Here is a 57,671-nt window from a genome sequence, read left to right as displayed (position 1 = left end):
ACAGGAGAACCACCTTGATAATGTAATACTTCACCTTGTATAAAAATGTCTGATAAGAAGAATGATGTTCCAAAGCTTCTATCCATTATAAGTAATAATGCAGCAGATAATAATACTGGGAAAGATATAATACCGATTACGGCAGTTACAAAAAATGCCCATATAGTTAAAGGTAATCTAGTCATAGACATTCCTTTAGTACGTAAATTAATTACTGTAACCACATAGTTTAATGACCCTAATAATGACGATGCGATAAATATTGCCATAGATACTAACCATAAGGTCATACCTGCTCCAGAACCACCTTGAGCTAATGGTAAAGCACTTAATGGAGGATATATTGTCCAACCCGCTGCTGCTGGTCCAGCTTCAACAAAGAAAGATAATACCATGATGACACTTGATACAAAAAACAACCAGTAAGAAATCATATTAAGAAATCCAGAGGCCATATCTCGTGCTCCAATTTGTAATGGAATTAATAAGTTACTAAATGTACCACTTAAACCTGCTGTTAATACAAAGAATACCATTATAGTACCGTGTATAGTAACAAGTGCTAAGTAAATATCTGCATCCATAACACCTTCTGGTGCCCATTTACCTAATAATGCTTTAAAAATTACATTTGGCTCTTCTGGCCATGCAATTTGCATACGCATCATAAGTGACATCATTACACCAATAACTCCCATTATAGTACCGGTAATAAGGTACTGTTTAGCAATCATTTTGTGGTCCTGACTAAATATGTATTTAGTTATAAATGTTTCTTTATGATGGTGATCGTCGTGAGCGTCGTGAGTATCTGCGTGTGCTGACATAATCTTTATATCTTTTTAATCTTTTAATTAATCGTTGCTAACTAGAGAGTTTTTAAATTCTTTTTGTGTTTTAACCCAAGCATCATATTCTTCCTGTGTTTCTACTATTATTTTCATTTGCATATTGTAGTGAGATTTACCACAAATCTTATTACATAATAATAGATAGTCGAATTCGTAACGTTCTAGAGCCTCTTCACCTTTAGCGACTAAAGCCTTAGATTTTTCTGTTCTAATTTTGTTAATATTTTGAACTTTATCAATCATTTCTGGTGTTTGACGCATGTCTACTGTTGTTACTGTAGGCGTGAAACCAAATTGAGTAATCATTCCTGGTACACAGTTCATTTGCGCTCTAAAATGAGGCATATACGCTGAGTGCAATACATCTTGAGAACGCATTTTAAATAATACAGGTCTACCTACTGGTAAATGTAATTCTGTAGTAATTATATCATCTTGTGCATTAGGATCTGACTCATCAACACCTAATATGTTTGCACGGTCTATATCAATTAATCTTACATTAGCTTTTCCTAATGTATTATCTGCTCCACCATATCTAGCTTTCCAGTTAAACTGTTGTGCATATAACTCAATTACTAAGGGATCGTTTTCTGTACTAACATTCATGATTGTAGTCCAAGTAAATAATCCTTTAATAATTAAACCTGCTAAAACGATAACTGGAATAATAGTCCAAATGGCTTCTAATTTATTGTTATCTGCATAAAATAATGCTTTCTTTCCTTTTTCTCCTCTATATTTAAATGCGAAGTAGTGTAATAAGAATTGTGTTACGGTTTGCACAAAGAAAATAACTACCATAGAGATAATCATTAAACTATCTATACCAGGTCCATGTTCTGAAGCTGAATTAGACATTAATGGTAAATCACCATACATTACAAAACACATAATAGTAATTACATAAATGAAGATTAAAAAACCTAACATTAAGTAACCATTGATTTTGTTGTCATTATCGTTTGCTATTTGATTGTTTCCTCCAGCAGTAACTGTTTGAGTTAAATCAAATATCTTAACCATTTGCCATATGGCAACTAATATAAATACTAAAACTAAAATTGATAATAAAGCCGTCATTGTTGTCGTTCTTCTTTATTGAATTATTTTATTAATAATGGAAATGTTCACTTTCTTTGATGAAAGGATTACGTTTTGGCTCTAGTGGCGCTTTTGTAAGTGCTGTAAAGACAATAAATATAAATAATCCTGCAAAGAATAACATTGAACAAATTTCTGGAACACCAATATACCATTGATCTCCAACTGTAGCCGGCATGATCATATTAAATACATCTATATAATGTCCTGCTAAAATTACTATACCTGCCATTACTACAAACCATGGTACACGCTTATAATCACTATTCATTAATAATAGTAATGGGAATACAAAATTCATAGCCAACATACCAAAGAATGGTAATTTATAATCTTCTATTCTAGTAATAAAGTATGTTACTTCTTCTGGAATATTTGAATACCAAATTAACATAAATTGAGAGAACCATAAATAGGTCCAGAAAATACTAAAAGCAAACATGAATTTAGCTAAATCATGTAAATGACTATCATTTACTTTAGGTAATAATCCTTTTCCTTTTAAGTATAATGTTATTAAGGCAATAGTAGTTACACCACAAACCATCATACCAGCAAATACATACCATCCAAATAATGTAGAGAACCAGTGTGGATCTACACTCATTATCCAATCCCAAGACATCATAGATTCTGTATAAATAAAGAATACTAAAAATGCTGCCGAAATACGGAATGTCTTTTTAAAGTTTTTATTATCGTCTGCATTATCTTGTGCAATAGAGAATTTTCTTGAGAAGTATCTATATAAAGACCATCCACCAATGAAAACTAAACCTCTAATGATAAAGCCCCAAACATTTAACCAACCTGTTTTACCTTGTATTAATTTATCTTCAGCAACAACTTCAGGATCCATCCATACAAAAATGCTGTTATGACCAATAAAGTGAGATAATGCTGCAATAAATAATACTATTAAAGCACCTGGTAATAAATAAGCTGTTATTCCTTCCATCACTCTTAATACTAAAGGAGACCAACCAGCTTGCGCTGCATATTGAATGGCATAAAAGGCTAATACGCCTAAAGCAATCATCATAAAGAAAAATGCTGCTATATAAAATGCTGCCCAAGGTCTTTTGTGCACTGCATGCATTACATGCTCTACATGCTTTGTGTGTTCGTCTACTTCTCCATGAGCAGATCCATGTGATTCTGCAGTATCATGGTCATTCCCATGAGCTTCTCCGTGACTTGCAGTTTCTCCATGACCATCACCATGATGAGATTCTTCGGCTAACATGTGTTCTACTTCTTCAAATGATTTGTTAGAACTCATGAAACTATAACCAACACCTAATGCTCCTACGACCATTAATATGATAGAAACTAATTTTAGTCTGTTTGAAATTGTATACATATCTATATATAAACTTTATCTATATCTTATTTTATTAAATCTGCTCTAAGTTTTTCAACATAAGCAACAACTTGCCAACGCTCTTCTTCACTTAGCTGATTTGCGTATGATCCCATTGTATTTTTACCATAATAAATAGTATGATAAATACTTCCTGCAGTAATCTCACGATCCGCATAATTAGGTATACCTAATATTTTTTCACGTTTTACTAATTTACCTTGCCCTTTACCTTTGTTTCCATGGCAAATAGCACAATAAATATTATATAATTCTTTACCTAAAGCTAAATTTACTTGAGTAGAATCTAACTTATTAACTAAAGACGTTTTTGCTAATTCGTAACCTTCGTTAGTGTTTTCTATATCAAAAGGTGTATATCCTCTTGAAATACTTCCTTCAGCAGGTAATAGAGCTTCCATATTATTTTTAAGAATCTCCTTACCATCTACTTTTACACTTGCTTCTTGGTAAGTTTCATAACCTACAGGCTCATACATATTAGGCATGTACTCGTAATTAGGTCTTGAATCTTTTTGACAAGCTACAAATGACACTAAGACTAATGCTAATATTGTTATTTTAATAATACTCTTCATTTTGTATAATTAATGCGCGTTATCTACTACGTTAATTTCAACTGCTCCAGTTTCAGCTAATAAACTTGTTAGCTCACTTTCATTTCCATGTACTGGTATTTCCATTAAGAAATGATCATCTGTTGTTCTAGGATCAGGATTCTCTGCTTTTTTGAAAGGCCACATTCTACTACGCATATAAAACGTAATTACCATTAAGTGAGCTGCAAAAAATACTGTAAGCTCAAACATAATTGGTACAAATGCTGGCATATTTTCTAAATAGCTAAAACTTGGCTTTCCACCAATGTTTTGTGGCCAGTCTTCAATCATAATGAAGTTCATCATTAAAACAGCAACTGTTAAACCTACGCATCCATACATAAATGATGCAATTGCAATACGTGTTGGCGCTAATCCCATTGCCTTATCTAGTCCGTGAACTGGAAATGGCGTATATATTTCTTCAATGTGATGTCTTTCAGCTTTTACCTTTTTAACGGCAGCCATTAACACATCGTCATCGTTATAAATAGCGTGAATTACTTTGTCTGAAGTTTCCATATGCTACTTGTTAGTTTATTAGTTTTTTAGCTTGTCCTGACCAATCATCACGTTCTGCTCTTCCTGGGAATGAACCTGTGATAGAATCTAACAAGTCATATTCATTTTTTGTCATCTTACTTACCTGAAGGAAAGAATAAATACCAATACTATTAAGTACTTGCTCCATTTTAGGTCCAATACCATTAACTTTTTTCAAGTCATCTGGTGTTTGGGTATTAGGATCAAATGTCCCAATAGTTCCTAATAGACTATTTACACTTTCAGAATTATCACCACTTGGCAATGCTTCAGTTTTAGTTGATTCTATAGTTTTTATAGATGCATTATCAGAGTTAGATGTTCTAGCATCTGCTCCTGTACCCATTAAACTATCTCCTCTTTCTCTAATGTTTTTATAACGCTCTCCTGACGATTTTAAAATCGTTTTCACTTCTGCTTGTGCAATTACAGGGAATGTTCTCGAGTATAATAAAAATAATACAAAGAAGAATCCTATTGTTCCAATGAAAATTCCAATATCAACAAATGTAGGAGAGAACATTGTCCATGATGATGGTAAGTAATCTCTATGTAATGATGTTACAATAATTACAAAACGCTCAAACCACATACCTATATTTACTACTATTGAGATAGCGAAAGAGAACATAATACTTGTACGTAATTTTTTAAACCACATAAACTGAGGAGAGAATACATTACAAGACATCATTGCCCAGTATGCCCACCAGTAAGGTCCAGTTGCTCTATTTAAGAATGCATATTGCTCATATTCTACACCAGAATACCACGCAACAAATAGTTCTGTAATATAAGCCACACCAACAATAGAACCTGTAATCATGATTACAATATTCATTAATTCGATGTGTTGTACTGTAATATAATCTTCAAGGTTACATACTTTTCTCATAATAATAAGAAGTGTATTTACCATAGCAAAACCAGAAAAAATTGCACCTGCTACAAAGTAAGGTGGAAAAATTGTGGTGTGCCAACCTGGTATAACCGATGTTGCGAAATCGAATGATACAATTGTATGTACAGAAAGTACTAATGGTGTTGCTAAACCTGCTAACACTAATGATACTTCTTCAAAACGTTGCCAGTCTTTTGCTCTACCAGTCCATCCAAAACTTAATAAACTATATATTTTCTTTTGGAAGGGTTTAATAGCTCTATCTCTAAGCATTGCAAAATCTGGTAATAAACCTGTCCACCAGAATACTAATGATACAGATAAATATGTTGAAATTGCAAATACATCCCAAAGTAATGGTGAGTTAAAGTTTACCCATAGTGATCCAAATTGATTTGGAATTGGTAATACCCAATATGCTAACCATGGACGACCCATGTGAATAATAGGGAATAATCCAGCTTGTACTACTGAGAAAATCGTCATTGCTTCTGCAGAACGGTTAATTGCCATTCTCCATTTTTGACGGAATAATAAAAGTACTGCAGAAATTAGTGTTCCTGCGTGACCAATACCAACCCACCAAACGAAGTTAGTAATATCCCATGCCCAGTTTACTGTACGGTTTAATCCCCAAGTTCCAATACCTGTTGAAACGGTGTATACTATACAACCGATTCCCCAAAGAAATGCTACTAATGCAATTGAGAAAACAATCCACCATTGTTTATTGGCTTTTCCTTCTACAGGTGCTGCGATATCAACTGTAACATCGTGATACGATTTTTCGCCTGTAACTAAAGGTCTTCTAATAGGTGCTTCGTAATGAGACGCCATAATCCTTTTTATAATTGTTCGTTAATTAATATTTTTTATGCTTTCGTGTTTCTCACTTTAGTATGGTACTGCACATTAGGCTTAGTACCAACACTCTCTAATAAGTGATACATACGATCGTCTTCTAAAAGTTTTGCAACTTTACTGTCTTTATCGTTAATATCTCCAAATACCATTGCTCCACTACTACATGCTGCAGAACAAGCTGTTTTGAATTCACCATCTTTAATCTCACGTCCTTCACGTTTTGCATCAAGAATAGTCTTTTGTGTCATTTGAATACACATAGAACATTTTTCCATTACACCACGAGAACGCACTACTACATCTGGATTAAGAACCATACGTCCTAAATCATCATTCATGTAGTAATCAAACTCATCATTTCCTGGATATTGGAACCAGTTGAAACGACGTACTTTATATGGACAGTTGTTAGCACAGTATCTTGTACCTACACAACGGTTATATGCCATGTGATTTTGACCTTGACGACCATGAGATGTTGCTGCTACTGGACAAACTGTTTCACATGGTGCGTGATTACAGTGTTGACACATTACAGGCTGAAATGCAACTTGTGGATTATCTGCAGCTACTTCTAACTCTCCAAATCCTCCTAAAGATCCATTATCTCCAAACAATCCAGAGAAGCCTTCTTTTTTAGCATCATCTTGCTCAAAAGTATCTTCAGATGAATAGTATCTATCAATACGTAACCAGTGCATATCACGACTACGACGAATCTCTTCTTTACCTACAACAGGAACGTTATTCTCTGCATGACAAGCAATAACACAAGCACCACAACCAGTACAAGCATTTAAGTCTATAGATAAGTTAAAGTGATGTCCAATAGAACGATCAAACTCATCCCAAAGATCTGCTTCTGGAGACGTTGCTTCAATCATTTCGTGATCTTTAGATACCATTGGCATTGCATTCCATTCTTTGGCATCTTTAGTATTAAAGATCTCTAATGTTGTTTCTTTAATAATGTCTCCACGACCCATTAAAGTGTTTTGTAACTGTACACAAGCAAACTCGTGCATACCAGTTGCTTTTTTAACAGTTACATCTTGTATTGTATTAAAACCTTGGTATAATGCATATGCATTAACACCAGTTTTCATTTCATCTTTTAAACCAGCAGTTCTTCCATAACCAAAAGATAAACCTACAGAACCTGTAGCCTGACCTGGTTGAATAATTACTGGGACTGTAATTTTAGTTCCGTTTACAGTAATATTAGCATAACTACCATTTAAAGCTCCTGTAGCATCATGCTCGTTTACTAATTCTAAACGTTTAGCATCTGCAGCAGAAACTGTTAAATAATTATCCCAAGATGTTCTAGTAATAGGATCAGGGAATTCTTGTAACCAAGGGTTGTTAGCTTGTTGACCATCACCCATTCCGATTTTAGTATACAAGGTTAACTCCATTCCATTTGATTTAGCACCAGCTGCTAAAGCTCTTGCCGCATTTCCTGAAGGCGTTTCAACTTCTTCTTCAGAAGATACAACCTCAGCTTCTACTTCATCATTTGATGCTACAGTTACATTAGAAACAAATGCACCATCATGTAACGCTTGGTTAAATGAATTACCATTTAATATATTTTCATTCCATACCACTTTAATGTAATCGCTATATGAAATATCATTTTCATTCCACTTTAATAAAGCGTCTTGAAATTGTTGTGTATCAAATAAAGGACGAATTGTAGGCTGAATTAACCCAAAATGACCTTTTTTAAGTTCTACATCTCCCCAAGATTCTAAATAATGAGGTGCTGCAGCTATGTATTTTGATTTAGTAGCCGTTTCATCTGCTTTCATTGAGAATGCAACAGATAATTCAACATTTTTCAATGCTTCATCAAAATCTGGAGCATTTGGTAATGTGTATGATGGATTTACTCCACTCATTATAACTGCACTTACTTTACCTGCTTTCATATCAGCAATTAAAGTATTAACAGCCTTATCACTACCTTGTCTTGTTTTAATAGGTGTGCTAGAGTCAAAAGCTTTACTACCTAGAGCTTCATTAATCTCTAAAACCACAGTTTGGGCATTAACATCTTGAAGTCCAGTAACAACAACTCCATTACTACCTGCTTTACTTAATTCTGAAGCTGCTCCTTGAATTGCTTTCTCTACATTTGCTTCTAAGCTTCCAGAAAAAGAACCTCCAACTATTAAACTATGTAATTTAGCTAAAGCTAGTTTTTGCTGACTAGGCTTTAATGGCACACGCTTATCTGCATTAGCACCAGCTAAAGACATGTTAGACTCGAATTGAATATGACGAGACATTTTTCCATTTGTTGGAACACGCCCTTTAGAATAACCTGAGTCAAATCCGCCACCTTGCCAATCTCCTAAAAAGTCGGCTCCAAAAGCTACAATTGTAGACGCTTTAGAAAAATCATAATTAGCTAAACCTCTTTCACCATATTTTGCTTGATATGCATCTAATGCAGTAGATTCTGAAACGGCATCATATACTACATGATTTACATTAGCATATTTTGCTTTAAATTCTGCAATTAACTTTGAAGTAGATGGACTAGCATATGTTTGCGTTAACAATACTATTTGCTTTCCTGCCGCACTATACGTTTTTAATTGCTCTTTAGTTTCTGAATAAAACTGATCCCAAGAAATAGCGCTTTCACCTTTAGTAGGCTTTTGCACTCTTGTACTATCATACAATCCTAAAACCGATGCATTAACTCTAGCATTTGCTCCACTACCTGTGGTTGCTAAAGAATTGTTATCAATTTTAATTGGACGACCTTCTCGAGTTTTTACTAAAACACTTGCAAAATCAAAACCGTTAGCTATAGTTGTTGCATAATAATTTGCAACACCAGGAACAATAGAATCTGGTTGAACTACATAAGGAATTGATTTAATAACTGGTCCTTCGCAAGCAGCTAACGATGCAGCGGCAGTACTAAAACCAACATACTTTAAGAAATCACGACGCGTTGTAGACGATGCTTCCAATGTATTCTTATCACCTAAGAATTCATCTGTTGGAATTTCGTTTACAAATTCGTTTTGTTTTAGCGTCTCAACAATAGAGCTATCTTTTAGCTCCTCAACACTTTTCCAGTATTTCTTGTTTGATGACATATTATATAATTGAATTACTTCTTAATTTACTTTTTAAAAACTACTATTTATTTAGTAGTGACATTTACCACATTCTAATCCACCCATTTGAGCTGCTGTTAATTGCTCAACACCATATTTCTTAGATAATTGCTCATGGATTTTAGTATAATAAGCGTTGTCTTTCACTTTTACATTAGTCTCACGGTGACAGTTAATACACCAACCCATTGTTAATGGAGCAAATTGAGATACAATTTCCATTTCTTCAACTGGACCATGACATGTTTGACACTCTACACCTGCAACAGTTACGTGCTGTGAGTGATTAAAATATGCAAAATCTGGTAAGTTGTGAATTCTTGTCCATTTTACTGGTTTTGTTTCACCTGTATATTTTTGATTTGCATCATCCCAACCTGTAGCAGCATATAATTTCTTGATTTCTCCATCGTAAAACGCCTTAGAATATTCTGCTGTTGCAGTACTTTCTGCTACTTCATAAATTGATTTATGACAGTTCATACAAACATTTAACGAAGGAATACCTGAAGTTTTACTAACTCTAGCAGACGAGTGACAGTATTTACAATCTACACCATTATCTCCAGCATGTATTCTATGCGAGAAATGAATTTCCTGTACTGGCTCGTACCCTTGATTAACACCAACTTGCATAAAATAGCCGTAAGCAAAATAACCAGCAGCTAACAATAAAAATATTGTTGTCACCAATACTAAGAATTGGTTTTGAACAAATGCTTTCCAAATAGGAAGACCTTTTTGCTTATCTGCCAAAGCCACTCCTTTATCATCTGCAAAACGACGTAGTGTTTTATTAACCAACACTAACGCTCCTGCTAATAACGCAAACAATAATGCTAACGCACCTAAGATTAGATTGTTTGAAGACCCATCTCCTTCTCCAGATGCACCTCCTGTTGGAGGCAATACAACATCCTGCTTTTTAGTTATTGCAGCAGTATATGCTAAAATATTATCAATATCTGCATTAGATAATTGAGGAAAAGCTGTCATTGCCGTACCATTGTACTCTTTAAAAATCTTGTTTGCATACGCATCACCAGATTTAACCATGCCTGCACTATTCTTAATCCATGCATACAACCATTCTCTATCTAAACCTTCATCTTCTGCTAATCGCGCCTCAACATTCCTTAATGCTGGACCAGTCATTTTCTTATCTAATTTGTGACAAGACGCACAATTTGTATTAAATAATGCTTTACCTGCAACTGGATCGCCATCTTGAGCTGAAAGGGAAGTAGAAAACGCTAATAAAAAAATTAAGCTTAAATGAAGAATAGTAACGCCTAATTTGCGGTGAATCACCTGTTTCATATTGTTGATTAAATTTACTTCTAAACTTTGGTATGATTTTTTCATCTATACTTTAAAAATACAGTTTTAAAAACTTAGGCAAAAGTAATACTTAAAGTCCATTTTAGAAATCTTAAAGAAGTCTTAATTTCTAATTTAGAGGAATTCTAAATAAGAAATTTGATTCATTTTCGTTTATTACTTTTACATTTGTATCAAATAAATTTAAAATATGAAATTAACATCTTTTAAAAACATCTGTTTATCAGCAGCATTAACTATAGGCATTACAACATTATCTAATGCCCAAGAAGGTAACGTTGTCGTATACCAAGATGACGACATACCGACGCTATTAGAATTGAAAAAACAAATTAACGCTGAAGGAATAGACAGTAATAACTATAAGATTAGTATTTATTCTGGCAGTAATACTGGTGCAGAAAATGCTAAAAACAAATATGATTTAACCTATAATTCTTGGTCTTCAAAAAAAGTTTATGAAACACCTAATTACAAAATATATGTTGGTAATTTTAGAACACGCCTACAAGCCGATCGTGCTTTAATGGAAGTAAAGAAAAAATTCCCTCATGCTTTTATTTTTGAACCAAATCAGACCAAGAAAAAATAAAGTTAACGACTAAGATCACAAATAAAAAAGCGACCAATTGGTCGCTTTTTTATTTGTGATCTTAGTCTATATAATAGAAATTTATTTCAACTTCTTTTTCACTTCAACTTGGTGGAACGCTTCAATGACATCTCCTTCTTTGATATCATTGTAGTTTTTAATTTGCATACCACAATCGTATCCTTTACCAACTTCTTTAACATCATCTTTAAATCGTTTTAATGATGCTAATTCACCTGTATACACTACAACACCATCTCTTATTAAACGAATTTGAGAGTTTCTAAAGATTTTTCCATTCATCACCATACAACCAGCAATAGTACCTACCTTAGACACTTTAAACATTTCTCTAATCTCTGCAGTACCAGTAATCTCTTCTTTAAGCTCTGGAGACAACATGCCTTCCATTGCATCTTTAAGATCATTAATAGCATCGTAGATAATAGAGTATGTTCTGATATCGATTTCTTCTGTATCTGCTACTTGTCTTGCATTTCCAACTGGACGTACATTAAATCCTATAATAATAGCATCTGAAGCTGTTGCTAACAATACATCACTTTCTGTAATAGCCCCAACACCTTTATGGATAATATTAACATGAATTTCTTCAGTAGATAGTTTTTGGAAAGAATCTGTTAATGCTTCTACAGAACCATCCACATCACCTTTAAGAATAATATTAAGCTCTTGGAAATCACCTAATGCAATACGACGTCCAATCTCATCAAGAGTAATATGACGTTGTGTTCTTACAGATTGCTCACGTTGTAATTGCGCTCGTTTAGTTGCAATTTGCTTCGCTTCACGCTCGTCTGCAAAGACATTAAATTTATCCCCTGCTTGCGGTGCACCATCTAATCCTAAAATTGATACTGGTGTAGATGGACCAGCTTCCTTAATATCATTTCCACGCTCATCGTGCATGGCTTTTATTTTTCCACTATTCTTACCTGCTAAAACATAATCACCTATACGCAATGTTCCTGCTTGAACTAATATAGTAGAAACATATCCACGTCCTTTATCTAAGAATGCTTCTACTACAGTTCCACTTGCTGCTTTATTTGGATTTGCTTTAAGCTCTAATAACTCCGCTTCAAGTAATACTTTTTCTAATAATTCTTTAACGCCAGTACCTATTTTAGCTGAAATATCGTGAGATTGAATTTTCCCACCCCAATCTTCAACCAATAAGTTCATGTTTGCTAAACCTTCTTTAATTTTTTCTGGATTAGCATCTGGCTTATCAATCTTGTTAATAGCAAAAACTATTGGTACACCAGCAGCTTGCGCATGTGAAATTGCCTCTTTAGTTTGTGGCATGATATCATCATCTGCTGCTGCAACAATGATAGCTATATCTGTTACTTGAGCACCACGTGCACGCATGGCCGTGAAGGCTTCGTGACCAGGTGTATCTAAAAACGCTATTTTTTGCCCACCATCTAATTGCACGCCGTAGGCTCCAATATGCTGGGTAATACCTCCTGATTCTCCTGCAATTACATTTTCTTTACGGATATAATCTAGAAGCGATGTTTTACCATGATCTACGTGTCCCATTACTGTTACTATTGGCGCACGCTCTACTAAATCTTCTGGTTTATCTTCAACTTCTACAATTGATTCTTCTATATCTGCAGTTACAAATTCTACTTTATAACCAAACTCTTCTGCTACAATAGATAATGTTTCAGCATCTAAACGCTGATTCATTGTTACCATCATACCAAGAGACATACATGCCGAAATAATTTGAGTTACACCAACATCCATCATGGTAGCAACTTCACTTGCTGTAACAAACTCTGTTACTTTAAGAATTTTACTTTCAGCAGCTTCAATTTGTTGATCAATTTCAGTTTGTTCTCTGTGTTGATCTCTTTTATCTCTTCTATATTTAGCGCCTTTTCCTTTGTTAGATTTTCCTTGTAATTTTTCAAGTGTTTCTCTTACTTGTTTCTTTACATCTTCTTCACTAGGCTCTTCTTTTACAATATTACGACGTCCTTGACCTGGCTTATTATTACCTTTAAACCTATTGTTTCCACCTCTATTATTCCCGCCTCTGTTATTTCCACCTGAACCTGGCTTATTATCTCCTGGCTTGGATATACGACGACGTTTTTTCTTATTAGCATCTCCGCCTTTAGGCTCTTCTTTTTTCTTTTTAGGTTTGTTAAATTGAGATAAATCAATTTTATCACCTGCAATTTTAGGTCCTGAAAGTTTTTGATATTTAGTTTCTACAGTTTCTGGAACTGGATCAACCTCTTTAGCTGGCTCTGCTTTAACTGCTTCCTCTTTAACCTTTTCTTTAGTCGCTTTTGGAGGCTCTACTTTTACCTCAGGCTTTTTTGGGGCTTCTTTAACAATCTTAAGTTTTGGAATATCCTTAACTTTAGCTTTTATTATAGAAGGCTCTTTCTTTTCTTCTTTTTCTTTAGAAGCTATTTTAGCTTTAGGCTCTGTTTTGACTTCTGCTTTAGGCTCTTCTTGCTTAGCTACTTTCTTATCACCTTCTAAGTCAATTTTCCCTACTTGCTTAGGCCCAGATAATGTTTTAGTAGCTTTAACTACTTCCACTTTTGCTTTAGCCTCAGCTTCTTTAGCTTCTTCTACTTTTTGCTTAGCTTCTAATTCTCTTTCACGTTTTATACGTAAATCTTCCTTCTCTTTAAGCTTAGCTTCACTTACAGCTTGTGACTTAACTTTCTTACTAGCATCTGTCTCAAATTCATCTGAAAGAATCTTATAAGTTTCCTCAGATATTTTCGTAGTCGGACGCTTCTCTATTTCGACACCTTTAGAATCTAAAAATTCTACAGCACGATCTAGAGAGATGTTAAGCTCACGTAGTACTTTATTTAATCTAATCGTTTCAGCCATAAATGTTGCCTTACTCTTTTAATTTACTTCTTCAAATATATGTTAATCTTCGAACTCTTCCTTAAGAATTCTTATAACATCTAAAATTGTTTCTTCTTCTAGGTCTGTTCTTTTCACTAAATCTTCAACATCTTGTTCAAGAATACTCTTAGCTGTATCTAATCCAGCTTTACTAAATTCAGAAATAATCCACTCTTCTATTTCATCAGAGAATTCTCTTAACTCTACATCTTCTTCTGCTCCTTCTCTAAACACATCAATCTCATAACCTGTTAATTGGCCTGCCAAACGAATGTTGTGACCACCACGACCAATCGCCTTACTCACTTCCTCAGGTTTTAATATTGCTTCAGCTCTTTTATTTTCTTCATCAATTTTAATTGATGTTACACGAGCTGGACTTAAAGCCCTTGTTATATATAATTGTAAGTTATTAGTATAATTAATAACATCAATATTTTCGTTTCCTAATTCACGTACAATACCATGAATTCTTGATCCTTTCATACCTACACATGCTCCAACCGGATCAATTCTATCGTCATATGAATCTACCGCTACTTTTGCTTTCTCTCCTGGAATTCTTACAACATTTTTAATAGTAATTAAACCATCAAAAACCTCTGGGATTTCAGATTCAAATAATTTTTCTAAAAATTTAGGGGAAGTACGCGACATAATAATTGCCGGTTTATTCCCTTTTAATTCAACACTATCAATTATCCCTCTTACATTATCTCCTTTTCTAAAAAAGTCTGAAGGTATTTGTTTATCTTTTGGTAAGATGATTTCGTTACCTTCATCATCTAATAAAATTACTGCTCTGTGACGAATATGATGCACTTCGGCAGTATACAAATCGCCTTCCAATTCTTTAAATTGTTTAAAGATATTAGTATTATCATGCTCATGAATTTTAGAAATTAAGTTTTGGCGTAATGCTAAAATAGCTCTACGTCCTAAATCTATTAACTTCACTTCTTGAGACACATCTTCACCAACTTCAAAATCTGGTTCTATTTTACGAGCAGCAGTTAAAGAAATTTCTTGATTTGGCTCTTCTACTTCACCATCTGCAACTACAACTCTATTTCTCCAAATCTCTAAATCACCTTTATCTGGATTTATAATTATATCGAAATTATCATCATCTCCAAATTTCTTTTTCAATGCGCTTCTAAAGACATCTTCTAGTATCGCCATTAACGTTACACGATCGATTAATTTATCGTCTTTAAATTCTGAAAAAGAATCAATTAAGGCTAAATTTTCCATAACTCTATTGAATTAAAATTTTATCATCACTTTTGCTTCTACAATATTGTCGTAAGCTATAGTTGCTTGTTTTTGAACAGTAACCTTTCCTTTTCCAATAGGCTTTGGTTCTCTTGCCTTCCATTCAAGATTTATACTTTCTTCGTTAGCTTGAACTAAATTTGCTTCGATAGTTTCATTCTCAGTCTTTACTTCTAAAGTTCTACCAACGTTCTTTTTAAATTGCCTTGGCAATTTTAAAAGTGCAGCTGCTCCAGCTGATGCTACTTCTAAAGAAAAGTCTTCTTCTTCTCTATCTAAATTATGTTCAATAGCCCTACTAATAAACATACAATCTTCAACCGTAACTCCTTTATCTCCATCAATTATAATACTAATAGCATTATTACCTCCAATAGTAAGATCGATTAAAAACAAATCGTCTCTTTCTCCTAAAGCTTCATTAAGCAAGTTTTTAACTGTAGTATTAAACATTTTTAAGTATAAAAAGAGGGGACTTTTCGTCCCCTCACATTTCTAGTTTTCTTACAACGGTGCAAATATACACATTTTTATTGATTTTCATAATTATTAAAAGTCCCTTTTTTTAGTTAAATTTATAGTACTCATAAAACCTTTAAGCAATGAAAAAAATTCTCGTCCCTACCGACTTTTCTAATGAAGCAGAAAATGCTATAAAAGTAGCTGCTCAATTAGCAGAAAAACACAATTGTGAACTCATTTTACTTCATATGCTTGATCTACCTTTAGTGCAATTAAATGCGGGTAGTGCTCCAGCAGATTTGCCAGAGGCTGTTTATTTCATGAAATTAGCTCACAAACAATTTGAAGAGGTATTAAAAAAACCATATTTAGATAATGTTACTGTTACAGAAATGGTTGATTTTCATGATATCAACACAGGAATAATAGAAGTAAGTAAAGAACACCAAATAGATTTAATTATTATGGGTTCTCACGGTGCTAGCGGATTAAAAGAAATGTTCATTGGATCTAACGCGGAAAAACTGGTTCGCACATCTGATATTCCTGTTTTAGTAATTAAAAATGAGCATCATAATTTTAATATTGAAGAATTTGTATTTGCATCAGATTTTGAAAATGACAATCGAGAAACTTTTAAACAAGCTGTAAAGTTAGCAGAAATGTTTAGCGCAAAAATTCACTTGCTAATGGTTAATACTATCGCAAATTTTACAACTACTGCTTCCGCTAAAGTGAAAATTCAAGAATTTATAGCTGGAACAGCATTTAATAATTACTCAACAAATATTTATAACGATGAAACTGTTGAGAAAGGCATCCTTAATTTTTCTCATATTATTGATGCTGATTTAATTGGTATTAGCACTCATGGAAGACAAGGCATTGCTCACTTTTTTAATGGTAGTTTAAGTGAAGATATTGTAAATCATGCCAAGCGCCCGGTAATTACTTTTAAAATTTAAAGCACTTAAAATAAAAAAAGCTTCAGTTAAAACTGAAGCTTTTATCTTTTATAGTACGGGCGGAGAGACTCGAACTCTCACACCTCGCGGCACTAGATCCTAAGTCTAGCGTGTCTACCAATTCCACCACGCCCGCAAAAGAGTTGGCAAATATACAAATTGTTTCAATATTCAAACAATTCTTTTTAATAAAAAGTTTATCTCTTTTTGTACTTTTACTCAAATTCAAGAAAATACATGCAAAATATTCAATCTTACATTCAAGAACACAAAGATAGATTCTTAAGTGAACTCATCGAATTACTAAAAATTCCTTCAATTAGTGCAGATTCTGCTTTTAAAAATGATGTTATAAAAACCGCTAACGCTGTTATGGAAAGCTTAGATAAAGCTGGTTGTGATACAGTAGAGTTATGTGAAACAGATGGCTACCCCATAATTTATGCTGAAAAAATAATAGATAAAAACTTACCTACTGTTTTAGTATATGGGCATTATGACGTACAACCACCAGATCCTATTGATTTATGGGATTCTCCACCATTTGAGCCAGTAATTAAAACTACCGAATTACATCCTGAAGGTGCAATTTTTGCCCGCGGTTCTTGCGACGATAAAGGCCAAATGTATATGCATGTAAAAGCATTAGAGTTTATGACTAACCAAAACCAATTACCTTGTAATGTTAAATTCATGATTGAAGGTGAAGAAGAAGTTGGCAGTGTAAGCTTATCTAAATTTGTTAAAGAAAACCAAGAAAAACTTAGCAACGATGTTATTTTAATTAGCGATACTGGAATGATAGCTAAAGACGTCCCTTCGATTACGACAGGATTACGTGGTTTAAGTTATGTTGAAGTTGAAGTTACTGGCCCTAATCGCGATTTACATTCTGGATTATATGGTGGTGCAGTTGCAAACCCTATTAATGTATTAACTAAAATGATTGCTTCTTTACATGATGAAAACAATCATATTACAATACCTGGTTTTTATGATAATGTTGAAGAATTATCTACAGAAGAACGAGCACAAATGGCTAAAGCTCCATTTTCTTTAGATAGTTATAAAAAAGCTTTAGATATAGATGCGGTATATGGAGAAACTGGCTATTCAACAAACGAACGTAACTCCATAAGACCTACATTAGATGTTAATGGTATTTGGGGCGGCTATATTGGCGAAGGTGCCAAAACAGTAATTGCAAGTAAAGCTTTCGCAAAAATCTCAATGCGTTTGGTGCCTAATCAAGATTGGAAAAACATTACCGAACTCTTTAAAAAACATTTTGAAAGTATAGCTCCTAAAGGAGTTACTGTAAAAGTAAAACCACATCACGGCGGACAAGGCTATGTTACACCAATAGACAGTATTGGGTACAAAGCCGCTAGTAAAGCTTACGAAGATACTTTTGGAAAAACACCTATACCACAACGTAGTGGCGGTAGTATTCCAATCGTTTCATTGTTTGAAAAGGAATTAAAAAGCAAAACTATATTAATGGGCTTTGGTTTAGATAGTGATGCCATACATTCTCCAAACGAACATTTTGGCATTTGGAATTATTTAAAAGGTATAGAAACCATTCCTGGTTTTTATAAACACTTTACAGAACTATACAAATAATACTTAAGCTTTTCCTGCTTTTATATAGAAAGTAAAAGCAGGAAAACTTAAACAAAAATCGTCTTCAGAAAAACTCTAAAATGATTCAATCGCTTTTACTTATCTAATAATCATGAAAAGCAGTCATTTACAACATGTTTTTTTACTCACTTTAGCCACGTTATTTATAAGTACATCTGGTGCTTTAGGGAAATACATTAATATGCCTAGCGAAGTTATTGTATGGTGGCGCAGTGCATTAGCATGTCTCTTTTTATTTATTTATTGCAGGCTAAAAAAAATAGATTTAGTTTTTAAGTATAAGAAAGATGGCGTAACATTTATATTAAGTGCCATATTTATGGCTGCACATTGGATTACTTATTTCTACTCATTAAAACTATCTAATGTCGCTTTAGGAATGCTATCGTTATATACTTTCCCAATTATGATTGCAATACTAGAACCCTTTTTTGTAAAGTCTAAATTAGATTATATTCATATTCTTTTAGGTTTGATGGTTATGGTTGGTATATATATACTATCACCAGAATTTAATATCGAAAACAGTAATGTAAAAGGAATTCTCTTTGGGTTATTATCTGCTTTATGCTATGCTTTACGCACTTTAATATTAAAGCAACACATTAGTAATTACAATGGCACAATGCTAATGTTACATCAGCTACTTATTATAACTATTTTATTATCGCCCATATTATACTTAATGGATACGTCTGGGATTAAAACACAATATCCATACGTACTATTATTAGCATTATTAACTACAGCTATTGGCCATACACTTTTTATAAAAAGTTTAAGTTATTTTAGGGTAAGCACAGCTAGTATTATTAGTAGTATACAACCCATTTTCGGAATTATTATTGCATTCATTTTTTTAAACGAAATACCTACAATAAACACTTTTTTTGGCGGCTTATTAATTTTAGCTACTGTTATTATTGAGAGCATACGCTCTCAAAAAGATTAAGATTCTTAATTCTTAATAAATTTAAGTGTAGCTATCTTCTTATCTACTATTAGCTCTATAAAATAAACACCTTGAGCAATACTTGAAATATTTATACTTTCGGTTTTATTTTTCATGAGATTACTTAAAACGGTTTTACCGTTAATATTCAATATTTTATATTGAGCAGTCTTATAATTTGGTAAATCTATATTTAAAGTAGAAGTTGCTGGATTTGGATAAATATTAACATTTTCTAATATTTCAAAGTCTTCAACGCCTAATAAATCAAGTTCAATACAATCACTTGTTTCTGTACAACTTCCAGAAGTTATTTGTACAGCATAATTACCTGTTACTGTTGCTGTAAAAGATTGATTAGTTTCTCCAGCAATTGGCATATTATTATCACAATTAATCCATTGGTAATTAGCTCCAACTTGATTTGCTGTTAAAACATTACTATTTACTGTCACTAAATTACTAAAGTTTACCAAACCACCTTTAGTAACCATATATCCCATTATTATCTTTGTTAATTGGTGGTAATACGGTAAATCTAAAGTACTAAATCGATCTCCTGAAGAATGGTAAAAAGGTGTTTGATCATTATTTTCCCATGATTCTCCAACTAAAACAGCTGGGAAGCCTCTATTCCAAAAACTAGCATGATCGCTAGCCGAAGTTCCAGGATTAACAACATTAACATTTAAGTTAAACCCATAAGCAGGATTATTTAAAATAGCTACAACGTCATTTCCCATTCCAATAGAACCTGTATCTCCTTGCCTAACATCTACATCAAAGTCATTATCATTATCTCCATCATATCCCATCATATCTATATTTAATACACCTAAAATATTATCTCCATTTGCTTGTGCTAAATTTGCATAAAAATTAGAACCAAGTAAGCCTATTTCTTCTTCATCCCATAATGCATACACAATTGTATTATCTAAACACTGTTCTGATAGTATACGTGCAATTTCTATAACAGCTGTTGTTCCACTAGCATTATCATCTGCACAATAATTTGCCACAGAATCGTAATGAGCACAAATCATATATATATTATTTGGTGATGTTTGACCTAGTTGAGTTGCTATAATATTTCTACCATTAGTATTAAATGGTTGATCTACAACTGTAAGGTTATTATATTCTTGAAATCTCTGCACCAAATAATCTGCTGCTAAATCATTATTTGCTTGTTGTCTATTTAAAATAGTTACTGCATTTCCATTAACTATAGTTTGTTCTTCTCCCGAAAACTCCCTAATCGTTAAGGTTAAAGAATCGATGTTTACTTGATTTATTACATCAACTATTGTTTGACCAAATGAGACAATGGTAAACACAAAAAAGCATATTGAAGTATTAATTAAATTTTTCATATTAGCATATTTTCATCAAATATACCATAAATAAGCAAACTTTTACACTCCAAAATATAGGATTTAAAACCTTAAATATTAATCATTTTATTAGAACCACAAACACTTGTTTATATATTCTTATTGTAAACTCAAAAAATAAACACCTCTACATTTGTAGAATACAAATATTAATTCTACATTTGTAGAGAATAAAACTAAATATAGAGAAATGCAATTATCAAAAACTGAAGAAGAATTAATGAATTACCTCTGGAAATTAGAAAAAGCTTTTATGAAAGATTTGCTTGAAGCTTATCCAGAACCAAAACCTGCGAATACAACTGTAGCAACACTTTTAAAGCGTATTACAGACAAAGGTTTTATTTCTTATAATAAACATGGTAATTCTAGGGAATATTTTGCTTTAGTTAAAAAGAAAGATTATTTCTCTAAACATGTTAATTCTCTCATTAAAAACTTTTTTAATGATAGTAGTTCTCAATTTGCTTCCTTTTTTACGAAAGAAACTAATTTAACTAAAGCTGAATTAGAAGATTTACAAGCCATTATTGCTAAAGAAATCAAAAATAAATAGTCATGTTATTAATACTATTAAAATCGAGTGCTTGTTTAGCCATCTTGATGGCTTTCTATAAGTTTTGCTTAGAGAACTTAAGTATTCACAAGTTTAAGCGTTTTTATTTATTAGGAGCTATATTAGTTTCTGCTATAATACCATTTATTACATTTATTGAATATGTAGAACCTCAATTCAATATTCCTTATTTTGAAATTAATCATTCTGTACCATTAGAGTTATTACCTACAGATGAAATAACAACTGAAGAGCCCATTAACTATTTACCATTAATTTTATGGTCTATATATGGGTTGGGTGTAATTTTATTTGGTATAAAATTCTTTATTAATTTAACCAATATTATTTCAAAAATTTATAAAAATGAAAAACAGAAACAAGGCCATTTTATAACTGTATTACTACAAGATTTAATATCACCTCATACTTTTTTTAGTTATATATTTTTAAATAAAACTAAATTTGAAAGTCAAGCAATTCCTAAAGAAGTACTATTACATGAAGCTAGTCATGCTAAACAAAAACATAGTCTAGATGTTTTATTTATTGAATTAATGCAAGTTATTTTTTGGTTTAATCCCTTGCTATACTTTATAAAAAAAGACATTAAATTAAATCACGAATTTTTAGCAGACAAAGCTGTTTTAAATCAAGGTATTGACTCATCATCTTACCAAAGTATCTTATTAGCGTTCTCATCAAATGCTACAGAGCCAGAATTGGCGAATGCCATAAATTATTCATTAATCAAAAAACGATTTACAATTATGAAAACAAAAACCTCGAAAAAAGCCATTTGGCTTAGAAGTTTATTATTACTACCGCTTTTAGGTGGACTACTTTTTAGTTTCAGTAGTAGAGAAGAAGTTGAAAAAGAAGCAACTATTAGTCCAGAAATGATATTTTCTGGAGAAGTCGAAAACAATAACAGTTCTGAATTGGGAGATGTTAAAAAAGAATTACAAAAAACTAATATATTAAGTGAAGGTGTTACAGAACCTATGATGAATGAATACAAATCATTCATGGTAGAATACAAAACTAAAAATAGAATAAATAATACCGTTTATAAAAGAATTGTAGCCATATATGATTTAATGTCTACAAAACAAAAAGCATCAGTTGAAAAATACCCTAAGAGTTTTTTACCAAAACTATCAAAAATAAAAAATAAAAAACCAACTCTAAAGGATTGGAAATCATGGAAAAATGAAAAAGAATATGCGCTTTGGTTAGATGGAAAAAATATTAAAAACAATAAATTAAATAACTATAATATTAATGATATAGTATATTTTTCGGGAAGCTTTGTTCATAACAATGCTAGAAGTAAAAAATTCCCTCAACCCTATCAATTTAGATTGTTCACTAAAAAAGGATTTGAGGAAACTTATTTAAAATCCGACATTAATAAATATAATAAGCTGTTAGAAAATTATGAGTTAGAAATTAAATATTATAAGAATAAAGTAAGAATAGACGATTCAGAATTAAGAATATTAAAATCACAAATAGATAAATTATATACAAGTTTCACAAAAGAAGAAATCTTAAAATACAACATACAAAGAGCAGCAGAATTTTCTATAAATAAAGAAAAAAATGATTTAAAATCGTATAAAAAACAAGACCCAATTTTAATAATTAATGGTATTAAATGTCAAGAATGCGTCTTAAACTTATCTAAAAAAGGAGTAGAGAAACTTATTTTAGAAACATCGAATCAAGAGTCTATAATTGGGTTTAAAATAAAATTTCCTGGAAAAAAATCTGAAAACATTAAAGGGAACATTTTAAATAATAAAGCCATTAAAAATCTAAACGAAGCTAATATTGGTCAGGTAATTCAGTTATTTGATATAAAAACCGATAGCAAGAAAAAACTTAAACCTGTTATAATTACACTTGTAGAGAAAAATCATAAAAATTACTCTCATTCCCCAGTAATTAAAAAAGGTGAGAAATCGCAACTCCCACCGCCACCGCCACCGCCGCCAGCAAAAGCTCCTCAGTATAAAAAAGGCAGAAAACTAACATTAAATGAGATTATTAAAAAAACGCCTAAAAATGTTGAGTCAGGATATGAAATGTTAGAAAATGGAGAGTCTCATTATTATACTATAAATAAAGGCAAAAAAACATATTATAATAAAGATGGCTATATAACTAACAAAAAAGGAGATATTTTACCACCGCCACCACCGCCACCACCTGCTCCAGCTCCAATTAATGGAGCAACAAAAAACAAAACTGGTTTTATAAATATTAATGGTAAACAACATTTTTATTCTAAAATAAAAGGTAAAGTAAAATACTATGATCGCTATGGTTATGAAGTGGATAAAAAAGGGAATAAGTTATCAAATATACAGACAGATGGTAGTAATGTTGTTCCTGGCCAAAAATTAACCAAAGTATACAAAAATGGGAAAGTAGTTAGTGAATTTAAAAAAACTTGGAAAGATAATCACTCAATGGATATTCCAGAACCTCCTATACCACCAAAACCTATATCTATAGTAGAACACATTAAGAATATGACTAATAAGGGTTCTAGTTTCTTTTATAATGGAGAAAAAATAACATCAAAAAGAGCGCTTAATTTAGTTAAAACTGACAAAAAAATAAATATGTCATCACATACAGATAATGGAAAATCTAGAGTGTACTTATCTACAAAACCAATTACTGTTATAAATGGCCGAACCAATATTGAAAAAAATAAAGCAAAAGCAAAAAAATTAGCAATGATAGAGCGCAAAAAAGCTGTGAAAGAAAACAAGGCTAAAATAATTGAAGCTAGAGAGAAAGATATGAAAGAAAGAAAATTAGCAATGGTTGAAAGAAAAAATATGATGCGAGAATCTAGACATAGTAGAAAACCTCTAGCGGAACAGTTTCTTGGAATGGAAGCTAATGGAACAATCTTTTTTTATGAAGGCAAAAAAATATCTGAAGCAGAAGCTATTGCTTTAGTTACTAAAAATTCTAAACTAAATGTATACATACATAATAGTAACGGAAAAGGCACCGTACATCTTTCTAAAAAAGGAATAAAAACTATAAATGGAAGCATAACGAACTAAAATTATTAGTTTATAAAAAAAGCTTCTTTAAAAGAAGCTTTTTTTATGTTAAATAATGTAACAAAAGCTAAGGTTAGACGTTCTAATAGTCTATCAATCAAATCTATCTACATTATGCTAAAACAGTTTTTTATTATCTGCTCTGGAGCAGATACAGATATTCTTTCTAAAAGTTCTATAGGAGAGCAAAATAAATATGCCGGCATTGGAGCTACGGTATTCTTTACTGCCTTAATGGCTTTTTTAGCTTCAAGTTATGCACTTTATACCGTTTTTGATAATCTTTACGCAGCAATTGGATTTGGATTAGTTTGGGGATTACTAATTTTCAATTTAGATCGTTTTATAGTTTCTACAATAAAAAAAAGAAACCATATTATAGATGAAATTATACAAGCATCACCTCGTTTACTGTTAGCTGTAATTATAGCTGTAGTAATCTCAAAACCTTTAGAGCTTAAGATTTTTGAAAAAGAGATTAACCAAGTATTATTAGAACAAAAAAATGAATTAACACTTGCAAATCAAGATCAAATTGCCCTACAATTCACACCAAAGACTGAAGCTTTGGAAAATAATATAATTACACTTCAAAAAGAAATTACAAGTAAAGAAACAGAAGTAAATGCTCTATACAACACATACATTAGTGAAGCAGAAGGAACGGCTGGAACAAATTTACTAGGAAAAGGCCCCGTTTATAAAGAAAAGAGAGAGAAACATGATGCTGCTCTAGCAGAATTACAGACCCTTAAAGAAACTAACAAAGCTAAAATAGTTGCAGCCGAAACAGAAATTGCCAAACTAAAAACTGATTATGATAAACAAATAACCTCAACACAGCCTATAATTGATGGTTTTGATGGTTTAATGGCTCGTGTTAATGCTTTAGGCAGTTTACCTTGGCTACCGTCGTTTTTTATTTTTTTATTGTTTTTAGCAATTGAAACCTCTCCAATTTTTGCAAAATTATTATCTCCTAAGGGAGAATACGATTTTAAATTAGAAGATCAAGAAACTGCAATAAAAGGTATTGTAGAGCAAAAAGTAGAAGAACGTAAATTAGCAATAAAAGCAGATTTTGCAATTAATAATAAGGTATATACAGATATTGCTGAAGAAGATGAATTATACGAATACAAACGTAAAAAGGCGAGAGAACTTATGCAACAACAAGCTGATGCTTTCTACAAAGGGCAACAGAAATTACTTTAATCTTTTAATTGTTTTTATAAACCGAAACTATTAAATGATACTATATTATCCATGACTAATACTATTGTAATTAATTATACACTTAATTATAATAACAATTTAGATTTTAGTTATTTTAATCTATTAAAAAATAGTTTTCAAAAAAAACAATGATTACAATCATTGTTAGAAACACGAGACAATTAATTTAAGTTATGAGATTAGCATATAAAAAAATCTTTTTTATAATATTTATAATTATATTAATTTCTAACTGCTCTAAAGGCAAAGAGCCACTAGCTATTTATCCTACATTTAATCAATTATATCATAGTGAAAATATACTTGATTATAGAGTATCTCCTAAAGACTCTATAGACAGAAGTGGATTAATGTTTTCTGATCAAGGTGCATGGTTTGCCTATAGTCTACCAGATTCTAAATCTAATTTCTCAGGTTTTTCAGGCCCTTTTTTAATGACTCAGCAAAATGGCATTTGGTCTAGCCAATCACTTGCTAAACTAAGTTTAAAAGGTAAAAACAATACTAACATTATAGACTGGAATTCAACTTTAAAATCACAACATAGTTATTCTAGTCATTTAGTACAAGTCTATAAAAACAAAAGACTTTACGTAAAACAAGAATTAGTTTATGCTTCTGGGCATACAGCTCTTCAAAAAACAACTATTACAAATATATCTTCTAAAGGCATTACACTTCATCCTTCGGTAAGTGGGGAATTATTTGATATAGATATAACTGTTTCTTCTAAAAATGAAACCATTGTGCTTTCCTCTAAAAAATCTAAAGCAAAAGGATATTTGAAATTTCCAAAAGAATCTGTTACTATAATGACCTCAGACAATTATTATAATGTTCATTTTGACACACAATTTCTAGAGCCTGGAAAGTCTAAGTCATATTTAATATCTCAATCTTTTATATTTCCAGAATACTCCTGGGAAGATGAAAAATCAAATATTACCAATGTAAACTTTGATACTATTTTAAACCACCGAAAAATTGAAAAAAACAAAGAATTAAAGGCACTTATAGACAATCAAAAATATCAATTTAAAGATTCTATATACAAACAAGTACTAGCTAAATCACATCTCACTTTACAAAATAATTGGCGCATACCTGCTGGTGAAATTAAACATGAAGGATTATTTCCTAGTTACCATTACAAATGGTTTAATGGGTTTTGGTCATGGGATTCATGGAAACATGCTGTAGGATTATCTTATTATAATATTGATTTAGCAAAAAAGCAAGTAAAATTAATGTTCGAATTTCAAAACAACGATGGTTTTGTAGCAGACTGCGTTTATAGAGACACTTTAATTGAATCTCATAATTACCGAGACACCAAACCACCACTTTCTGCTTGGGCAGTAGTAAAAATTTATAAAAAAGATAAAGACATAGATTTTGTAAAAGAACTGTATCCAAAATTAAAAAAGTATCACCAATGGTGGTATAACAAACGAGACCACGACAAAGACGGTCTTTGCGAATATGGTTCTACAGATGGTTCGTTAATTGCTGCAAAATGGGAAAGCGGAATGGATAATGCTATACGATTTGATAATTCTAAAATCTTAAAAAACACTAAAGGCGCATATTCTTTAAATCAAGAAAGTATAGATTTAAATGCTTACTTATATGCTGAAAAGTTATTTCTAAGTTATTTAGCACATGAAATAAAACAATTTGATGATAGCAAACAATATACAATAGCTGCCAATACGTTAAAATATAAAATTCAAAAACAATTTTATGATAAAAATGATGGCTGGTTTTATGACACAAATTTATCTGGAAATACTTTTATAAAAGGAGAAGGCAGCGAAGGTTGGATTGCTTTATGGGCAAATGTGGCAACTCAAAAACAGGCTGAGACCATAAAAAACAAAATGATGAATCCTAAAAAATTCTTTACAAAGGTTCCATTTCAAACTATGAGTGCCGACCATTCACGTTTTGCCCCTTTAGAAGGTTATTGGCGAGGCCCAAATTGGTTAGATCAAGCTTATTTTGGCGTAAAAGGATTGCGTAATTATGGTTACAACAAAGAAGCAAACAAGGCAACCACGCAAATAATAAGTGGTGCTGAGGGCATCTTAGGCAAAGGAAAAGCTATAAGAGAAAATTATCATCCTTTAACTGGTAAAGGACTAAATGCTCAGAACTTTAGCTGGAGTGCTGCTCATCTTATTATGCTTTTACAAAACAACTAAAAGTAAACTAGTCGCCATTAAATTCTATACAAATAAAAATATGTTATTGCTTTAACCAACTATCAATAATATCAAATATTTTTTCTTTATTTTCTGTGTTAAAACTCTTAATACGTGTTTTATGATCGCCTTGAGGTTTTACAAATTTATACAACTCTCTTTTTGGCGCATTTGCATTCAATTCGACTGCAGTTGCACTCCAAGAGTCATATTCACCATATATAAAAAGCATTTTTTTAGCTGAATTATCTAAAAACGATTTAATGTCTTGCATTGGTTTTAGATTATATTGTTTTGATACACCTTCAGGAAAAGCCCAATCAAATTTATAAACCTTTGATTCATTATTAAAGTATTTTTTAAAAGATGCTGTTTCATATCCATAAATACCTTGTTCTGTTAACGCTGCCCAAAAATAAGGTTGTAAGCCTTCAACAGCTTTCTCTTCAAAAAAGCCATAACCAGATACATTAATTAAATGGTTATACATATCGTCTATAGATACATTTCCAGACGGAATACTATCAATAGTATTTCCCCATTGCCAAAAAGCAAATGAGTATTCTAAAATAGTATAGTTAATAGCATTGTCTATACCAAATTCCCATGTTAGACCTTTATCAATTGCAATTTTTTTCATCTTTTCTTTAAGCGCTTTTCTATTTTCAAAGCATAACTCTTGAAAAGCTTGGATCTTTGCTCTAGCTTCTTTTGTACCTACGGTTTTTAAAAATTTATACACTCTCGGATCTTCTCGCTGGTAATTTAAAGGGCCAACATAGCATACACTAGCATCTACATTATTTGGAAAATATCTACGATGCGCCATAGTCGTTTGGCATCCTTTTGAAATTCCAGTTGTTATAAACTTCGCTTTTGAAAACAAGGCATTTCTAATAGCATCTATAATTATAGCCTGATCTTTAGCTGCATTCTCAACAGTAAGCGTGTTCCAATCTATTTCTCTAGGGCGAGAATTATTAAAATAACGATGCTCAATAGTTAACTGGTTTGCTTTATAATGATTAGCTAATTCACCAGCCTTTTCAGATCCTATTCCATAGCCACGAAGCTCAACAATTACTGGCTGATTACTATTTTCAAATCCTAAATATACACGTTGTTTAAATGTTCCTTTATTTAAATTGTTATGATCTATTGGCTGTTCGAACCATATTTCATAATTTTCATCAAAATGACTTACTGCATCTTTTTTTTCAATGCTTATTACGTTTTTTATAGCTGCTAATTTTTCAAAATTGGTAATTTCATTTATTGAATTTACAACAGGTTGTACTGTTTTACAGCTTGTTACTATTAAAACAAAAATTAAAAAATAGAAAGGACAAATTAGTTTCATAATAGGTTTGTTTTTGTGAATTAATTTCACTTTTTAAATTGTTTCATTTAATCCAAAAGGATCATCTATGGAATGCATAGGCTTTGTAAACCATTTTGGACCTTCTTCTGTCATATAAATATGATCTTCTAGACGAATTCCAAATTCATTTGGAACACAAATCATAGGTTCATTACTAAAGGTCATTCCAGGTCTTAAAACTGTTTGGTCGTTTCTAACGATATATGGCCATTCGTGAATATCTAAACCTATACCATGCCCTGTTCTGTGTGGTAAACCTGGTAATTTGTAATCTGGACCTAAATTATATGATTCTAATATTTTTCTTGAAGCGATGTCTATGGAAGCACAAGTATTACCTAATTGTGCTGCATTAAACGCTGCTTGTTGCGTTTCTTTTTCTATATTCCAAATGCGACGTTGTAAATCATTTGCTTCTCCATAAACATAAGTTCTTGTAATATCTGAAATATAGTCATGTAAAACACACCCAGTATCTATCAATACGACTTCATTCTCTTCTAAATTTTTAGGAGATTTAACACCATGTGGAAAAGAAGAATCTACACCAAATAATACAATACAGAAATATGACCCAGAAGGCACGCCATATCTTATATGTGCTTGATTAATAAAATCCCTTACTTCTTTTGCACTAATTCCTACTCTTAAAATTCTAGCTGCTGCTTTTTGTACTTCTAAAGTAATATCCATTGCCACTTGCATTATAGCTATTTCGGCATTAGATTTTAGCATTCTACAGCCTGCAGTAATAGGTTTTGCATCAATTAACTTATAATTATCCTGAGAAATAGTAATGCCATTAGTTATAAAAAAAGGAGTTGCTTCATCTATAGAAATAGTGCCTTTAGCTACACCATTCTCTATAAGAATTTGTGTAAATAATTGATACGGACTCTCATGCTCTTTCCAACAACATATCTTTCCTTCAATGCGCATAAAATCTAAAATAGTGCCTTTTTCAAACTCTGGAACTATATATTGTAATGTCCCATTTGGAAATAATAAAGCTCCTACCATTCGCTCGCTCGAGTTCCATCTCATACCTGTAAAATAGTATAAATTAGTCCCAGCGTGCAAATACATCACTTGAACATTTTCTGTCTTCATTATCTTACAAGCATTACTTATTCGCCTTTGAAATTCTTCTTTTTTAATAGGCTTTACTAAATGTGCTTTAGGTTTAATTGCTTTTAGTTCTGCTTCTATTGTTGAGCCTCCAATTCCATATGTACTCATAAATTATATTTTATTTTTTGTTATTCATCAACCTTTCAATATCTTCAATTTCTATAGGCATTGCTTCTGTAAGATTAACATTTCCCGTTGATGTAATTAAATAATCATTTTCTAATCGACAACCAATACCTTCTTCAGGTATATATATTCCTGGCTCACAAGTTAATACCATTCCAGCCTCAAAAGGTCTAGAATATAATCCTATATCATGGACATCTAATCCTAAATAGTGTGCTGTACCATGCATGAAGTATTTTTTATACAATGGCTTCTCAATATCTTGCATTGCAACTTCATTTGCGCTTAACAATCCCAGCTTTATTAATTCGGCTTCGACCAAACTAGCCATCTCTTTTTCATAATCTTCTGGTAAAGTACCAGCTAACAATAATTTACTACCTTCTTTTAAACAATGAAGCACAGAAGTATACACTTCTTTTTGCCGTTTTGAAAACTTACCATTTACAGGAAAACAACGTGTAGTATCACTATTATAATTTGCATAACAAACTCCAAAATCCATTAAGATCATATCTCCTTCCTTACAAATAGCATCATTACTATTATAATGTAGTGCACAAGCATTTTTTCCTGAAGCAACAATAGGCATAAACGCATGATGAGAACCACCAGATCTCACTAGGTTATAAGTTAGCTCTGCTTCTAATTCATACTCTTTAATATTAGGTTTACAAACTTTCAACACGCGTTTAAAAGACTCAACACTTATGTTGGCTGCCCTTTGGATCAATGCTACTTCTACATCTGATTTTATAGGCCGTAATTCTCTAGTAATTTTAGCTACTCTATGATAGTCGTGTAGAGGATATTTTTCTTTACACCATAATATCATTCGATCTTGTTGTGTTTGCTGATCTTTTGTTACACGTTTAATATGTTCATTATGCCCCAAATAAAAACCATCGGCCTCAAAAGCCATTAACTGTAATACTTTCTCAAAATCTTTTAACCATTCTACACGTTTAATTCCAGAGATTTCTGAAGCTTCTGATTTAGTTAGTTTCTCACCATCCCAAATTTTAACATGTTCATTAGTTTCTTTTATAAATAAAATCTCTCTATTATTTTTTTTATAAGCTTCTGGATATAAAACCAAAATAGTTTCTTCTTGATCAATACCAGAGAGATAAAACAAATCGTTATTTTGAGTAAAGCCCATAATATCATCTGCATTATTATGCTTTACATCATTAGATGTTAGAATAGAAATGGTATTACTCTTCATTTTTAAAATAAAACGATTCCTGTTTTCTATAAATAACTCTTTTGTAATTTTCTCGTAACGCATTTTAAAATGTTCTATCTGGGTGAAAAGGATTCAAATTTAAACTTGTTTTTTTATCAGAAATAACTTCAGTAACCAACTTACCTGTGGCTGGTCCTAAACTCCATCCCATCATTGCGTGACCTGTAGCTATTGTTAAGTTTTTACATTTTGACGATTTACCAATATATGGCAATCCATCAGGTGTACATGGACGTAATCCACATTCTGCATTCGTTTTCTCTGCTTCAGTAATATCTACATCTCTATAATATTTTTTAGCTGCATTTGCTATTGCATTTACCCTTACTGGATTTATAGAGTGGTTTATTCCTGCAACTTCCATAGTACCAGCAAAACGAGTAAAACCTTCCATTGGAGTTACTGCAACTTTAGCCTCGCATAAAATAGCAGGAATAGTAATACCTGTTTCTCTATTAACATTAATTCTATAGCCTTTTCCAGCTTGAACGGGAATCTTTAACCCTATTTTTTTAGTAATTAATGGACTCCAACTACCTGCTGCTAAAACAACTTCATCAGCAGTTAATTCCTGTTTGTTAGTAACTACTTTCGAAATTAATCCACTAGCAACATCTATATCTTTAACTTCTTCATTTTCAAAAAAAGTAACTCCTTTAGATTTTAAATGAGCAATCATTTGCGGCATAAAATCTGACGGCGTCATATGTGCATCAGAATCATAATATACTGCTCCTTTAACATTTAAATTAGCATTAGGCTGTATCGCTTTAACGTCTTTTACAGACAAGTTTTTAACTCCTAATCCTTCCTTAATACCTCGCTGACCAATTTTCCATTCCTCTTCACCAACTTTATCAGTTTGATAGCACATTAACAAGCCTTTTCTTTCATAATGAAAATCAAAATCACTAGACTTTTTTATCTCTTCATATAAATCTCTACTATAAAGATTGATATCTTTAATTATAGGTATTGCGCTCTCAACCTTTGCTGCTGTTGATGACTTTTTAAACGCCCATGTCCACTTAATAAAATCTGTATCTAATCTAGGTTTAACATAAAATGGGCTTGCTGAATTAAACATCCATTTAATCCCTTTATTAATCATTCCCGGTGCCGCCAATGACACAAAATGACTTGGTGTAATATATCCAGCATTAACGTATGATGCTCCTCCAGAAAAATTAGATTTATCTATAATTGTAACTTGATGTCCTTCTTTTTGAAGATAATAAGCAGAACTTAATCCTATAATTCCTCCTCCAATTATAATTACACTTTTACTCATATTTAAATAACTTGAAAACCATAAGCATAAGGATCGTCTTCATCATCAATTATAATATTATTATAACCATACACTTTAGCCCAACCTTGAATACTTGGTATAATAGCGGTTTTACCATCTAATGTGGTCTCTTCTTCAATTCTCCCAATAAACTTACTACCAATATAACTTTCATGAATAAATTTCTCGTCTTTTTTTAGTTTCCCTTTCGCATGTAATTGTGCTATTCTAGCAGATGTTCCTGTTCCACAAGGACTTCTGTCTATTGCTTTATCACCATAAAAAACTGCATTTCTGCCTGACGATGCAGGATCTATTGGATTTCCTGTCCATAACATATGTGTTACATCTCTAATAGTATCATTTTCTGGATGAATAAATTTATTTGGGTATTTTTCATTTATTCTATCTCGAACTACCTGCGAATATTGTATAATTTGGCTAGCTGTAAAATCGTGTATTCCAGAGAAATTATTTTGAGGATCTACAATTGCATAATAATTGCCTCCATAGGCAACATCAAATGTAATTTCGCCTAACTCTGGACAATCTATAGTTAAATCTTCTGCTGCTAAATAACTTTTTACATTAGTTAATTTTACCCAATCTACCTTTTTTCCAGTTTGTTGGTATTCTATCTCTACTAATCCTGCTGGTGCTTCCATTCTAATTTTTCCAGGAGTTTTTGGTGTCACTAAACCTTCCTCAATAGCAATGGTAATTGTACCTATTGTTCCATGTCCGCACATGGGCAAACAACCAGATGTTTCAATAAAAAGAATCCCAAAATCATTTTCTGGATTATGCGGTGGATATAAAATACTACCACTCATCATATCATGTCCACGAGGTTCGAACATTAGCCCTTTACGAATCCAATCAAATTCTTTTAAAAAATGCTGACGTTTTTCACTCATATTTGCCCCTTCTAAATTAGGTCCTCCACCTGCAACTACTCTTACTGGATTTCCGCAAGTATGTGCATCTACACAAAAAAATGTTTTTCTACTCATTTTTTATTCTAATAAACACTATTATTTTGTTTTTAGTAGCTTTTAATAAGCTTCTATATAAAAGACTTAAAGGATATGTTTACACCATATCCTTTTACAATCTATTAAGCAACAATTATTCTTTCATTTTTATTTATCTCATTAGTCTCTCTACTTAAGCCCTTCTGGTAATAATTCCACTGGCCAATCTTGGTAACTAAAAGGTCTTATCCATCTTTTAATAGCACCTAAACCTACAGCTGTAAATCTTGAATCTGAAGAAGCTGGATATGGACCTCCATGCGTCATTGATTCACAAACTTCCACTCCTGTTGGCACACCATTGAAGATAATTCTACCTACTTTACTTTGTAAAGCATCTGCTATAGTTGGTAAATTTGTAAAATCTTCTTTTTCTGCTAAAACAGTACCAGTTAATTGTCCTTCTAGGCTATCGATAACTTCAACTAATTCGCCTTGATCTTTTGCTTTAACAACTAAAGAGAATGGGCCAAAAACTTCAGTATGCATTTTAGGGTTTGCTAAAAAATCTGATCCTGAAACTGCTGCTATAGTTGACTCTGCAAAGTTAGGTTCTATATTCCCCTCTACTTTACCTACTATTTCTACTCCTGGTTGTGATGTTACAATTTCTCCATTTGACACAAAACCATCTTTAATGTTTGGATGCAACATACATTGAGGAGCTATTGCTACTGTTTTCTCTGCTAAATCCTTTACAAAATCATCTGTTTTTTCACCAGCTATAGTCAATAACAACCCTGGGTTTGTACAAAACTGTCCTGTTCCCAATGTAATTGAACTTGCATAAGTTACAGCAGTTTCTTCTGCTTTGTTTTTAATAACATTTGGCATAACTACAACTGGATTAATACTACCCATTTCTGCAAATACTGGAATTGGCTCCTCTCTTTCTGCTGCTAAATTATATAAAGCTCTACCTCCAGCAATACTTCCTGTAAATCCTACAGCTTTTACTTTTGGGTGTTTTACTAACGCTGTTCCAACAACTCTACCACTTCCTGTAATGTTTGAAAAAACTCCATTTGGCATTCCTGTTTTTTCTGCTGCTTTTATAATAGCAGACGCAACTAATTCCCCTGTTCCAGAATGCATAGCATGTGACTTCACAATAACAGGACAACCTGATGCTAACGCACTTGCTGTATCTCCTCCTGCAGTAGAAAATGCTAACGGAAAATTACTCGCTGCAAAAACAACAACTGGTCCTAATGGAATTGATGTTTTTCTAATATCTGATTTTGGAAACGGCTGTCTTGTTGGAATAGCCTCATCTATTGTATTACTTCTCCAATTTTCTGTCAAAATTAAATCAGCAAAAGCTCTTAATTGACCAACAGTTCTTCCTCTTTCGCCTTGTGCTCTCCCTTCAGGTAAACCAGATTCTGACATATACATATCTGTTAACTCATTATCTAAAGCTAATATTTCATCTGCTATTGCATTTAAAAAATCTGCCCTTTGTTTTCCTGATATATTTCGATATACTTTAAATGCTTGATCTGCTAATTCTACAGCATCATTTACTTCTTCTGAAGTAGCCTGAAAAAATGCTGTTGGGTTTTCTTTGTTTAATTTTGGATTTACAGTTTTATGAGTAGTTGCCCCTTTTGCCGATAATTGATTTCCTATATAATTTTTTCCTGTAATCATTTATAATTTAGTTTTTTATGCTCTATGACATTTATTAGTTTGTATCTTATTATTTAATCAAGATCGTATCTACACAATCTATTTCTATTTCGTTTGCTAAAAAACTTAACGCTTAATTACATAATCGTTTTATCTTCTTTACAAAAAACATATTCAAACAGACAAATCATTGCCACAATTAATGAAACAATGATTTGTTAAAATTTAATCTAACGTTTTAATATTAAATACTAAAATGTTAGACGTTTACTTTAATTAAACTAAAACTCCCAATTCTTTATATTCTGGCAATGTAGGTCTGGTTTTTAAACCATTCTCTATAATTGCCAAAACTCTTTCTCTTTCTTCTCCAATTAATGGTAGTCGCGGTTCTCTTACATTCTCTGTTCCTATACCAGTAGCTACTTCTGCCAATTTTATGTTTTGTACTAATTTACTATTTATATCTAGTTCCAGTAATGGTAAAAACCAACGGTAAATCTCTCTTGCTTCTTCTCCTCGACCAGATTTTGCTAAATTAAATATTGCTACAGTTTCTGCTGGAAATGCACATACTAATCCTGCAACCCAACCGTCTGCACCCATAAAAATACTTTCTAAAGCTAAAGTATCTACACCACTTAAGATTGCCAATCTATCACCAAAGCGATTTTTGATTCGAGTAATATTAGATAAATCTCTTGTAGATTCTTTTACAGCTTGAATGTTTGGACAATCTCTCAATAATTCTTCAAACATATCCATAGTCACTTCTATACTATAATCTACTGGATTATTATATACCATAATAGGTAGTGAAGTACTATTTGCTACTTTTTTAAAATAAGTAACTGTTTCTCTATCGTCGGCTTTATAACGCATTGGAGGCAACATCATTAATCCTAGTGCTCCATCCTCTTTTGCTTTTCTTGCAGCATCTATAGCTGCTTTTGTAGTTTGTTCTGCAATATTAATTATAACTGGAACTTTACCATCAACAACTTCTACTGCTTTTCTTACAATAATTCTTTTTTCATCATCAGTAAGTGTACTAGCTTCTCCTAAAGTACCACCTAAAATAATTCCGCTAACACCTGCATTTAATTGTGCGTGAATGTTTAATTCAAAATTCACTAAATCTAATGTGTCTTCGTCTGTGAATTTAGTAGTTACTGCAGGCATTACGCCTTTCCATTGTATGCTCATAAATTAAATTTTTTAATACTGTAAAATTACTTCAAGGAAATAAACTAGGTTAATGAGTTCTTATCCAGAATTGATACTATATTATCCATTTTTTTATATTATTGCTGTAATTTGAATATTATATGCTTATTTAGATAAAGAAATAAATTCTAAACAATGAAAGTGCTTCCGTTTAAAATACCAAAACACGAACAAGATGCCTTTGTGTTTCAAGTTGATAAAGAAGAATCTTTTTATGATAAACTTCATCAACATGAAGAAATCCAGTTAAGTTATATTATGAAAGGAGAAGGCACTTTGATTGTTGGAGACACTATTAATTACTATAGTAAAGATGATATTTTAATTATAGGTAGTAATATTCCACATGTATTTAAAAGTGATGTTAAAGCTTCTAAACGCTCACATATGGTTACCGTTTTTTTTACTAAAGAATCTTTTGGGTCTCATTTTTTTGATTTAGAAGAATTAAAAGAATTGCAGATTTTTTTTAAGCGTTCTAAACATGGTTTTAAAGTTATTTCAAAACAAAAAACAATTAAGAAACTATTTATACAACTTAAGAAAGCTACGAAATTAAATCGTTTTTTAATTTTGTTACAATTGCTAAAAAACACTTCGGCAGCCAATTACGAAAGCTTATCTTCTTTTATTTACGATAAAAAATACACTGATAACGAAGGACATAAAATGCGAAATGTATTTGAATATACAATGACTCATTTTCAAAAAGACATTAATTTAGAAGCTATTGCTGAAGTAGCAAATATGACAAAAAATGCCTTTTGTAAGTATTTTAAAAAAAGAACCAATAAAACTTATTTTAGATTTTTAACTGAATTACGCATAGAACACGCTTGTAAGTTAATAGAAACTAATAAGGATTTATCTATCTCTGAAATAGCCTACAAGTCTGGATTTAAAAATATCTCTAACTTTAATAGGCATTTTAAAAACATTAAATCAATTAATCCGTCTACATTTAAAAACAAAAAAGATTAGCACATTTGTTAATCTTATACAAAAACAATCTACTATTTTATAACTTTTTAACGTAGTCTGTTATAATTACAATTTGTTGACCATCTACTTTGCCCTCTATATACTTTTCGTTTTCATGATCTAAAGAAATACGACGTACAGCTGTACCTTGTTTAGCAACCATACTAGAACCTTTTACTTTTAAATCCTTAATCAACACTACAGAATCTCCTGCTTGTAAAATAACACCGTTACTATCCTTATGAATTAATTTACCTTCTTCATCTTCTCCTTCTCCAGTGGTTTTTGCAAACTCTAAAACATCTTCTTCTAAATACATCATATCAAGTAAATCTTGAGGCCAACCTTCATTTCTTAGTCGTGATAACATTCTCCAAGCCATAACCTGTACTGCTTGATGTTCACTCCACATACTATCGTTTAAACATCTCCAATGATTTGCATCTGTAGTATCCGGATTTTCGATTTGATCTAGACATATTTTACATACAGTAAGTGTGTTTTTTAGGGTTTTATCTTTTTTTGGTGCTAATGTATGTAACTGTAAATGCTCTTCGCTTGAACATAACTCACATTTGCCGTTTGCTCGTTTATTTAATTCCCTATCTAGACTCATGATTGCGTTTTAATATCTGGTAAAAGTAAGGAATATTCTTAATAAGGGTTATTGAAAAACTAAACTATAAATTTAAACTAGTACGTAATTTTTTAGTCATACTTTTTACAACCATATCATAAGAATGATCTATTAATTCTATAATAAATTTAGCTTGTAATTCGCCTTTGTAGATATATATAGTATTCCAGTGTTTTTTACTCATATGAAAACCAGGCGCTATACTTTCGTATTCTGCTCTAAGTCCTTCAGAATATTCTGGATCTGCTTTTAAATTAATGGAAGCTTTACCTTCTTCCCAATTATCTAACGGTGCAAGAACATACATTTTTCCAGCTACCTTAAAAACTAAAGTAACCTCATCAAATGGAAAATGTTCTGTTGTATATGGTTTGCTTAAACAATATTCTCTAATTTGTTCAATATTCATTGAATAAATTTACAAGAAAAGTTTCATTAATTCTCTAAATGTATGTTTTTAGATTTTTTTTTGATTCTAGTGTTTATTTTTTTTGATTCCACCTTTGTTATTGTAGGTATATCTAAACTCTCTAAGAAATCATTAATGTATAGTAAAACTTTATTCATACTTTAAAAGGTTTTATTGGGGTAGAGAACCTATACTAAGTTATGTATTCTTTATTAAGTTATGGAATTTAGAATAAATCGTTTTTTCATTTCGACGAAATGCTTTTTTTGCAGATAAAACACTTTTTTTATAAGAATTTTGCTATATAGTCTAATTTTTATCTATCTCTTTTGTTGTCTTTTCTTCAATTTTAAGAGCTGAATAATCCAGTGTCCAACCTATAGTTTGCACAATACCTTCTATTAGTAGAATAGAATCTAATGCTTCTTTTTTTGCTATTTGAAATAACCCAGTCTGTGGGACTTTTTCTCTAATATGAAGCTTTGCTTCTTGGTGTAAATCTGTTAAATCATTCGCTTCAAACTTATTAAAAAACCCATCTTTTTTATCGTAGTACTTTAGATTTGTTTCTATTGATAATATTTCAGGTTGAGGAAAATGATTTAAAGTAATCTTTTTGTTTTGAGGGTTAGAGACCATTTCAATTTTAGACAAATCGAAACCAACATGTGCTTTTGCGTCTATAACAACCAACGCTTTTTTCTTACTAGACACCAATTTTAAAAAACGTTCTTTAACATCTTCGTAATGGTAGATTTCAGCAAAATCTCCTTCTACAGTTATAAACTTACAAACCTTCTTTATTTTATCTAACAAAATAACCGATTGTGCATTTGCAAGTTCTTTTCCCTTTATATGCTTAACATAAGTGGCGACACCTAAAGTGGCTAAAGCCCCAAATATGGTAGCGAAAATCATATCCATTTTATTCTATTTTATATAATACTGGTTTACTTGGAGAGGCATCATTTTCAAATGATGCAATTTGAATATTTAAAATATAACTCCCATCTTCTATCTTATTCCCAACATAAATAAACTCTGTGATAGTTGCATCTGTTCTTATATTTCCCTTTAAATCCCAAAATGCTTTATGTGCTTGTAATTTACCATCATCTTTTTCTTTATCAACACTTGGCAAATCTATTAGTAAATGTTTTATACCTTTTTCTCTTAAATAAATTGCAGCTTCCTCCGTTAAATACGGCCAATTAGTATTAGAATATTGTTTCGTTTTTTTATCCTTAGTATTTGGCATAGTCCTTATTACTATTGCTTCTGGCGTTTTTCGTTTTAACAAGTAAGCAATTTGTTTTTTAGAAATCACCTTATCATCTCCTTCTATTTCTGGAGCTACTGTAATAACTTCTGCTGTAAACACAAATCGTTTTAAGCATTTATTAATACTATAAAATTTCTCAGTAATATGACCTACACATTCTGTATGTGTACCATGAGCATGCGGATTAAAATAGATGTTATTAAAATTAACATCTGCTCCTTTTTTTACACTTCCTATCCAATCGTCTAATGCTACTGGTTCTATTTTTGGCTCATCAACATACCAAGCATTAGCATTGTTTTTAGAAGCACGCAATGGTATTGAAATATCTAATGGCTTAGATAAATCTATTTTTATTTTTTTTGAATTTAATTGTATTATTGTAATCAACCGATATTAATTTTAAATAAGTCTGATGCAATTCCATCACTTAAAAACTTTCCTTTTTTAGTGACTTTTAGTTTTTCATCTTCAATATACAACAAATGTTCATTTAAATGTTTTTGAGCTTGCTGCATTAAATAGTTTTCAAAAGTAATGCCAAAATCGTTTCTTATTTTTTGAATAGAAACTCCCCATATCGTTCTCAAGCCTGTCATTACATACTCATTATATTGATCGGTTTTAGTTAAAACCTCTATTTCTATTGGCAGTTCCTTATTTTGAATCGCGTTTATATACTTAGTATTATTTCTAACATTCCAACCTCTTGCTTTCCCATTAAATGAATGTGCCGATGGCCCAATACCTATATATTTTTTGCCTTGCCAATAAGCAGAGTTATTTCTACTAAAAAAACCTTCTTTTCCAAAGTTAGACAGTTCATAATGCACAAAATTATTAGCATTCAATTTATCTATTAAAATATTAAATTGCTGCTGTGCTAATTCATCATTAACATTCTCAATGATTCCTTTTTCTATAAATGATGCTAAAGCTGTTTTGGGCTCTACAGTTAAAGCATAACTAGAAATATGCTTAACACCAAAATTTAAAGCTGCTTCAATATTTTCTTTCCATTCTTGGTTTGTAGTTCCAGGAATACCATAAATTAAGTCCAAAGAAATATTATTAAAGTGTTTAGTAGCTTCTTCAAGACATTCCTTTGCTTCTTTTACATTATGCGCTCGATTCATTAGTTTTAAATCTTTCTCAAAAAAAGATTGAACACCAATACTTAATCTATTTACTGGGCTTTTTGAAAGTTCTATAATGCGTCCTTTAGATAAGTCATCTGGATTGGCTTCTAAAGTAATTTCAGGGTTATTTGAAACTTTATAATTATTATATACTGAATCTATTATTCGTTTTAACTCTTCTTGAGTTAGCAAACTTGGTGTGCCGCCTCCAAAGTAAATGGTTTCTACAGTTGTATTTTTAAACTCATCTTTTCTTATTTCTATTTCAGAAATTAAAGCATTAATAAGCTCCTCTTTCTTTTTTAATGATGTTGAAAAATGAAAATCGCAGTAATGGCACGCTTGCTTGCAGAATGGTATATGAATGTAGATGCCGGCCATTTAGTTTTTAATTACTACTTCTTAAAAAATTAAAACTAGACTTGAATTTTTCTTCATTTTTCAAAATTGAATCCTGTAATGGTTTTAATTCTAATTCATTGTAAAATTCCCAAGGATAACTCCAAGCAATACTCTTTGAAAATATTACCCCATATTCATTAGTAAAATAATAATCATGTTCTTCATCTATAGAATCATTAACATCATATAAATACTTGAATACTTTTATTGGTACTCCCTTAAAATTAAATACTTTAGTATCGATCAATTCACATGTTTGATCATATAACAATATAGAATTATCATTAGTCAATTCTTTAGTTATAAAATGAAAATAAGTACTATCATTATCTAATGTTTTATATTCATAAATCGTGTTATTTTCATCACTATATTTTTTATATAAAACTGTTTCATTTATACTTTTAGATTTACTAATTAGCGTCCTTAGAGTAAGGTAATTATAACTATTACTTTTATTAGCCTGTTCTTTCTCTTGATTACAAGCCATTATAATAAAACTTACTAAAACTAAAATAATCGTCGATTTCATTACTTCTTAACCCGTTTCTCATTCTGCTTTACAAAACTTGCCCAACCAGAATAACTTTTACCAATATCTACACGACCTTGATTATAGAAGTGGCACACTGCAGCGCCTAAACCATCCATAGAGTCCAAATTTTTAGGTAAGGTTTTAAGTCCCAACATACTTTGCAGCATTTTTGCTACTTGTTCTTTACTAGCATTACCATTGCCTGTTACTGCCATTTTAATTTTTTTTGGCGAATACTCAGTAATAGGAACTTCACGAGATAAACCTGCAGCCATTGCAACGCCTTGAGCACGACCTAATTTTAGCATACTTTGCACATTTTTACCAAAAAAAGGTGCTTCAATAGCAATTTCATCTGGATGATGCGTCTCTATAAGCTCTATAGTGCGCTCAAAAATGAGTTTCAATTTTAAATAATGATCATCGTATTTCTTTAAATCTAACTCATTAAGTTGTAAGAATTGCATCTTTTTATTAACTACTTTTATGAGTCCAAACCCCATAATGGTTGTACCAGGATCAATACCCAAAATAATTTTCTCTTCTCCCATTTAGTTACAGGTTACACAACCACTTAATGAAATAGAAACACCAACAGTAACTGTTAATAAATTACCATTAAAAGAACCAATACCTTCTGTTACTGGATTAAAACTACCACCAAAACCATATATGTAAGATACATCTGCAAAAGCAGAAACTGTTCTCGCTATACGATAATGTGCTTCTACTCCTGCCATAGCATTTAAAAACGAGGTTTTGTTTTCTTTAAAATCTCCCAAGGGTTTAATAATAGAATATCCAGGACCAATATGTCCAACCAATCCCATCATTACTGGTAGAAAAGTTGCTATAGGTGTTGCATCATAAACAAACTGGGCATTAATACGTGTATAGTTAATTTTATTTGCAAAGAAATTATTGTTTCCACTAAAGCGATTATAGCCTAAATCTATCTTAGCACCATATTGCTCTGTAAACATACGTTGTATCCCTAAGTTTATTGTTGGAAAGTTAACCGATTTACCAGCAAAGCCATCAACAAATCCTCCTTGAGAAGGACTGTTTACTCCAAGTGCTATAAGTGCTTTCCATTTAGCTGTTTCAATTTGCGAGAAACCAAGATTTACAAAACATAATAATAGTATAATTACAGAATAGTGTTTAATTGAGGTCTTCATTGTATTATAATTTGATTTAATTTGTAGCCTGTAACTTAGATTCATTATGATTTTGAATCAAGTTCAAAAATCATAATGACTAACGCACTACCATACAAAACTAAGCAATTCTTTTTTGCACTCATTAAATTGAGTATAGTAGTTGGTGCTTTTTACTTTATTTACAACAAATTAACTAATAATGACAAGTTAGATTTTTCTGAATTTGTTGGTTTTTTGAAAGAAAAAGCTATTTTTTCAACTAAAAATATCATTTTTTTAGTCTTTTTAACTCTTTTTAATTGGTTTTTTGAAATTATAAAATGGCGTGTTTTAATTTCTTTTATAAAAAAAGTAACTTTTTTTGAAGCATTACAACAAAGCTTAGGGTCTTTAACAGCTTCTTTATTTACCCCAAATCGTATAGGAGAATATGGCGCAAAAGCTATTTACTTTGCAAGACAATATCGTAAAAAAGTATTACTATTAAATTTAATTAGTAATGTTATGCAAATGAGCATCACCGTTATTTTAGGATGTATTGGCTTTTGGTTCTTTGCTTCAAATTATACAATAGATATAGATTATTTTAGAATTTCACGTTTTGCTATAATAATTTTAGTTGTTCTATCATTATCCGTTATTGGTGTAAAACAAAACCGTTATAAGGTAAAAGGTTTTAAAATTGATAAACTCTTGAGGTTTGTAAAAGATTTACCTGCTAAACTTATTGTTTTAGGGCTTTTATATTCGTTACTACGGTATTTTATTTTTTCATTTCAATTTTACTTTTTATTACAGCTTTTTGGTATTAATATTATTTATATTGATGCTATGATTGTTATAACATCTATGTATTTATTATCCTCTATTATTCCTAGTATTTTTCTTTTTGATGTTATAATAAAAGGTAGTGTCGCAGTGTATTTATTTTCTTTTACTGGTATAAATGAGTTTACTATTTTATGTGTAGTTACATTGATGTGGTTACTCAATTTTGTATTACCAAGCATTTTTGGCAGTTATTATGTCCTTAATTTTAATCTTCCTAAAGACGAAGCATAATGTTATATATTATACTAGTTTTTATTTGTATTCTTTATGTTATTCTTATCATATGTTTTTATTTAGGTTTTGATAAAGTACCAAATTTTGAGGAAAAAAGTAGTAGCACTAAAACAAAATTCTCTATTGTTATTCCTTTTAGAAATGAGGTGTTAAATTTACCTCCATTATTAGACTCTATATCATTGTTTCATTACGATAATAATATGTATGAATTTATATTTGTAGATGATAACTCAACAGATAACTCAGTCAAGAAGATAGAACAATGTATTAATAATTCTAATAAAGATATTAGAATCATTAAAAATGATAGAACTACAAGCTCTCCAAAAAAAGATGCCATAACATCTGCTATTAAAATAGCCAAATATGACTGGATTATTACTACAGATGCAGACTGTATTTTACCAAAATTCTGGCTTGATACTTTTAACTGTTATATTCAAAAAAACAATCCAAAAATGATTGTTGCTCCTGTTGCATACTATAATTCTATAGAATCATTTTTAAAGCGTTTTCAAGTTCTTGATTTTTTAAGTTTAATGGGAGCAACAATAGGCGGTTTTGGTATAAACAAACCTTTTTTATGCAATGGCGCTAATTTAGCTTATACAAAAGAATTATTTATAAACGTTAATGGCTTTAATGGTAATACAAATATTGCTAGTGGCGATGATATTTTCTTAATGGAAAAAGCATTACAAACTGATAAAAACGCTATTCACTATTTAAAGGCAAAATCATCTATTGTTTTAACACAACCTCAACCAAGTTGGCGTCTTTTAATATCTCAGCGTAAACGTTGGGCTGCAAAAACCTCTAATTATAATTCTGTTTTTGGAAAATTGGTTGGACTTATTGTATTATTTATGAATGCTTCTATAGTTATTAGTTTGTTTTTAGCTGTTTTAAATATTATAAACTGGCCCCTTTTTATCTTCATTTTTATCCTTAAATTACTATCTGATTTTGCTTTACTTTATAAAACAAGTCGTTTTTTTAATCAAGAAAAGTATTTGTATTCATTTTTTGCTTCAGCTCTAATTTATCCTTTATTTAGTGTTTATATTGCCTTTATTTCAATGTTTACGAGTTATAAGTGGAAAGATAGACGTTTTAATAAATAGTAATTATTCGGTTAAAATTTTTACATTTACAATTAATCCAATCTACTTTACTATGAAAAAATTAATTTTTATTTTAAGCTGCTTTGCTTTCTGTAGTTTTTCATACGCACAGCAAACGTATACTATTGGCGATAAAACAATTGTACTTAAAACTGAAGTTGAAGGCTCTTTAGATTTACTATGGAACAGCATTGATGGTCAATTTCGCTATTTTATTAAAACTAAAGATGATGCGCTTCTAGAATTAAAAAACACTAAAGGTTCTAACAATAAGTTTCAAGAAGAGTATAAGCAAACTCTTAGTGATTTAACGCAAATGGATGCCTCTAAAGTTAAATTAACAACTTATAGTTTAAAAGTATTTATAGACAATTACAACGTTTCTAAAGATGTAAACTATACTACTACAAATACTAAATCTAATCTAAAATTACGCTTAGGAATCTTTGGAGGATTAACCAATAATCCTTTTGTAAAAAACCCAAATTCAACAATAAATACAGATAGTGAAGCTGTACCATTTCTGGGTGCTGAACTAGAAGTTGTTTCTGATAAAATTACTAGGCATTCTGGATTTTTAAATTTAAGATACACCGCTAGCAATGATGCTTTTGAATATTCTTCTACGCAATTGGCTTTAGGCTACAGATATAGAGTAATACATAAAGAAGCTTTTAATATTTATGCGCAAACTAAGTTTGCAACATTAACAAACGCAAAAACGACAACGCGATTTATAGACCCAAATGATGCTACTAATATAATTGTAAGTGAAAATTCAGGTACAACTTTCGACGTTCCTTTAATTTTTGGAATTGGAGCAGACATAAAATTAGGTAATGGTTACTTAACTTTTGTTTACGATTCCCTATTTGCCATTTTAATTGATAACGAAGCTGGTTTTCCAATTGATTTAGCTATAGGTTACAAATTTAATTTATAATGAGTTTATTAAGTAAAACGTCTAACCCTGCATTTTCTAATTATTTTTGGAATGATGATCATGACTCTTCTGCTAAAATGAGTGTTAGAGGCATTTTACTTAAGACGTTATTTACTCTTTTTATTATTTCTACAATAGTTGTTCTAATATGGAAATTGCATAGCAATGGCACTAATATTAAATGGTATGGTACTGGAGGCATGTTAGCGGCAATAATTATTAGCATTGTCTTATCTGTAAGACAAAATTGGGCTCATTTTTTAGTGCCTTTATATGCTATAGCTAAAGGTTTTTTTCTTGGTGGCTTTACGGCTTTTGTGCAAGATAAATTTCCTACAATGCCTTATCAAGCTATTGGTGTTACTTTAGTTACTTTTTTTGTAATATTATTTTTATACCAAACACGAATAATTGTAGTTACAAAAAAAGTAAGAAGCGTTATTATAACTGTATGTGCAAGTATATTTTTAGTCTATATTATTTCTTGGATATTGGGCTTTTTTGGTATTAAATCATTTATATGGGGAACTAGTTGGCTAGCTATTGGCTTCAATGTTTTTGCTGCCACTTTTGCCGCTTTGTCTTTTTTATTAGATTTTGATTTTATTGAACGTTATAAAAACAGAGCTCCAAAATATAAAGAATGGATGGCAACTTACGGCTTACTAGTCACTATTGTATGGCTATACGTTGAGATTTTAAGACTGATGCGTAAACTGGCTATTAAGTTTTAATTTACGTTAATAATTACCGGTAGATTAAATTCTGTTTTTACTGGTTGATCTCTCTTAATTGCAGGAAATATTTGAGGTAAAGTATTTAAACTCTCTGTAAGTAAAACTTCAATATTTGGAATTTCCTGTTTTGTAATTTCATCTAATTTAATATGTATTAAAGTTAATTCTCCCGTTTCAGAAATTTGAAATTCTAAAACAATAGTGTCTTTAATATCTTTAGAAACTATAATAGTTTCAGTCTCTAGATTTTCTAGTATATGTTGCGACAATGTGTTTTCAAAACATGCTTTTTTATCTGCTTTGGTTTGATTGGCGTCACAAGAGGAAAATGTTGGATAAGTATCTACTTCGTTCCAATTAAAAGTTTTTAATTCTTCTTCTAAAATAGTTTCAGAATCTATTTTTTTTGCATCAAAATATTGACATGATGACAAACTAAATAAAAAGAAAAAGAAAAGTACTCTTCGCATAACTATAACTGAATCTGAAAAGTACAATTTATTCCTTTAAAAATAAAGAAACAGTTATTATGCTTCAGTTTTATAACATCTACTATGATCTATTAACAACAAATAGTTTTGAAAAAGTAGTTTGCTTATTTCTTATTTTTAAAATATAAACGCCATCCTGAAGTTTATCTACAGGTATTACTTCTTGTAAATTTCCTTTATCTATTTTTTTATTATATTCTTTTACTAATACACCATTAGCCATATAAATTTCGAATTTATAATCCCCTTGAATAAGAGATTCAAAAGTTATATTTAAATTACTTGTAGCTGGACTTGGAAATACTTTTATATTAGTATCATGCAATGAAGAAGAAACGTCTTCACAGCAAATTTTTTCTTGTACAATTTTAGTTGTTTTAGCTCCTAAAATTACTTTTTTTATAATTGTTTTACCATCTCTATAAATAGAAAAACGGACTTCGTCAAAAGGTTTAAATGCGTTTATCTTTTTAATAGCATCTCCTCTTCTATCTACATTTGTACCATTAATACTCAATACTACATCATAAGCTTTAAAATCACTATCTGATGCCGCAGTATTAGCTACAACTTTTAAAACAATCACCCCTTTATCTATTTCTCTATCACAAGGGCTTCCAAATTGAACACCTAAAAAAGCATCTTCGTAAACCGTTTTATCAATAGTACAAATGTTTTCACAGTCTTCTGTTTGCGCAAATATTGGAGACGTATAGCTCAAAAAAAAAGCAAATAATAGTAGTAGTTTTTTCATTTAATCAATTTAAAGTACTTCAATATATTTTATTTTAATTGCCAAGTAAACAAGCCTGTAAACAATTACCAAATAATAGACAAAATACACTTTTAACCGATTAAAAGATTCTTCTCTATTTAATTCTTTTCATTGTCAGCATTCATAAACTGCTCTGTTTTAAGTTTAGAGAGTTTTTGTTTTGCAAATTCTAAATATATGCTTTCAGGGTTTTCTTTAATAAAAGTCTCAAATAACTTAATTCTACTTTCTATAGTTTTATAGTAACTAGATTTAGTTACTACGATGTAAAACTTTACTTGCTTGTTATTAGGGTTTTCTTTTAATGCTTTATTAAAATATTTAACAGCTTCTCGAGGTTTTTTTAAGCGATTATATACAGTTGCAAGGTTGCTATATTGTATATCTAAAGGTTCATCTTGAAGTTGAAGCGATAATTTTATATTTTTCTCTGCATTTTCATAATCATGAATAGCATTATACAAACTTCCTAATCGGTATAAATTCCCTGTATTTTTAGGATCGTAAAGTAAGGCCTTTTTTAAATATTCTATTGCTTTTTTGTACTCAACTTCCTTTGCACAAGCAAAGCTTAATTTCTCATAAATAAACTGGCTTTTTTCTCCTAATTCTAATAGTTTTTCAAACCAATTAATAGCTTTAGCATACTTACGTTGAGCATACATACTTTGCGCCTTTAAACTCGTTAAAGCTGCATTTTTCGCGTAGCTATTTAGCCCAACTGTAATTAATGTATCTAATCTTTCAAATTCTTTTTTTTGTAGGCTATATTTTGCTAATTTAAAAATTGCTTTTTGGTGTGTACTATCTAACTTATAAGTTTCCTTAAAACTATTTTGTGATGCTTTTGTTTGCTCTAAACGCGCAAGAATAACACCCAATTCATAATAGTAGTTTGGATTTGTATTATCTATCTCAATAAGTGTTTTAAAAACCAATAAAGCATCTTTATTTGCTTTTATTTTACTTAACAGTTTTCCATATTCATACTTTATTAATGTATTATCTGGATTATTTTTTATTGCCGCTGTATAGTTAGATATAGCTTTATCGTAATTTCCAATAGCGTTATATGCTTTGGCTAATCTATGCGACGAATTATTAATATTTTCACTTTCTAACAGCGTTATAGCTTTAGAAAAATTACCATTCGCCATTATACTATCTATAGCATTAAAAGTCGAAGACTGCGCTTCGACTTTTAATGCTATAATCAATAATACTATTAATACTCTACTCTGCAATGTTGAATGTAATTGGTAAAAGGAATTGAACATCTACAGGTTTACCATCTTTTTGTCCTGGTACTAGTTGCGGCATTGTTTTTATAACTCTTATGGTTTCATTTACAAATTCAGATAAAGGCGCTCGTACCTTTATATCTTTAACAACACCATCTTTACCTATAATAAACCTAGCAGAAAGCTTAACTTTTCCTACTAAGCCTTTTTCTTTTCCTATACTTGTTTTAAATTCTTTTAATACTATTTTATTAATGCTTTGCTCTAAGCATTTTTTTGCTTCTTCTTTAGAAGTAAATGACTCACAACCAGGAAAAATAGGAATCTCATCTATCTCTTGTAAAGAAACCGAATCTGATACTGGAATTTTATCCTTATTAATAAATTTTCTATAACTTACTTTTGTTCTTCCTCCAGTTATTTCTGTTCTTAATTCTTCATAACCATCTGGAACAACTTCAGATTTATGATGAATACTTACGGTACTTATATCTGTTGCATAATCGAATACTATCCAAGAAACATAGTCGTGATGTGTTGATAAAAAATTACTAGCCTCTTTTTCTTTTTTTATATCTTCTGCTGATGCTTCCACAAATCTTTTTCTTGATACTGTATATTTTTCAAGATCAATATTTTCAGTAGCATTTGTTGTATCATCATTGTTTAGATTACATGATGTATAAGACAACATAATGAGCAACAAAGGGATTGATAAGGCGTATTTTAATAAATTGATTTGTTTTGATTTAGATTTACTTAACATGATGATTCGTTTTTTGATTAATGATTGTTTAAAAAAGGGATTGATGAATGATATTTTTTTAGTATCAAAGACCTGAGCCAATAAGTTCTCATAGTAACTTTTTTTACCGTTTAATTTTATGGCTTTAGAATCTGCAATAAACTCATGTAAATTGGCTATTCTATTTTGGTATAGATAAATCATTGGGTTAAACCAAAAGATAATACGAAGCACCTCAAAAAATAATAAATCTACAGTATGCTTCTCTTTAACATGAATAATTTCGTGTGCAACGATACTTTCTTTTTCATCTGTTTTAATAGCATCTCCTATATAAATATAATTGAAGAATGAAAATGCAGCATTACTATTTAAAAGCTTAACTAATAAAGTATTCTCAAATTTCTCTTTAGGGCTTTTAACTGTAAGTATTAAAATTCTAGTAAGCTTAATTGTAAATAGTATTAGAGTTACAATACAACCCAAATAGATTAAATACTCCCAATTAAAACTTGTTTCTGAAGCTAAATTTGTTCCTGTAATAGCAGTAACATTATTGATATTATTTTCGGCAGCACCAATAACTAGTTCTGGCAATGTAAAAATATAGTCTTGAGGTATTATTTTATTAAAGCTATTTATTTTAATAAAGGGTAAAACCACAGATAATAAAGCAGACGATAACAAATAAAAACGATTCCAGTTAAAGAAGGTCTCTTTTTTTAGAAACACATCGTAAACCATTAAAAATAATAGCTGAAATACGACTGTTTGTAATATATAATGCAGCATAATAATCGTTTTTATTTGTTATCGTCTAAAGCTTATATTTATTTAGCTATTCTAAACTTTATAGGCAAGTAAAAAGTAACGTTTACAGGTTTTCCATCAACCTTTCCTGGCTTAAATTGTGGTAAAGCTTCAATTACTCTTTTAGCTTCATTTTCAAAAGTAGGGTGTGGCGCACGACTTTTAATGTCTTTTATTTTTCCTTCTTTATCTATAATGAAAAAAGTATTTATTTTGACTACATCTTCAAATCCAACTTCTTTAGCAACTTCTGTATTAAAATGTTTAACAACGAACTTATTAATACCCATAGTAAAACATTTTTTTAATTCTTCTTTTGTTGTAGCAGTATCGCAACCCGGAAAAACTGGAGACTCATCAATAACTGAAAAAGAGATCCCCTTTTTATACATATCATTATATTCTACTTCTACAACCTCTTCTTTTTTTTCGGTATTAGAACTAAAAAAATCGAAATAATTAAAATTAAAATAAGATGTATAACCTGTACCATCTGGGAAATTAACTCTTGTTTCTTCCATTCCTTCTGGCCTTTCTTCAGATTTAAGGTGAATACTATATGTTATTGCACTTTTATCATTATTAATAATAGCCCAGCTTAAATATTCTTTATTCTCTTTTAAAAAAGTTTCATATTTTTCATGAATAACCTTTATATCTTCAGGCATTTCTTCATCTATTTTTAATGAATAAGTAAATTGCTCTAAGTTGTTACTCTCAATGTCGTTTTCTATTTTTTGAGAACATGATGTATAAAATAACATCCCTATTACCATTGGTATTAACAGTGTATATTTTATTAAATTAATTTGTTTTGATTTCGTTTTACTTAACATAATGATTCGTTTTTTGATTAATGATTGTTTAAAAAATGGATTGATGAACGATACTGCTTTAGTATCAAAAACTTGTGCTAATAAATTTTCATAGTAGTGTCTTTTATTATTATACTTTATCGCTTTAGCATCTGCAGTAAATTCATGTAGGTTAGCAATTCTGTTTTGATAAATGTAGATTAGTGGATTAAACCAAAATAGAATACGTAATACTTCAAAAAACAACAAGTCTAAACTATGCTTCTCTTTTACATGTTCTAATTCATGCGCAAGAATCGCTTCTTTCTCTTCTGCTTTAATAGCATCGCCAAGAAAAATATAATTGAAAAATGAAAATGCAGAATTACTATTTATTAGCTGTACTAATGATGTGCTACCTAATTTTGTTTTAGGGTTTGTATTTGCAAGCCTTAATAACTTAATAAGCTTTATTAAAAAGACAACTAGCGCTATTATACATCCTAAATACAAAACATAATGCCAATTAAAAACAAGACTAGATACTAACTCGGCAGCAGTTAACTCTTGGGTAACTGCAGTTGTCTCTTCAGCTTTTCCAATAATAACTTCTGGTAATGCAACTATATATTTTTGAGGAATAATTGCTTTAAAACTATTTAACTTTATAAATGGTAAAATCACAGATAAAAAAGCAGAAATTAACAAATAGAAACGATTGTAATTAAAGAAGGTTTCTCTCTTTAAAAACAGATCGTATACTATTAAAAATAATAGCTGGAATATCACGGTTTGTAATATATAATGAATCATAGTTCTAGTCTTTTGTATCCTTATCTATTTCTTTAAGTACAGATTCTAATTCGTTTAAATTAATATCGTTTTTCTTCATAAAAAAAGAGACCATACTTTTAAAAGAACCTTGAAAATAATTATCTACTAGTTTATTTATAGATTGGTTGCTATACGCTTCCTTTTCTAATAAAGGAAAATAGATGTGCCCTTTTCCTTTCTTTTCATAATCTACAAATCCTTTACTTTCTAAAATTCTAACAATAGTAGATACTGTATTATAAGCAGGCTTTGGCTCAGGAAATTCTTCTATTATCTGTTTTACGTTGGCTTTTTTTAATTGCCATAACACATGCATAATATCTTCTTCTGCTTTTGTAAGTTGCTTCATAAATCAACTAAGTTTTTAGTTAAACATAAAACAAATATAACTAAAAAAATAGTTTAAACTAATTATTTAGTTTAAAATGTAACATTTTAACAAAAAAAGAGTCCTATAAGAAAACATTAAAATGGATATATTTCTCACCTTAATTGGTGTATTATTTATGTGCTTAGGTTTAGTTGGTAGTATACTACCTATACTACCAGGTCCAACACTTAGTTGGGTTGGACTATTATTATTGTATTTAACCAATGCCGTCCCTGATAACAGTACCTTTCTAATACTTACTTTATTTATAGCTTTACTCGTTTTTGCCTTAGATTATATTATTCCTGCTATTGGCACTAAAAAATTTGGAGGTTCTAAAGCTGGAATGTTTGGTACCACCATTGGTTTAATAATAGGTATACTATCTCCAATTCCTGGCGGTATTATAATTGGTCCTTTTGTTGGCGCTTTACTTGGCGAATTATCTAATAAAGCAGATTCTCAAACAGCCATAAAAGCTGCCTTTGGTTCGTTTCTAGGTTTTATTACTGGTACTTTTTTAAAGTTTATTGTAGCTATAGTTTACTTTGGTTTTTTTATAAAAACCTTTTGGGAATACAAGAACATTATCTTCTAATACCATTTCTAATAAAGAAAAATCATTATTTTATTTTACGGTAATTTTAAGTAAGAAAGAGTTTAAAAAAGAAGAAACCCTATAGTTATGAATCTATAGGGTTTTGTGTAAATGTGCTATTACCAACTAAATTCGTTCTAAAGAATGAATCAGTTAATGATTGTTGATACATCAAAAGTAATAAAGTTGTTTTTGTACGTTACGGTTTTTCCCGTAATTTAATTACGGGAAAAACCGTAGTTTATAGCAATAACAATGCTTAAGCGATTTTTAAATATTTAAAAAAAAGTAAAATTTAACATTTTTAACAGATTTTAGACTGTATTATTGGTTAATAAAGCCTTTATTTCTTGCCTCTTCAACCAAGGCTTGATCGTTACCATCTTCTACTCTAAATAATATTTTTAGCGTTTTCTTGCGTTTTTCTACTGTGCTTAAAGACAGCTCTAAATGCTTAGCAATATCTTTTGTTTTGGTACCTTTAGATAGTAAATATAATATTTCATGGTTAATACTATCTATATCTAAACGATGCGGTATGGTTTTATTTAAAATACTATTTACTGTACCACTATAAAAGACATCACGGTTTAATATTCTTTGAAACGCACTCGATAATTCGCTTGCTGTTAAATCACTTTTTATTAAAAAGCCTTCTGGGTTAATTTCGTTAATAATTTTATGTATTCTAAAAGACTCATCAAACATGGTCAAAATAATAATTTTAGACAATGGCGAATGGTGACTTACATAATTTGCTAAGTCTATACCAGATTTAAATTTACCATCTTTAGAAGCAGGAATACTAACATCAAAAAAATACACATCGTATGGATTTTCTGTGTCTATAGATTTTTTAATAGCTGCAATAGACTCATCACAGTTATTAGCCATATCTATTATAAGGGTTTGATAATCGTGCTTGGTTGCCATTAAAGTATTTTGGTAACCTTCAATAATCATAGGATGATCATCGGTCATTAGTATTCTAATTGTTCTTGGTAACATTACAAAATGTTTAAAAATTTAGACTGGGACATCTATTGTTAAACTTGTACCATTACTCTTACTTGTTTTAACAGAAAAATGACCATTTATCTCATTTACACGTGATTTCATATTCTTAAGTCCAATACCATCTTTACTCTTAGCGGCATCGAAACCTTCTCCATCATCTTTTATGGTTAAAGATATTAAATTATTTACTTGTTTTATGTTAATTGAGACTAAATTAGCATAAGCATGTTTGTAGATATTTTGTAGTGATTCTTGTATAATTCTATACAAGTGAATTTTTGTTTTATTATTTAATAGATCCCAATTTACAGGTTCTTGTACTGTAATATCTTGCCCTAAATTATAGGCTACACATTGGGTTTCTATTAAGGTAGTTATTAAACTTAAAAAACTTGCATTGGCTATAAAATCTGTATTTAAATCGTGAGAGACTTGGCGAATGTCTTGTTCTATCTCCTTAAGCTCATTTATATAATTACCTCTATTAATAACAGCTTCGTCTGTTTTTACCATATTTAAGCTATCTAAACTTAAACGGGCTCCAAAAAGACGACCTAAAATACCATCGTGTATTTCTTGAGAAATTCGCTTTTTTTCCACTGCTCTCGCTTCATCCATTTTATCCTGTTGCGATAGCATAAGGTTGTAGATTTCCTCATTGGCATCTTGTTGTTGTTTTGCTAATTGTAATTCTTTCTTCTTCTCTCGTTTTGTTTTTATTACGTAGACTAACATTAGAGAAGACAATAAACTAAGTGAGATAATTATAAGCCATGTGTTTAGTCTTGAAGCGGCTTCTTCTTTTTGTTTATATGTGTCTGTTTCAAAATTAATTCTAGTAAACTGATTACGCATTCTTCTTTCTTCTAAAATTAGACTATCACTTAGTTTTATATGCTCTAAAAGGTATTCTCTTGATTTTTCTCCTTTTTCAATTTTAGATTTAAGAATTAATGTATTTAAAATAGTTTCATTTGCATTAAATTGTTTCCCCAATTCATATGACTTATTAGCGTAAAAATCAGCAGAATCATTTTCATTTTTTTTAAGAAAAAGTTCCGAAAACTGTTCGCTTGTAATCATTATCTCTCTCAATCCTTTTTCTTCTTTTGCGACACTTAATGATTCCCTAAATAACCTTTCTAATTCAAAATAATTTTTATCTCCTGCTAACAATTTGCAATATGCTAAACTTGATAATATAGAGGCGTAAGTACTAGGATCTTGAGCCTTTATTGATTTGTCTTCTAATAACTTTAAAAAAAGCTTATTAGCTTCTCTGTAATCACCCTTTCTTCTATATAGTATAGCTATATTAGTTTTGGAATATAGGTTTAATAAATAATCATCTTTAATTTTATTTGCATAACCTAAAGCATTATTATGATATTCAATTGCTTTATCATATCTATTTATTTGACCTGAAATAATACCTATTAGATTATTTAAAGACCATAAAGCGTCATAAATATTATCATCCTTTGGAAGTTCATTTAATATTTTTATCCCTTCAATTGCATTAATTTCACTACCAATAAAATCCCTAGCACGCCTTTGAATCCTTGCCATATTAGATAAAACATCTGCTTCTAATCTTTTTTTCTGAGTAACCCTATAAAACTCCCTAGCTTTAAAGTAATAAGAATATGCGCTATCAACTTTTTTTAATTCATCAAAATGATAGCCCAGATTATGCGATGCATATGCCATTTTCAAAGTATCTTTTAACTTTCCTGCTATATTTAAATTGATGAAATTTATGGTATATAATGAATCAACATCTCTATTTACTAGAAACAAATAAGATAACACTCTATTGCTAGCTAATATAGTACTATCATTTTTAGTAAGTTTAGATAATTTTATTGCCTGTCTCGCATACTCAAATCGTATATTAATATCCAGATCTCTATCATTTGCTAGATTTCTTAGTATATTTATACTATCATAGTTATTTAGATCATTTTTTTGAGCAAAAAAATGCTGAGGTATTGTAATAAAGAAAAAAAGTAATAAAGAATATCTCAATATAGTATAATATTATATGTATATCTCAAATGTAAAATAATTTGCAGAAATTATCTTATTGAACAAAACAAAAACTTTTATTAATTAGAAAACTTTAAATATCAATCTTCAATTCAAGACTATTCATAAGTTTTAATACTTGACATTCTATATGTATTTAGTCAAAAGTTACTTTTTAACCATTTGTTGGTACTGAAGCTCCTTTTTCTCGTTCTGTAAAAACGGTTTGTATTACGTTAACTTCATTTATTTCGTGATTTGTATTTTCTATTACTGGATTCGTTTCTAATGATGGCAATACTGCTGTTAAAAGTCCTATTGATAATAATGCTATTAATGTGATTTTTAGGGTTTTCATTTTTAAGAGATTTATATATTTAGTAAGAATTGTTTTTTAACCATTTGTTGGTACTGAAGCTCCTTTTTCTCGTTCTGTAAAAACGGTTTGTATTACGTTAA

50 protein-coding genes and 1 tRNA gene (1 of these 51 running past the window's edge) are annotated in these 57,671 nt (G+C 30.7%); 14 read left to right on the top strand and 37 right to left on the bottom strand.

Annotated features, from left to right (window positions below):
* The 8 genes in view from Q0997_RS17665 to Q0997_RS17630 are tightly spaced (at most 51 nt apart) and all read right to left on the bottom strand, a layout consistent with a single transcriptional unit that may run on beyond the window.
* Positions 1-827 carry the start of a cbb3-type cytochrome c oxidase subunit I gene (locus Q0997_RS17665; RefSeq protein WP_299891295.1) on the bottom strand. It extends 961 nt beyond the left edge of the window, so the window shows 827 of its 1,788 coding nt (coding positions 1-827); its start codon is at positions 825-827; its stop codon lies off the left edge, out of view.
* 27 nt (positions 828-854) lie between these two features.
* Complete coding sequence (locus Q0997_RS17660; RefSeq protein WP_299891292.1) at positions 855-1,934, bottom strand: cytochrome c oxidase subunit II; 1,080 nt, start codon at positions 1,932-1,934, stop codon at positions 855-857.
* Positions 1,935-1,965: 31 nt separating this feature from the next.
* Entirely contained in the window at positions 1,966-3,318 is a 1,353-nt protein-coding gene (locus Q0997_RS17655; RefSeq protein WP_299891289.1) for a quinol:cytochrome C oxidoreductase, read from the bottom strand.
* 26 nt (positions 3,319-3,344) lie between these two features.
* Entirely contained in the window at positions 3,345-3,917 is a 573-nt protein-coding gene (locus Q0997_RS17650; protein WP_299891286.1) for a cytochrome c, read from the bottom strand.
* A 9-nt stretch (positions 3,918-3,926) separates the two neighbouring features.
* Complete coding sequence (locus tag Q0997_RS17645) at positions 3,927-4,460, bottom strand: DUF3341 domain-containing protein (protein ID WP_299891283.1); 534 nt, start codon at positions 4,458-4,460, stop codon at positions 3,927-3,929.
* A 10-nt stretch (positions 4,461-4,470) separates the two neighbouring features.
* The gene (nrfD, locus tag Q0997_RS17640) at positions 4,471-6,219 is read right to left on the bottom strand and encodes an NrfD/PsrC family molybdoenzyme membrane anchor subunit (RefSeq protein ID WP_299891280.1); all 1,749 of its coding nucleotides are present in this window, start codon (positions 6,217-6,219) and stop codon (positions 4,471-4,473) included.
* 35 nt (positions 6,220-6,254) lie between these two features.
* Positions 6,255-9,365, bottom strand: a complete 3,111-nt coding sequence (locus Q0997_RS17635; protein ID WP_299891278.1) for a TAT-variant-translocated molybdopterin oxidoreductase — start codon at positions 9,363-9,365, stop codon at positions 6,255-6,257.
* Positions 9,366-9,416: 51 nt separating this feature from the next.
* On the bottom strand, positions 9,417-10,706 hold the full coding sequence (locus tag Q0997_RS17630; protein ID WP_299891298.1) for a c-type cytochrome: 1,290 nt from the start codon (positions 10,704-10,706) through the stop codon (positions 9,417-9,419).
* A gap of 211 nt (positions 10,707-10,917) precedes the next feature.
* Here Q0997_RS17630 and Q0997_RS17625 point away from each other — a divergent pair, with 211 nt between their 5' ends.
* Positions 10,918-11,319, top strand: coding sequence for an SPOR domain-containing protein (locus Q0997_RS17625; protein ID WP_299891275.1), 402 nt, complete (start codon positions 10,918-10,920; stop codon positions 11,317-11,319).
* 81 nt (positions 11,320-11,400) lie between these two features.
* On the opposite strand, the gene infB is transcribed toward Q0997_RS17625, so the two are convergent.
* From infB to rimP, 3 genes are read right to left on the bottom strand one after another with little or no spacing between them, the layout of a single operon-like run.
* Positions 11,401-14,214, bottom strand: coding sequence for a translation initiation factor IF-2 (infB, locus tag Q0997_RS17620; RefSeq protein WP_299891272.1), 2,814 nt, complete (start codon positions 14,212-14,214; stop codon positions 11,401-11,403).
* A 42-nt stretch (positions 14,215-14,256) separates the two neighbouring features.
* Positions 14,257-15,489: a transcription termination factor NusA gene (nusA, locus tag Q0997_RS17615; protein WP_299891269.1), complete on the bottom strand. Its 1,233-nt coding sequence runs from the start codon at positions 15,487-15,489 to the stop codon at positions 14,257-14,259.
* A 12-nt stretch (positions 15,490-15,501) separates the two neighbouring features.
* The gene (gene rimP / locus Q0997_RS17610; protein ID WP_299891266.1) at positions 15,502-15,963 is read right to left on the bottom strand and encodes a ribosome assembly cofactor RimP; all 462 of its coding nucleotides are present in this window, start codon (positions 15,961-15,963) and stop codon (positions 15,502-15,504) included.
* Between the two features lie 149 nt (positions 15,964-16,112).
* On the opposite strand from rimP, the gene Q0997_RS17605 reads away from it, so the two are divergent.
* The gene (locus Q0997_RS17605; RefSeq protein ID WP_299891263.1) at positions 16,113-16,937 is read left to right on the top strand and encodes a universal stress protein; all 825 of its coding nucleotides are present in this window, start codon (positions 16,113-16,115) and stop codon (positions 16,935-16,937) included.
* Positions 16,938-16,991: 54 nt separating this feature from the next.
* On the opposite strand, the gene Q0997_RS17600 is transcribed toward Q0997_RS17605, so the two are convergent.
* Positions 16,992-17,073 (bottom strand) — tRNA-Leu (locus Q0997_RS17600).
* A gap of 101 nt (positions 17,074-17,174) precedes the next feature.
* On the opposite strand from Q0997_RS17600, the gene Q0997_RS17595 reads away from it, so the two are divergent.
* Both Q0997_RS17595 and Q0997_RS17590 read left to right on the top strand, forming a co-directional pair.
* Complete coding sequence (locus Q0997_RS17595) at positions 17,175-18,563, top strand: dipeptidase (protein WP_299891260.1); 1,389 nt, start codon at positions 17,175-17,177, stop codon at positions 18,561-18,563.
* Positions 18,564-18,675: 112 nt separating this feature from the next.
* Positions 18,676-19,536, top strand: coding sequence for a DMT family transporter (locus Q0997_RS17590; RefSeq protein ID WP_299891257.1), 861 nt, complete (start codon positions 18,676-18,678; stop codon positions 19,534-19,536).
* 5 nt (positions 19,537-19,541) lie between these two features.
* Here Q0997_RS17590 and Q0997_RS17585 read toward each other — a convergent pair whose 3' ends face one another.
* Positions 19,542-20,912, bottom strand: coding sequence for a M28 family peptidase (locus Q0997_RS17585; protein WP_299891254.1), 1,371 nt, complete (start codon positions 20,910-20,912; stop codon positions 19,542-19,544).
* A gap of 211 nt (positions 20,913-21,123) precedes the next feature.
* On the opposite strand from Q0997_RS17585, the gene Q0997_RS17580 reads away from it, so the two are divergent.
* The 4 genes from Q0997_RS17580 (at position 21,124) to Q0997_RS17565 (ending at position 28,018) form a co-directional block, all read left to right on the top strand.
* A complete protein-coding gene (locus Q0997_RS17580) occupies positions 21,124-21,489 on the top strand; it encodes a BlaI/MecI/CopY family transcriptional regulator (RefSeq protein WP_299891252.1) in 366 nt (121 codons plus the stop codon).
* A 2-nt stretch (positions 21,490-21,491) separates the two neighbouring features.
* The gene (locus Q0997_RS17575; protein ID WP_299891249.1) at positions 21,492-24,578 is read left to right on the top strand and encodes a M56 family metallopeptidase; all 3,087 of its coding nucleotides are present in this window, start codon (positions 21,492-21,494) and stop codon (positions 24,576-24,578) included.
* Positions 24,579-24,692: 114 nt separating this feature from the next.
* Positions 24,693-25,793, top strand: coding sequence for a DUF4407 domain-containing protein (locus Q0997_RS17570; RefSeq protein ID WP_299891246.1), 1,101 nt, complete (start codon positions 24,693-24,695; stop codon positions 25,791-25,793).
* Positions 25,794-25,987: 194 nt separating this feature from the next.
* Positions 25,988-28,018, top strand: coding sequence for a trehalase family glycosidase (locus Q0997_RS17565; RefSeq protein ID WP_299891243.1), 2,031 nt, complete (start codon positions 25,988-25,990; stop codon positions 28,016-28,018).
* Between the two features lie 43 nt (positions 28,019-28,061).
* Here the strand turns inward: Q0997_RS17565 and Q0997_RS17560 are convergent, their stop codons facing one another.
* The 7 genes from Q0997_RS17560 to Q0997_RS17530 all read right to left on the bottom strand — a co-directional run bounded on the left by Q0997_RS17560 (position 28,062) and on the right by Q0997_RS17530 (position 37,068).
* Positions 28,062-29,378, bottom strand: a complete 1,317-nt coding sequence (locus Q0997_RS17560) for a S28 family serine protease (RefSeq protein WP_299891240.1) — start codon at positions 29,376-29,378, stop codon at positions 28,062-28,064.
* Positions 29,379-29,411: 33 nt separating this feature from the next.
* Entirely contained in the window at positions 29,412-30,638 is a 1,227-nt protein-coding gene (locus Q0997_RS17555) for a Xaa-Pro peptidase family protein (protein ID WP_299891237.1), read from the bottom strand.
* A gap of 10 nt (positions 30,639-30,648) precedes the next feature.
* Positions 30,649-31,947, bottom strand: a complete 1,299-nt coding sequence (locus Q0997_RS17550; protein ID WP_299891234.1) for an aminopeptidase P N-terminal domain-containing protein — start codon at positions 31,945-31,947, stop codon at positions 30,649-30,651.
* A gap of 1 nt (position 31,948) precedes the next feature.
* The gene (locus tag Q0997_RS17545; RefSeq protein ID WP_299891231.1) at positions 31,949-33,196 is read right to left on the bottom strand and encodes an FAD-binding oxidoreductase; all 1,248 of its coding nucleotides are present in this window, start codon (positions 33,194-33,196) and stop codon (positions 31,949-31,951) included.
* A 2-nt stretch (positions 33,197-33,198) separates the two neighbouring features.
* The gene (locus Q0997_RS17540) at positions 33,199-34,209 is read right to left on the bottom strand and encodes a 4-hydroxyproline epimerase (protein ID WP_299891228.1); all 1,011 of its coding nucleotides are present in this window, start codon (positions 34,207-34,209) and stop codon (positions 33,199-33,201) included.
* Positions 34,210-34,359: 150 nt separating this feature from the next.
* Positions 34,360-35,883: an aldehyde dehydrogenase (NADP(+)) gene (locus Q0997_RS17535; protein ID WP_299891225.1), complete on the bottom strand. Its 1,524-nt coding sequence runs from the start codon at positions 35,881-35,883 to the stop codon at positions 34,360-34,362.
* Positions 35,884-36,138: 255 nt separating this feature from the next.
* Entirely contained in the window at positions 36,139-37,068 is a 930-nt protein-coding gene (locus Q0997_RS17530) for a dihydrodipicolinate synthase family protein (RefSeq protein ID WP_299891222.1), read from the bottom strand.
* 156 nt (positions 37,069-37,224) lie between these two features.
* On the opposite strand from Q0997_RS17530, the gene Q0997_RS17525 reads away from it, so the two are divergent.
* Positions 37,225-38,070: an AraC family transcriptional regulator gene (locus Q0997_RS17525; protein ID WP_299891220.1), complete on the top strand. Its 846-nt coding sequence runs from the start codon at positions 37,225-37,227 to the stop codon at positions 38,068-38,070.
* 37 nt (positions 38,071-38,107) lie between these two features.
* Here Q0997_RS17525 and Q0997_RS17520 read toward each other — a convergent pair whose 3' ends face one another.
* From Q0997_RS17520 to Q0997_RS17485, 8 genes are all read right to left on the bottom strand, one after another.
* Positions 38,108-38,686, bottom strand: a complete 579-nt coding sequence (locus Q0997_RS17520; protein WP_299891217.1) for an alkylphosphonate utilization protein — start codon at positions 38,684-38,686, stop codon at positions 38,108-38,110.
* Positions 38,687-38,750: 64 nt separating this feature from the next.
* Positions 38,751-39,116 (bottom strand): MmcQ/YjbR family DNA-binding protein, encoded by a 366-nt coding sequence (locus tag Q0997_RS17515; protein ID WP_299891214.1) that lies wholly within the window; start codon positions 39,114-39,116, stop codon positions 38,751-38,753.
* Positions 39,117-39,425: 309 nt separating this feature from the next.
* A complete protein-coding gene (locus Q0997_RS17510) occupies positions 39,426-40,040 on the bottom strand; it encodes a DUF4230 domain-containing protein (RefSeq protein WP_299891211.1) in 615 nt (204 codons plus the stop codon).
* A 1-nt stretch (position 40,041) separates the two neighbouring features.
* A complete protein-coding gene (locus Q0997_RS17505) occupies positions 40,042-40,788 on the bottom strand; it encodes a cyclase family protein (protein ID WP_299891208.1) in 747 nt (248 codons plus the stop codon).
* Positions 40,785-41,918, bottom strand: coding sequence for a radical SAM family heme chaperone HemW (gene hemW / locus Q0997_RS17500; RefSeq protein WP_299891205.1), 1,134 nt, complete (start codon positions 41,916-41,918; stop codon positions 40,785-40,787). Before hemW ends, Q0997_RS17505 begins: the two co-directional genes overlap by 4 nt.
* A gap of 7 nt (positions 41,919-41,925) precedes the next feature.
* The gene (locus tag Q0997_RS17495; protein WP_299891202.1) at positions 41,926-42,471 is read right to left on the bottom strand and encodes a hypothetical protein; all 546 of its coding nucleotides are present in this window, start codon (positions 42,469-42,471) and stop codon (positions 41,926-41,928) included.
* Positions 42,471-43,025, bottom strand: a complete 555-nt coding sequence (gene ruvC / locus Q0997_RS17490; protein WP_299891199.1) for a crossover junction endodeoxyribonuclease RuvC — start codon at positions 43,023-43,025, stop codon at positions 42,471-42,473. The genes Q0997_RS17495 and ruvC overlap by 1 nt, the downstream gene beginning before the upstream one ends.
* On the bottom strand, positions 43,026-43,655 hold the full coding sequence (locus tag Q0997_RS17485) for a cell envelope biogenesis protein OmpA (protein WP_299891196.1): 630 nt from the start codon (positions 43,653-43,655) through the stop codon (positions 43,026-43,028).
* A gap of 75 nt (positions 43,656-43,730) precedes the next feature.
* Between Q0997_RS17485 and Q0997_RS17480 the strand changes: the two genes are divergently transcribed.
* Genes Q0997_RS17480 through Q0997_RS17465 form a run of 4 tightly spaced genes read left to right on the top strand, consistent with a single transcriptional unit; the run spans position 43,731 to position 47,506 of the window.
* A complete protein-coding gene (locus tag Q0997_RS17480; protein ID WP_299891193.1) occupies positions 43,731-44,699 on the top strand; it encodes a lysylphosphatidylglycerol synthase domain-containing protein in 969 nt (322 codons plus the stop codon).
* Positions 44,699-45,829 carry a glycosyltransferase gene (locus Q0997_RS17475; RefSeq protein WP_299891190.1) on the top strand — a complete coding sequence of 377 codons (1,131 nt, stop codon included), beginning with the start codon at positions 44,699-44,701 and terminating at the stop codon, positions 45,827-45,829. Before Q0997_RS17480 ends, Q0997_RS17475 begins: the two co-directional genes overlap by 1 nt.
* 52 nt (positions 45,830-45,881) lie before the next feature.
* The gene (locus Q0997_RS17470; protein WP_299891186.1) at positions 45,882-46,772 is read left to right on the top strand and encodes a hypothetical protein; all 891 of its coding nucleotides are present in this window, start codon (positions 45,882-45,884) and stop codon (positions 46,770-46,772) included.
* On the top strand, positions 46,772-47,506 hold the full coding sequence (locus tag Q0997_RS17465; RefSeq protein ID WP_299891183.1) for a Bax inhibitor-1/YccA family protein: 735 nt from the start codon (positions 46,772-46,774) through the stop codon (positions 47,504-47,506). Before Q0997_RS17470 ends, Q0997_RS17465 begins: the two co-directional genes overlap by 1 nt.
* Here the strand turns inward: Q0997_RS17465 and Q0997_RS17460 are convergent.
* The 6 genes from Q0997_RS17460 to Q0997_RS17435 all read right to left on the bottom strand — a co-directional run bounded on the left by Q0997_RS17460 (position 47,503) and on the right by Q0997_RS17435 (position 53,548).
* Positions 47,503-47,979 (bottom strand): hypothetical protein, encoded by a 477-nt coding sequence (locus Q0997_RS17460; protein WP_299891179.1) that lies wholly within the window; start codon positions 47,977-47,979, stop codon positions 47,503-47,505. The genes Q0997_RS17465 and Q0997_RS17460 overlap by 4 nt on opposite strands.
* 82 nt (positions 47,980-48,061) lie before the next feature.
* Positions 48,062-48,754 carry a PDZ domain-containing protein gene (locus tag Q0997_RS17455; RefSeq protein WP_299891176.1) on the bottom strand — a complete coding sequence of 231 codons (693 nt, stop codon included), beginning with the start codon at positions 48,752-48,754 and terminating at the stop codon, positions 48,062-48,064.
* A 119-nt stretch (positions 48,755-48,873) separates the two neighbouring features.
* Complete coding sequence (locus Q0997_RS17450) at positions 48,874-50,019, bottom strand: tetratricopeptide repeat protein (RefSeq protein ID WP_299891173.1); 1,146 nt, start codon at positions 50,017-50,019, stop codon at positions 48,874-48,876.
* Entirely contained in the window at positions 50,009-51,553 is a 1,545-nt protein-coding gene (locus tag Q0997_RS17445) for a M56 family metallopeptidase (RefSeq protein ID WP_299891170.1), read from the bottom strand. The genes Q0997_RS17450 and Q0997_RS17445 overlap by 11 nt, the downstream gene beginning before the upstream one ends.
* Positions 51,554-51,591: 38 nt before the next feature.
* Complete coding sequence (locus Q0997_RS17440; protein ID WP_299891167.1) at positions 51,592-53,178, bottom strand: M56 family metallopeptidase; 1,587 nt, start codon at positions 53,176-53,178, stop codon at positions 51,592-51,594.
* Between the two features lie 4 nt (positions 53,179-53,182).
* A complete protein-coding gene (locus Q0997_RS17435) occupies positions 53,183-53,548 on the bottom strand; it encodes a BlaI/MecI/CopY family transcriptional regulator (protein WP_299891164.1) in 366 nt (121 codons plus the stop codon).
* Between the two features lie 121 nt (positions 53,549-53,669).
* On the opposite strand from Q0997_RS17435, the gene Q0997_RS17430 reads away from it, so the two are divergent.
* A complete protein-coding gene (locus Q0997_RS17430; RefSeq protein ID WP_299891161.1) occupies positions 53,670-54,167 on the top strand; it encodes a DUF456 domain-containing protein in 498 nt (165 codons plus the stop codon).
* A gap of 324 nt (positions 54,168-54,491) precedes the next feature.
* Here Q0997_RS17430 and Q0997_RS17425 read toward each other — a convergent pair whose 3' ends face one another.
* The 3 genes from Q0997_RS17425 to Q0997_RS17415 form a co-directional block, all read right to left on the bottom strand.
* A complete protein-coding gene (locus Q0997_RS17425; RefSeq protein WP_299891159.1) occupies positions 54,492-55,175 on the bottom strand; it encodes a response regulator transcription factor in 684 nt (227 codons plus the stop codon).
* Between the two features lie 18 nt (positions 55,176-55,193).
* Positions 55,194-57,212, bottom strand: coding sequence for a tetratricopeptide repeat-containing sensor histidine kinase (locus tag Q0997_RS17420; RefSeq protein ID WP_299891156.1), 2,019 nt, complete (start codon positions 57,210-57,212; stop codon positions 55,194-55,196).
* A 175-nt stretch (positions 57,213-57,387) separates the two neighbouring features.
* Complete coding sequence (locus tag Q0997_RS17415; RefSeq protein ID WP_299891153.1) at positions 57,388-57,570, bottom strand: hypothetical protein; 183 nt, start codon at positions 57,568-57,570, stop codon at positions 57,388-57,390.
* Between the last annotated feature and the right edge of the window lie 101 nt (positions 57,571-57,671).

It is taken from the genome of uncultured Lacinutrix sp., from assembly GCF_947500325.1.
Classification (GTDB): domain Bacteria; phylum Bacteroidota; class Bacteroidia; order Flavobacteriales; family Flavobacteriaceae; genus Lacinutrix.
This window is presented reverse-complemented; position numbering and strand designations above follow the sequence as displayed.

What these genes read in the sequence shown, in the direction of transcription:
- Q0997_RS17570 (WP_299891246.1), top strand. Translation starts at nt 24,693, where the DNA reads ATGCTAAAACAGTTTTTTATTATCTGCTCTGGAGCAGATACAGATATT.
- Q0997_RS17545 (WP_299891231.1), bottom strand. Translation starts at nt 33,196, where the DNA reads ATGAGTAAAAGTGTAATTATAATTGGAGGAGGAATTATAGGATTAAGT.
- Q0997_RS17595 (WP_299891260.1), top strand. Translation starts at nt 17,175, where the DNA reads ATGCAAAATATTCAATCTTACATTCAAGAACACAAAGATAGATTCTTA.
- Q0997_RS17455 (WP_299891176.1), bottom strand. Translation starts at nt 48,754, where the DNA reads ATGAAAAAACTACTACTATTATTTGCTTTTTTTTTGAGCTATACGTCT.
- Q0997_RS17655 (WP_299891289.1), bottom strand. Translation starts at nt 3,318, where the DNA reads ATGTATACAATTTCAAACAGACTAAAATTAGTTTCTATCATATTAATG.
- Q0997_RS17590 (WP_299891257.1), top strand. Translation starts at nt 18,676, where the DNA reads ATGAAAAGCAGTCATTTACAACATGTTTTTTTACTCACTTTAGCCACG.
- Q0997_RS17605 (WP_299891263.1), top strand. Translation starts at nt 16,113, where the DNA reads ATGAAAAAAATTCTCGTCCCTACCGACTTTTCTAATGAAGCAGAAAAT.
- Q0997_RS17440 (WP_299891167.1), bottom strand. Translation starts at nt 53,178, where the DNA reads ATGATTCATTATATATTACAAACCGTGATATTCCAGCTATTATTTTTA.
- Q0997_RS17660 (WP_299891292.1), bottom strand. Translation starts at nt 1,934, where the DNA reads ATGACGGCTTTATTATCAATTTTAGTTTTAGTATTTATATTAGTTGCC.
- Q0997_RS17555 (WP_299891237.1), bottom strand. Translation starts at nt 30,638, where the DNA reads ATGAGTACATATGGAATTGGAGGCTCAACAATAGAAGCAGAACTAAAA.
- nusA (WP_299891269.1), bottom strand. Translation starts at nt 15,489, where the DNA reads ATGGAAAATTTAGCCTTAATTGATTCTTTTTCAGAATTTAAAGACGAT.
- nrfD (WP_299891280.1), bottom strand. Translation starts at nt 6,219, where the DNA reads ATGGCGTCTCATTACGAAGCACCTATTAGAAGACCTTTAGTTACAGGC.
- Q0997_RS17525 (WP_299891220.1), top strand. Translation starts at nt 37,225, where the DNA reads ATGAAAGTGCTTCCGTTTAAAATACCAAAACACGAACAAGATGCCTTT.
- infB (WP_299891272.1), bottom strand. Translation starts at nt 14,214, where the DNA reads ATGGCTGAAACGATTAGATTAAATAAAGTACTACGTGAGCTTAACATC.
- Q0997_RS17550 (WP_299891234.1), bottom strand. Translation starts at nt 31,947, where the DNA reads ATGCGTTACGAGAAAATTACAAAAGAGTTATTTATAGAAAACAGGAAT.
- Q0997_RS17445 (WP_299891170.1), bottom strand. Translation starts at nt 51,553, where the DNA reads ATGCTGCATTATATATTACAAACAGTCGTATTTCAGCTATTATTTTTA.
- Q0997_RS17465 (WP_299891183.1), top strand. Translation starts at nt 46,772, where the DNA reads ATGAGTTTATTAAGTAAAACGTCTAACCCTGCATTTTCTAATTATTTT.
- Q0997_RS17470 (WP_299891186.1), top strand. Translation starts at nt 45,882, where the DNA reads ATGAAAAAATTAATTTTTATTTTAAGCTGCTTTGCTTTCTGTAGTTTT.
- Q0997_RS17430 (WP_299891161.1), top strand. Translation starts at nt 53,670, where the DNA reads ATGGATATATTTCTCACCTTAATTGGTGTATTATTTATGTGCTTAGGT.
- Q0997_RS17630 (WP_299891298.1), bottom strand. Translation starts at nt 10,706, where the DNA reads ATGAAACAGGTGATTCACCGCAAATTAGGCGTTACTATTCTTCATTTA.
- Q0997_RS17645 (WP_299891283.1), bottom strand. Translation starts at nt 4,460, where the DNA reads ATGGAAACTTCAGACAAAGTAATTCACGCTATTTATAACGATGACGAT.
- Q0997_RS17485 (WP_299891196.1), bottom strand. Translation starts at nt 43,655, where the DNA reads ATGAAGACCTCAATTAAACACTATTCTGTAATTATACTATTATTATGT.
- Q0997_RS17540 (WP_299891228.1), bottom strand. Translation starts at nt 34,209, where the DNA reads ATGAGTAGAAAAACATTTTTTTGTGTAGATGCACATACTTGCGGAAAT.
- Q0997_RS17435 (WP_299891164.1), bottom strand. Translation starts at nt 53,548, where the DNA reads ATGAAGCAACTTACAAAAGCAGAAGAAGATATTATGCATGTGTTATGG.
- Q0997_RS17535 (WP_299891225.1), bottom strand. Translation starts at nt 35,883, where the DNA reads ATGATTACAGGAAAAAATTATATAGGAAATCAATTATCGGCAAAAGGG.
- Q0997_RS17625 (WP_299891275.1), top strand. Translation starts at nt 10,918, where the DNA reads ATGAAATTAACATCTTTTAAAAACATCTGTTTATCAGCAGCATTAACT.
- ruvC (WP_299891199.1), bottom strand. Translation starts at nt 43,025, where the DNA reads ATGGGAGAAGAGAAAATTATTTTGGGTATTGATCCTGGTACAACCATT.
- Q0997_RS17635 (WP_299891278.1), bottom strand. Translation starts at nt 9,365, where the DNA reads ATGTCATCAAACAAGAAATACTGGAAAAGTGTTGAGGAGCTAAAAGAT.
- Q0997_RS17425 (WP_299891159.1), bottom strand. Translation starts at nt 55,175, where the DNA reads ATGTTACCAAGAACAATTAGAATACTAATGACCGATGATCATCCTATG.
- Q0997_RS17510 (WP_299891211.1), bottom strand. Translation starts at nt 40,040, where the DNA reads ATGGATATGATTTTCGCTACCATATTTGGGGCTTTAGCCACTTTAGGT.
- rimP (WP_299891266.1), bottom strand. Translation starts at nt 15,963, where the DNA reads ATGTTTAATACTACAGTTAAAAACTTGCTTAATGAAGCTTTAGGAGAA.
- Q0997_RS17480 (WP_299891193.1), top strand. Translation starts at nt 43,731, where the DNA reads ATGACTAACGCACTACCATACAAAACTAAGCAATTCTTTTTTGCACTC.
- Q0997_RS17585 (WP_299891254.1), bottom strand. Translation starts at nt 20,912, where the DNA reads ATGAAAAATTTAATTAATACTTCAATATGCTTTTTTGTGTTTACCATT.
- hemW (WP_299891205.1), bottom strand. Translation starts at nt 41,918, where the DNA reads ATGGCCGGCATCTACATTCATATACCATTCTGCAAGCAAGCGTGCCAT.
- Q0997_RS17415 (WP_299891153.1), bottom strand. Translation starts at nt 57,570, where the DNA reads ATGAAAACCCTAAAAATCACATTAATAGCATTATTATCAATAGGACTT.
- Q0997_RS17460 (WP_299891179.1), bottom strand. Translation starts at nt 47,979, where the DNA reads ATGCGAAGAGTACTTTTCTTTTTCTTTTTATTTAGTTTGTCATCATGT.
- Q0997_RS17495 (WP_299891202.1), bottom strand. Translation starts at nt 42,471, where the DNA reads ATGAAATCGACGATTATTTTAGTTTTAGTAAGTTTTATTATAATGGCT.
- Q0997_RS17650 (WP_299891286.1), bottom strand. Translation starts at nt 3,917, where the DNA reads ATGAAGAGTATTATTAAAATAACAATATTAGCATTAGTCTTAGTGTCA.
- Q0997_RS17515 (WP_299891214.1), bottom strand. Translation starts at nt 39,116, where the DNA reads ATGAATATTGAACAAATTAGAGAATATTGTTTAAGCAAACCATATACA.
- Q0997_RS17520 (WP_299891217.1), bottom strand. Translation starts at nt 38,686, where the DNA reads ATGAGTCTAGATAGGGAATTAAATAAACGAGCAAACGGCAAATGTGAG.
- Q0997_RS17575 (WP_299891249.1), top strand. Translation starts at nt 21,492, where the DNA reads ATGTTATTAATACTATTAAAATCGAGTGCTTGTTTAGCCATCTTGATG.
- Q0997_RS17580 (WP_299891252.1), top strand. Translation starts at nt 21,124, where the DNA reads ATGCAATTATCAAAAACTGAAGAAGAATTAATGAATTACCTCTGGAAA.
- Q0997_RS17560 (WP_299891240.1), bottom strand. Translation starts at nt 29,378, where the DNA reads ATGAAACTAATTTGTCCTTTCTATTTTTTAATTTTTGTTTTAATAGTA.
- Q0997_RS17530 (WP_299891222.1), bottom strand. Translation starts at nt 37,068, where the DNA reads ATGAGCATACAATGGAAAGGCGTAATGCCTGCAGTAACTACTAAATTC.
- Q0997_RS17475 (WP_299891190.1), top strand. Translation starts at nt 44,699, where the DNA reads ATGTTATATATTATACTAGTTTTTATTTGTATTCTTTATGTTATTCTT.
- Q0997_RS17565 (WP_299891243.1), top strand. Translation starts at nt 25,988, where the DNA reads ATGAGATTAGCATATAAAAAAATCTTTTTTATAATATTTATAATTATA.